Annotated in this window: 52 protein-coding genes (1 of these 52 only partly in view); 23 read left to right on the top strand and 29 right to left on the bottom strand. The window is 67.6% G+C overall.

The annotated features are described in order from the left end of the window. Positions 1–177, top strand: partial view of a DUF4190 domain-containing protein gene (locus tag ACPCUW_RS08405; protein ID WP_423424207.1) — the 3' end only. The gene continues 495 nt to the left of window position 1, outside the view; the window shows 177 of its 672 coding nt (coding positions 496–672); the start codon falls outside the window, past its left edge; it ends in the stop codon at positions 175–177. A 9-nt stretch (positions 178–186) separates the two neighbouring features. On the opposite strand, the gene ACPCUW_RS08400 is transcribed toward ACPCUW_RS08405, so the two are convergent. Continuing rightward, positions 187–702 carry a hypothetical protein gene (locus tag ACPCUW_RS08400; RefSeq protein WP_036507404.1) on the bottom strand — a complete coding sequence of 172 codons (516 nt, stop codon included), beginning with the start codon at positions 700–702 and terminating at the stop codon, positions 187–189. A 117-nt stretch (positions 703–819) separates the two neighbouring features. Here ACPCUW_RS08400 and ACPCUW_RS08395 point away from each other — a divergent pair, with 117 nt between their 5' ends. From ACPCUW_RS08395 to ACPCUW_RS08385, 3 genes are read left to right on the top strand one after another with little or no spacing between them, the layout of a single operon-like run. After that, positions 820–1,668 carry a helix-turn-helix domain-containing protein gene (locus tag ACPCUW_RS08395; RefSeq protein ID WP_063017384.1) on the top strand — a complete coding sequence of 283 codons (849 nt, stop codon included), beginning with the start codon at positions 820–822 and terminating at the stop codon, positions 1,666–1,668. A 10-nt stretch (positions 1,669–1,678) separates the two neighbouring features. Continuing rightward, entirely contained in the window at positions 1,679–2,068 is a 390-nt protein-coding gene (locus tag ACPCUW_RS08390; protein WP_423424206.1) for a DUF397 domain-containing protein, read from the top strand. Then, entirely contained in the window at positions 2,069–4,099 is a 2,031-nt protein-coding gene (locus ACPCUW_RS08385; RefSeq protein WP_423424204.1) for a M13 family metallopeptidase, read from the top strand. It begins immediately after the preceding gene. Here the strand turns inward: ACPCUW_RS08385 and ACPCUW_RS08380 are convergent, their stop codons facing one another. From ACPCUW_RS08380 to ACPCUW_RS08345, 8 genes are all read right to left on the bottom strand, one after another. Beyond that, entirely contained in the window at positions 4,100–5,419 is a 1,320-nt protein-coding gene (locus tag ACPCUW_RS08380) for an ABC transporter substrate-binding protein (RefSeq protein WP_227463101.1), read from the bottom strand. A 19-nt stretch (positions 5,420–5,438) separates the two neighbouring features. After that, entirely contained in the window at positions 5,439–6,281 is an 843-nt protein-coding gene (locus ACPCUW_RS08375) for a carbohydrate ABC transporter permease (RefSeq protein WP_423424203.1), read from the bottom strand. Then, entirely contained in the window at positions 6,278–7,204 is a 927-nt protein-coding gene (locus ACPCUW_RS08370) for a carbohydrate ABC transporter permease (protein ID WP_423424202.1), read from the bottom strand. Before ACPCUW_RS08370 ends, ACPCUW_RS08375 begins: the two co-directional genes overlap by 4 nt. A 241-nt stretch (positions 7,205–7,445) precedes the next feature. Continuing rightward, positions 7,446–8,345 carry a L,D-transpeptidase gene (locus ACPCUW_RS08365; protein ID WP_030514075.1) on the bottom strand — a complete coding sequence of 300 codons (900 nt, stop codon included), beginning with the start codon at positions 8,343–8,345 and terminating at the stop codon, positions 7,446–7,448. A gap of 352 nt (positions 8,346–8,697) precedes the next feature. Further along, complete coding sequence (locus ACPCUW_RS08360) at positions 8,698–10,101, bottom strand: cytochrome P450 (RefSeq protein WP_423424200.1); 1,404 nt, start codon at positions 10,099–10,101, stop codon at positions 8,698–8,700. A gap of 53 nt (positions 10,102–10,154) precedes the next feature. Then, positions 10,155–11,321, bottom strand: a complete 1,167-nt coding sequence (locus ACPCUW_RS08355) for a serine hydrolase domain-containing protein (RefSeq protein ID WP_063017402.1) — start codon at positions 11,319–11,321, stop codon at positions 10,155–10,157. 163 nt (positions 11,322–11,484) lie between these two features. Then, entirely contained in the window at positions 11,485–11,997 is a 513-nt protein-coding gene (locus ACPCUW_RS08350; RefSeq protein ID WP_423424262.1) for a DUF6764 family protein, read from the bottom strand. 172 nt (positions 11,998–12,169) lie between these two features. After that, a complete protein-coding gene (locus tag ACPCUW_RS08345) occupies positions 12,170–12,841 on the bottom strand; it encodes a hypothetical protein (protein WP_030514079.1) in 672 nt (223 codons plus the stop codon). A gap of 541 nt (positions 12,842–13,382) precedes the next feature. Here ACPCUW_RS08345 and ACPCUW_RS08340 point away from each other — a divergent pair. From ACPCUW_RS08340 to ACPCUW_RS08300, 9 genes are all read left to right on the top strand, one after another. Then, positions 13,383–14,201, top strand: coding sequence for an MlaE family ABC transporter permease (locus ACPCUW_RS08340; RefSeq protein WP_030514080.1), 819 nt, complete (start codon positions 13,383–13,385; stop codon positions 14,199–14,201). A gap of 4 nt (positions 14,202–14,205) precedes the next feature. Then, positions 14,206–15,069 (top strand): ABC transporter permease, encoded by an 864-nt coding sequence (locus tag ACPCUW_RS08335; protein ID WP_030514081.1) that lies wholly within the window; start codon positions 14,206–14,208, stop codon positions 15,067–15,069. Positions 15,070–15,151: 82 nt separating this feature from the next. Beyond that, on the top strand, positions 15,152–16,654 hold the full coding sequence (locus ACPCUW_RS08330) for an MlaD family protein (protein WP_063017380.1): 1,503 nt from the start codon (positions 15,152–15,154) through the stop codon (positions 16,652–16,654). After that, entirely contained in the window at positions 16,654–17,685 is a 1,032-nt protein-coding gene (locus tag ACPCUW_RS08325; protein ID WP_423424198.1) for an MCE family protein, read from the top strand. The genes ACPCUW_RS08330 and ACPCUW_RS08325 overlap by 1 nt, the downstream gene beginning before the upstream one ends. Then, entirely contained in the window at positions 17,682–18,689 is a 1,008-nt protein-coding gene (locus ACPCUW_RS08320) for an MCE family protein (protein ID WP_423424196.1), read from the top strand. Before ACPCUW_RS08325 ends, ACPCUW_RS08320 begins: the two co-directional genes overlap by 4 nt. After that, positions 18,686–19,774: an MCE family protein gene (locus ACPCUW_RS08315; protein ID WP_063017374.1), complete on the top strand. Its 1,089-nt coding sequence runs from the start codon at positions 18,686–18,688 to the stop codon at positions 19,772–19,774. The genes ACPCUW_RS08320 and ACPCUW_RS08315 overlap by 4 nt, the downstream gene beginning before the upstream one ends. Further along, positions 19,771–20,865 (top strand): MCE family protein, encoded by a 1,095-nt coding sequence (locus ACPCUW_RS08310; protein ID WP_064906259.1) that lies wholly within the window; start codon positions 19,771–19,773, stop codon positions 20,863–20,865. The genes ACPCUW_RS08315 and ACPCUW_RS08310 overlap by 4 nt, the downstream gene beginning before the upstream one ends. Then, entirely contained in the window at positions 20,862–22,031 is a 1,170-nt protein-coding gene (locus ACPCUW_RS08305; RefSeq protein WP_063025995.1) for an MlaD family protein, read from the top strand. The genes ACPCUW_RS08310 and ACPCUW_RS08305 overlap by 4 nt, the downstream gene beginning before the upstream one ends. Positions 22,032–22,092: 61 nt before the next feature. Beyond that, complete coding sequence (locus tag ACPCUW_RS08300; protein ID WP_423424194.1) at positions 22,093–22,965, top strand: hypothetical protein; 873 nt, start codon at positions 22,093–22,095, stop codon at positions 22,963–22,965. Between the two features lie 188 nt (positions 22,966–23,153). On the opposite strand, the gene ACPCUW_RS08295 is transcribed toward ACPCUW_RS08300, so the two are convergent. The 6 genes from ACPCUW_RS08295 to ACPCUW_RS08270 all read right to left on the bottom strand — a co-directional run bounded on the left by ACPCUW_RS08295 (position 23,154) and on the right by ACPCUW_RS08270 (position 29,049). Further along, complete coding sequence (locus ACPCUW_RS08295; protein ID WP_423424192.1) at positions 23,154–23,783, bottom strand: ribonuclease H family protein; 630 nt, start codon at positions 23,781–23,783, stop codon at positions 23,154–23,156. A 10-nt stretch (positions 23,784–23,793) separates the two neighbouring features. Next, positions 23,794–24,330: an SRPBCC family protein gene (locus tag ACPCUW_RS08290; RefSeq protein WP_423424190.1), complete on the bottom strand. Its 537-nt coding sequence runs from the start codon at positions 24,328–24,330 to the stop codon at positions 23,794–23,796. Positions 24,331–24,555: 225 nt separating this feature from the next. Beyond that, complete coding sequence (locus tag ACPCUW_RS08285; RefSeq protein WP_423424188.1) at positions 24,556–25,365, bottom strand: hypothetical protein; 810 nt, start codon at positions 25,363–25,365, stop codon at positions 24,556–24,558. Between the two features lie 353 nt (positions 25,366–25,718). Beyond that, complete coding sequence (locus tag ACPCUW_RS08280; RefSeq protein WP_064906377.1) at positions 25,719–26,510, bottom strand: TIGR03084 family metal-binding protein; 792 nt, start codon at positions 26,508–26,510, stop codon at positions 25,719–25,721. A gap of 53 nt (positions 26,511–26,563) precedes the next feature. Next, on the bottom strand, positions 26,564–27,919 hold the full coding sequence (locus ACPCUW_RS08275; protein ID WP_063014392.1) for a hypothetical protein: 1,356 nt from the start codon (positions 27,917–27,919) through the stop codon (positions 26,564–26,566). A 125-nt stretch (positions 27,920–28,044) separates the two neighbouring features. Further along, positions 28,045–29,049 carry a zinc-binding dehydrogenase gene (locus ACPCUW_RS08270; RefSeq protein WP_423424186.1) on the bottom strand — a complete coding sequence of 335 codons (1,005 nt, stop codon included), beginning with the start codon at positions 29,047–29,049 and terminating at the stop codon, positions 28,045–28,047. A gap of 306 nt (positions 29,050–29,355) precedes the next feature. Here ACPCUW_RS08270 and ACPCUW_RS08265 point away from each other — a divergent pair, with 306 nt between their 5' ends. Continuing rightward, the gene (locus ACPCUW_RS08265) at positions 29,356–30,405 is read left to right on the top strand and encodes an AurF N-oxygenase family protein (protein ID WP_423424261.1); all 1,050 of its coding nucleotides are present in this window, start codon (positions 29,356–29,358) and stop codon (positions 30,403–30,405) included. Positions 30,406–30,430: 25 nt separating this feature from the next. Here ACPCUW_RS08265 and ACPCUW_RS08260 read toward each other — a convergent pair whose 3' ends face one another. The 3 genes from ACPCUW_RS08260 to ACPCUW_RS08250 all read right to left on the bottom strand — a co-directional run bounded on the left by ACPCUW_RS08260 (position 30,431) and on the right by ACPCUW_RS08250 (position 33,052). Next, positions 30,431–31,168: a TetR/AcrR family transcriptional regulator gene (locus tag ACPCUW_RS08260; RefSeq protein WP_063014388.1), complete on the bottom strand. Its 738-nt coding sequence runs from the start codon at positions 31,166–31,168 to the stop codon at positions 30,431–30,433. Positions 31,169–31,307: 139 nt separating this feature from the next. After that, positions 31,308–32,216 carry a hypothetical protein gene (locus ACPCUW_RS08255; RefSeq protein ID WP_423424184.1) on the bottom strand — a complete coding sequence of 303 codons (909 nt, stop codon included), beginning with the start codon at positions 32,214–32,216 and terminating at the stop codon, positions 31,308–31,310. Beyond that, on the bottom strand, positions 32,213–33,052 hold the full coding sequence (locus ACPCUW_RS08250) for a hypothetical protein (protein ID WP_423424182.1): 840 nt from the start codon (positions 33,050–33,052) through the stop codon (positions 32,213–32,215). Before ACPCUW_RS08250 ends, ACPCUW_RS08255 begins: the two co-directional genes overlap by 4 nt. Before the next feature lie 221 nt (positions 33,053–33,273). On the opposite strand from ACPCUW_RS08250, the gene lon reads away from it, so the two are divergent. After that, positions 33,274–35,658, top strand: a complete 2,385-nt coding sequence (gene lon / locus ACPCUW_RS08245) for an endopeptidase La (RefSeq protein ID WP_423424260.1) — start codon at positions 33,274–33,276, stop codon at positions 35,656–35,658. Between the two features lie 95 nt (positions 35,659–35,753). Here the strand turns inward: lon and ACPCUW_RS08240 are convergent, their stop codons facing one another. From ACPCUW_RS08240 to ACPCUW_RS08230, 3 genes are all read right to left on the bottom strand, one after another. Continuing rightward, on the bottom strand, positions 35,754–36,377 hold the full coding sequence (locus tag ACPCUW_RS08240) for a DUF1707 domain-containing protein (protein ID WP_423424180.1): 624 nt from the start codon (positions 36,375–36,377) through the stop codon (positions 35,754–35,756). 126 nt (positions 36,378–36,503) lie between these two features. Continuing rightward, on the bottom strand, positions 36,504–37,004 hold the full coding sequence (locus ACPCUW_RS08235) for a PaaI family thioesterase (RefSeq protein WP_423424179.1): 501 nt from the start codon (positions 37,002–37,004) through the stop codon (positions 36,504–36,506). 29 nt (positions 37,005–37,033) lie between these two features. Continuing rightward, positions 37,034–37,591, bottom strand: coding sequence for a TetR/AcrR family transcriptional regulator (locus ACPCUW_RS08230; RefSeq protein ID WP_305780975.1), 558 nt, complete (start codon positions 37,589–37,591; stop codon positions 37,034–37,036). Between the two features lie 90 nt (positions 37,592–37,681). Between ACPCUW_RS08230 and ACPCUW_RS08225 the strand changes: the two genes are divergently transcribed. The 5 genes from ACPCUW_RS08225 to ACPCUW_RS08205 all read left to right on the top strand — a co-directional run bounded on the left by ACPCUW_RS08225 (position 37,682) and on the right by ACPCUW_RS08205 (position 43,648). Next, positions 37,682–38,842 (top strand): DNA polymerase IV, encoded by a 1,161-nt coding sequence (locus ACPCUW_RS08225; protein WP_423424259.1) that lies wholly within the window; start codon positions 37,682–37,684, stop codon positions 38,840–38,842. Positions 38,843–38,954: 112 nt separating this feature from the next. After that, positions 38,955–39,740 (top strand): enoyl-CoA hydratase/isomerase family protein, encoded by a 786-nt coding sequence (locus ACPCUW_RS08220; RefSeq protein ID WP_305780976.1) that lies wholly within the window; start codon positions 38,955–38,957, stop codon positions 39,738–39,740. 256 nt (positions 39,741–39,996) lie between these two features. Beyond that, a complete protein-coding gene (locus ACPCUW_RS08215; RefSeq protein WP_423424177.1) occupies positions 39,997–41,898 on the top strand; it encodes a hypothetical protein in 1,902 nt (633 codons plus the stop codon). 42 nt (positions 41,899–41,940) lie between these two features. Beyond that, on the top strand, positions 41,941–42,936 hold the full coding sequence (locus tag ACPCUW_RS08210) for an oxidoreductase (RefSeq protein WP_063014420.1): 996 nt from the start codon (positions 41,941–41,943) through the stop codon (positions 42,934–42,936). 85 nt (positions 42,937–43,021) lie between these two features. Next, positions 43,022–43,648, top strand: coding sequence for an MFS transporter (locus ACPCUW_RS08205; RefSeq protein ID WP_423424175.1), 627 nt, complete (start codon positions 43,022–43,024; stop codon positions 43,646–43,648). Here ACPCUW_RS08205 and ACPCUW_RS08200 read toward each other — a convergent pair. After that, positions 43,603–45,483 (bottom strand): ABC transporter ATP-binding protein, encoded by a 1,881-nt coding sequence (locus ACPCUW_RS08200; RefSeq protein WP_063014418.1) that lies wholly within the window; start codon positions 45,481–45,483, stop codon positions 43,603–43,605. The two genes, ACPCUW_RS08205 and ACPCUW_RS08200, sit on opposite strands and share 46 nt — an antisense overlap. A gap of 170 nt (positions 45,484–45,653) precedes the next feature. On the opposite strand from ACPCUW_RS08200, the gene ACPCUW_RS08195 reads away from it, so the two are divergent. From ACPCUW_RS08195 to ACPCUW_RS08185, 3 genes are all read left to right on the top strand, one after another. Then, positions 45,654–46,571, top strand: a complete 918-nt coding sequence (locus tag ACPCUW_RS08195; RefSeq protein ID WP_227463100.1) for an NADP-dependent oxidoreductase — start codon at positions 45,654–45,656, stop codon at positions 46,569–46,571. A gap of 35 nt (positions 46,572–46,606) precedes the next feature. Further along, positions 46,607–49,378, top strand: a complete 2,772-nt coding sequence (locus ACPCUW_RS08190) for an FAD-binding and (Fe-S)-binding domain-containing protein (protein WP_423424174.1) — start codon at positions 46,607–46,609, stop codon at positions 49,376–49,378. Positions 49,379–49,804: 426 nt separating this feature from the next. Next, positions 49,805–50,800 (top strand): DNA-3-methyladenine glycosylase family protein, encoded by a 996-nt coding sequence (locus tag ACPCUW_RS08185; protein WP_305780981.1) that lies wholly within the window; start codon positions 49,805–49,807, stop codon positions 50,798–50,800. A 5-nt stretch (positions 50,801–50,805) separates the two neighbouring features. On the opposite strand, the gene ACPCUW_RS08180 is transcribed toward ACPCUW_RS08185, so the two are convergent. The 7 genes from ACPCUW_RS08180 to ACPCUW_RS08150 all read right to left on the bottom strand — a co-directional run bounded on the left by ACPCUW_RS08180 (position 50,806) and on the right by ACPCUW_RS08150 (position 56,210). Beyond that, the gene (locus ACPCUW_RS08180) at positions 50,806–52,086 is read right to left on the bottom strand and encodes an ABC transporter substrate-binding protein (protein WP_423424173.1); all 1,281 of its coding nucleotides are present in this window, start codon (positions 52,084–52,086) and stop codon (positions 50,806–50,808) included. Continuing rightward, positions 52,083–52,922 (bottom strand): carbohydrate ABC transporter permease, encoded by an 840-nt coding sequence (locus tag ACPCUW_RS08175; protein ID WP_423424171.1) that lies wholly within the window; start codon positions 52,920–52,922, stop codon positions 52,083–52,085. Before ACPCUW_RS08175 ends, ACPCUW_RS08180 begins: the two co-directional genes overlap by 4 nt. Further along, positions 52,912–53,778, bottom strand: a complete 867-nt coding sequence (locus ACPCUW_RS08170; RefSeq protein ID WP_423424169.1) for a carbohydrate ABC transporter permease — start codon at positions 53,776–53,778, stop codon at positions 52,912–52,914. The genes ACPCUW_RS08175 and ACPCUW_RS08170 overlap by 11 nt, the downstream gene beginning before the upstream one ends. A gap of 63 nt (positions 53,779–53,841) precedes the next feature. Continuing rightward, positions 53,842–54,594 carry a 3-oxoacyl-ACP reductase FabG gene (fabG, locus tag ACPCUW_RS08165; protein WP_063026015.1) on the bottom strand — a complete coding sequence of 251 codons (753 nt, stop codon included), beginning with the start codon at positions 54,592–54,594 and terminating at the stop codon, positions 53,842–53,844. Positions 54,595–54,729: 135 nt separating this feature from the next. Further along, positions 54,730–55,593, bottom strand: a complete 864-nt coding sequence (locus ACPCUW_RS08160; RefSeq protein ID WP_423424167.1) for a DUF4190 domain-containing protein — start codon at positions 55,591–55,593, stop codon at positions 54,730–54,732. Positions 55,594–55,755: 162 nt separating this feature from the next. Continuing rightward, entirely contained in the window at positions 55,756–56,010 is a 255-nt protein-coding gene (locus ACPCUW_RS08155) for a hypothetical protein (protein WP_063014362.1), read from the bottom strand. Further along, positions 56,007–56,210 carry a hypothetical protein gene (locus ACPCUW_RS08150; RefSeq protein WP_063014360.1) on the bottom strand — a complete coding sequence of 68 codons (204 nt, stop codon included), beginning with the start codon at positions 56,208–56,210 and terminating at the stop codon, positions 56,007–56,009. The genes ACPCUW_RS08155 and ACPCUW_RS08150 overlap by 4 nt, the downstream gene beginning before the upstream one ends. Between the last annotated feature and the right edge of the window lie 730 nt (positions 56,211–56,940).

The raw sequence follows: 56,940 nt of genomic DNA, 5'->3' as shown, positions 1-56,940 counted from the left end.
ATCGTGATCGCCGCGATCGGGGTCAACTTCTTCGTCAACAACGGCGGCAAGGATTTCCTCGACTGCGTGAACAAGGCCAACGGCGATCAGTCGAAGATCGATCAGTGCCAACGTGATTGGAATCAGACGCTGGAGAACAAGTACAGCGTGACGCTGAGCCCGCGGCCGACCTCCTGATCGGCCGGATCAGTACGGGTCCGGCCGGCACTGGCGGGTTGCGGTGAGCACCTCGGCCAGTTCCGGCCGGTAGTCGCTGTGCGGCGAATCGATCCACACCCGGTATCCGGTGCGTTCGTCGGCGGGTGAGGGCAGCACGATGGTGGTGCCCGGGGCCACCAGTGCGGCGCAGCGATGGAACATATCGGAAGCGATCGCGGCGTCGGTGGCCGATTCGTCGACGTGTCCGGTGAGAAACGTCCAGCGTGCCGATCGCGGATGTCCGATGATCGGCCCGCGATGTCCACGCACGGTGAGGTATTCGCGAATGGGGGCTCCGAGGGCGGCCGGCACGGTGATCGCGCCGACCGGGCCTATTTCCAACAGGATGCGACCTCGTACCGGTTCGACGATCCCGTAGAGCCCGTTCTCTTTGCGGTAGCGACGACAGCGGACCAGCGCTTCCTGGGTGACAGCGCGCGGCGCGGTGGTGATGGTGGTGATATTCGGTTCGATCGCGCCGGCCATCGGGTCGCGCGTGCTCATGGCGAACCTCGTCTCGTCGTCGAGTGCAGTGCCACCGATACGCAGACCGTATCGCCGTACAGTTGAAATGACAATAGTCACGGGCGTGTCGCGGCGGCCGGCGTAGCATCTGCCCGCATGGCCCCTCCCTCGCCAGTGGTCGCTCGGTGGGAATTGGTCCTTCGCCTGCGCGAACTTCGCGAACAACGTGGCTTCGATTCCGCCGGCTTCGCCCGCGCGGTCGGCTTCACCCCGGCTAATTGGTCGCATGTCGAGAAGGGCCGCCGGGTGCTGACCGCCAACACCATCGGCCCGGTGCTGGATCTGCTCGCGGTCGGCGAACAGGAACGCGCGGAACTGCTCGCCTTGCTGTCCGCCGGGCGAGAGCGCGGCTGGTGGACGCGATCGGGTCTGATCGGGCCGGAACTACAGCGCTACTACGGGATGGAATACGGCGCAGACCGTATCCGCAGTTACGACAGCCTCGTGATTCCGGGCCTGCTGCAGACCGAGGCGTATGCGCGGGCGCTGATCGCCGCGGATGTGATGATCCGCCCGGCGCAGATCGAACAGCTGGTCGCGATGCGGATGCGGCGCCGCAAGCGGTTGCACGGACACGACCCGGTCGCGCTCACCGCAGTGGTCGGCGAGGCGACGCTGTTGCAGCAGGTCGGCGGGCAGGCCGTGCTGTGCGCGCAGCTGGAGTATCTGGCCGGGCTGTTGCGCACCAGGCCGAACGTGGACATCCGGGTCATCCCGTTCGCGGCTCCCGACGGCGCGATCCTCGGCGGGGCGAGTTTTCATCTGCTGGACTTCGCCTCCGAGCACCTGCCTACCTTCGGCTGGGCCGAGAGCGCCGTCTTCGGCGGACCGGTCGACCATCCCGACCAGGTGCACGATCTGGCGTTCGCATTCGTGCGAGCGCTCGATCAATCCCTCACTCGCACAGAGTCATTGGCGCTGATCGAGAAATACGCAGCTGTGTAAACTCCTGCCCATGCCCACCCCCGCGAGGTACCGGCCGGAGATCACGTCCTGGTTCACCTCCACGCGCACCAACAACGGCAATCAGTGTGTCGAGGTGCGGTTCGACGGTGACGCGGTGCTGATCCGCGACAGCAAATACCGCCGCGACCCCGCGAACAGCCCCGAACTCGAGCCGGTGATCACCGTCGGCGCGCCCGCCTGGATGGCATTCCTCCGCACGGTCGTGCACGGTGGCAGCGAGGGTGACCTGCACGTTCGCCCGGCCGCGGACGGCGCCGCGGAACTGGTCCACGGCACCACCGAGCTGTCCTTCACCCCCGGCGAGTGGCAGGCGTTCATGGCCGGCGCGCGTGACGGGGAATTCGACCGCATCCCGGTGGCGACCGCCGCGCAGGGGTGAATGCGGCGGCGGCGCGCCGCCGTCGTCGGCATACTGGAGGTCGTGACTTTCGACGTGACGACTCCCTCGGGCATCGATCTGACCTATCGCGACGACGCTGTGCGGGTGCAGGACGACCTGTTCGCGCACGTCAACGGCAAATGGCTGGACACGTACGACATTCCCGCCGATCGCGCGGTCGACGGAGCGTTCCGTACCCTCTACGACCAGGCCGAACTGGATGTCAAGAAGATCATCCAGGATCTGGCGGCCGGAACCGCGGCCTCGGTGCCGGACGAGGAAGAGGCGCGCAAGATCGCCGATCTCTACAACAGCTTCATGGACGAGGAGGCGGTGGAGGCCGCCGCGCTCACCCCGATCGCCGCGGAATTGGCGGCGGTGCGCGAGGTGAGCGATCGCGCCGAATTCGCCACGCTGCTGGGCCGGCTGCAACGCACCGGTGTGGGCGGGGCGGTCGGCGCCTACGTCGATACCGACGACAAGAATTCGCAGCGCTATCTGATCAACCTGACCCAGTCCGGACTCGGGCTGCCGGACGAATCGTATTACCGCAACGACGATTACGCCGAGATCCGCACCAAATACGTCGAGCACATCCGGCGCATGTTCCAGCTGGCCGCGATCGACTACGACCCGCAGCGCGTCTTCGAACTGGAACGCAAACTGGCCGCCGGACATTGGGACGTGGTGCGCCGCCGCGACGCCGAATTGAGTTACAACCTCACCACTTTCGCCGACCTCGCCGCCGCGAATCCCGAATTCGACTGGGCCGCGTGGACTCACGCGCTGGCCGAGGGCGTCTCGGCCTCGGGACCCGAGTTGTTCGCCGAAGTGATTGTGCGCCAGCCCGATTACGCGCGCACCTTCGCGCAGGTCTGGGCCGCGGAGCCGCTCGAGGACTGGCAGGCGTGGGCGAGCTGGCGGGTGCTGCGGGCGCGAGCGCCGTACCTGACCGCCGCCGTGGTCGAGGAGAGCTTCGACTTCTACGGTCGCACCCTCACCGGCGCCCAGGAGAATCGCGAGCGCTGGAAGCGCGGCGTATCGCTGGTGCAGGATCTGCTCGGCGAAGCGGTGGCGAAAATTTATGTCGCCGAACATTTCCCGCCCGAGGCCAAACAGCGCATGCAGGAGCTGGTGGCGAATCTGATCGAGGCCTACCGCCGCAACATCAGCGAACTGGAGTGGATGAGCCCGCAGACCCGTGAGGCCGCATTGGCCAAGCTGGAGCGCTTCACCCCCAAGATCGGTTACCCCGACACCTGGCGCGACTATTCCGCGGTCCGTGTCGATCCCGCCGATCCGGTGGAGAACTACCGCAGCGGTTACGCCGCCGACCACGACCGCGATCTGAACAAGCTCGGCGGTCCGGTCGATCGTGGCGAATGGTTCATGACGCCGCAGACGGTGAACGCCTACTACAACCCGGGCATGAACGAGATCGTGTTCCCCGCGGCGATTCTGCAACCGCCGTTCTTCGACATGAACGCCGACGACGCCGCCAACTACGGCGGCATCGGTGCCGTGATCGGGCACGAGATCGGCCACGGCTTCGACGATCAGGGCAGTAAATACGACGGCGACGGCAATATGGTCGATTGGTGGACCGAAACCGATCGCTCCGAGTTCGGTAAGCGCACGAAGGCGTTGATCGATCAGTACAACCAGTTCGAACCGAAGGCGCTGCCCGGTCACACCGTCAACGGCGAATTCACCATCGGTGAGAACATCGGCGACCTCGGCGGGCTCTCGATCGCGTTGGAGGCCTACAAGATCGCCCTCGACGGTGCCGAGCCGCCGGTTATCGACGGCCTGACGGGCCTGCAGCGAGTGTTCTTCGGCTGGGCGCAAGTGTGGCGGACCAAGGCGCGCGACGAGGAGGCGATTCGCCGGCTGGCCGTCGACCCGCATTCTCCGCCGGAGTTCCGGTGCAACGGTGTGGTCCGCAATCTGGACGGTTTCCACGAGGCGTTCAGTGTCGAACCGGGTGACACGTTGTATCTGGAACCCACCGAGCGCGTGCGGATCTGGTAGCTAGCGCGGCAGCTTCGGTTCGATCTGCCGGTCGTAGATGGTCTGCAGGCGATCGGTGATATCGGCGAAGGCCGACTTCACATCCCGGTTCTGCAGTCCGATCTGTTCCAGCCCGGTGCCGATGATCTGATCGGCGCCGGGCAGGAACACCCGGGCATAGTCCTGTGAGCGGGTCAGCGGCAGCTGATCGACGGCGGTCGCGAAATTGCGGTTGGCGGCGAGGAATTGCTGTTCCGACGGATCGCGGACCGCCGACTTGCGCACCGGGATGTAGCCGGTGGCCTGCGAAAAGTAGGCGGTGTTCACCGGATTCGTAATGAACTCGACGAAGCGCACGGCATTGGCCTTGCGCTGGTCGGAGATGCGCGACGGAATCGCCAGCCCCGCACCGCCGGTGGTGCATCCCGGCCCGTTCGGATGCGGCAGGAACGCGGTGGCGAAGTCGAGCTTGCCCGCCGCATTGGCGACGATGCCCTTGATGTCGCCGGTGGAGGTGATGGCCGACCCCACCACTCCGGTGCCGAAATCCACGGCCAGCTGGGGGCGGATGGCGGCGTAGCGTTTGCGATTGATCATGTCGCGCAGGAAGTTTCCCGCCTCGGCCGTGCGAGGATCGGAGAACTTCAGTGTCCACCGATCCGAGTAGGCGCCACCGAAGGTCCAGTTCGGTCCCTGAAACGTCCAGGCCAGGTAGTTCTTGGCATCACCCCAGCCGTGCGCCCACTTCCCCGCGCCGATGGCGCGTTGCAGTTCGGGGCCCCATTCGTCGAATTCCTGCCAGCTCTGCGGGCCACGGTCGGGCAGTCCGGCTCGGGCCCACAGGCCGCGGTTGTAGCAGAAGATCTGCGTCGAACGCGCATACGGCAGAGCCCAGAGTTTGTCGTCGAACCGGTAGTCGTCCACGAAGCTGTCGACGTAGTCCGCCAGCGGTACCGCCGCGGCGGCGATGTGTTCGTCGAGCGGTTCGATGGCCTTGTTCAGTGCGTAGTTGAACCACCAGACGTCCGAGAGCACCACGACATCCGGCAGCGCGCCGCCGGTCAGCGCGGCATTGAACTTCTGCGCGACCTCTTCGTAGTTGCGCCCGGCGTCCACCAGCTTCACCGTCAGCTCGGGGTGCTGTGCGTGGAACCGGTTGATCAACTCGGTTTCCTGATTCTTCGAGGTGCCCGGATGGTTCGACCAGAAGATGATCGTGTTCGGGTCGCCGCCGGCTCCGGTGCTGCCGCCCATCCCCGCACACGCTGACAGGGCCGAACCGGTGGCCGCCGAGGCGGCGATGAGAAATCCGCGGCGGGTCAGTGTGCGCGGTCGGGTCACGGCACTCTCCTCGAGCGAATCAGCCTTTGACGGCACCGGTGGTGAGGCCCTTGATCATGTGCCGCTGCAGCAGCACGAACACCACCAGAATCGGCAGCATGGTCAGCAGGGTTCCGGCCATCACCGGCCCCCAGTTGGTGACGCTCGGATTTTCGGTGTTCTGTAGCAGCGTCAATCCGACGGGCAGGGTCGCGACGCCGGCATCGTCGGCCATCAGGAACGGCCACAGGTATTCGTTCCACTCGTTGACGAGCGTAACCACCGCGAACGCCACCATCGTCGGGCCGGACATGGGCAGCACCACCCGGACCAGCAGCTGCCACCAGTTCGCGCCGTCGATGCGGGCCGCCTCGATCACCGAAACGGGCAGGGAGAGAAAATGGTTGCGCATCAGGAAGGTGCCGAACGCCACGCCGCACAGCGGCACGATGATGCCCGGCAGCGTATTGCGCCACCCCACCTGGGCGATCAGGGCGTAGTTGGAGATCACGGTGATCTGGTTGGGCACCATCAGCGCGGCGATGACGGCGAGGAAGATCAGCGTCTTACCCGGAAAGCGCAGGAAGACGAGTCCGTAGGCGCTGAAGACGCCCAGCGCGAATTTGACCGCGGAGACCACGGCGGTGACGATCAGCGAATTACGCAGGAACGTCCAGAACGGCAACGTGGTCGTCGCCTCGTGATAGTTCTCCGGATGCCAACTGCGCGGCCACCACACCGCCGGCTGAGTATAGATATCGGGCCGCGCCTTGAACGAGGTGATCAGAATCCAGAACAGCGGCACCCCGACGACGATCAGCACGCACACCATCGCCGCGTAACCGAAAACCGTCGCCGCCAGGCGTTTCCGAGTGCTCGTCATTCGTCTCGATCCATCACTCGCACCTGAATCAGCGTGATGACCAGCAGCACGATGAACATGATCGTCGCGACCGTGGCACCGTATCCGGCACGGAAATTGCGAAAGCTCTCCTGGTAGACCTGATAGACCATGGTGGTCGTCCCGGTGCCCAGTGGTCCGCCGCGCGTCATCACGTTGATGATGTCGAAGACCTGCAGTGAATTCAGCATGACCGTGATCGACAGGAAGTACGTCGTCGGCCGCAGCTGCGGCAGCAATACCCGGGTGAAGGTGGTCCAGCGTCCGGCGCCGTCGATCGCGGCCGCCTCCAGCAGTTCTCGCCGCACACCCTGCAGTGCGGCGAGATAGATGACGAAGGTGTAGCCCAGGTTCTTCCAGATGTAGGTCACCGTCACCATGAACAGCGCCCAGTGCGGATCCTGATAGAAATCCGGCACGTTCGTGATGCCGACGCGATGCAGCAGGTCCTGCACCAGGCCGAAACCGGGATCGAAGATGAACTGGAACGCCACCCCGACCGCCGCGCCGGAGATCACGAACGGCGCGAAGATCACCGAGCGAACCACATTGCGCCCGAACAGTTTCCGATCCAGCAGCAGCGCCAGCGCGAGGCCCAGCACCATACTGCCGCCGACCGCGAAGGCGGTGAAGATCACGGTATTGCCGACGATCTGCCAGGTGTCCGCCCGCGTCCACCACTCGCGGTAGTTGCGGACTCCGATGAAGTGGGCGAACGGTTCGGCGAGATTCCAGTCGGTGAACGACAGCCGGATGTTGTCGACCAGCGGGCGGTAGACGAACAGCCCGAGCAGCACCAGATTCGGCACCACCAGCACCAGGAACAGCCCGTAGTCGCCCCACGGGCGGTGGCGCAGCCCGCGTGCCCGGTTCGAGGGCAATACCCGTTCGGGCCGTCGACGCACGTTCGCAGCCTGCCGCTCTCGTGCGAACACGCGGTGAAATCCCGACGCCGGGCGCCTGAACGGTGTGCGCGAACTCCCGTCGGGGAGCGTGGTCTCCGACACCCGGGTCATGCGCCGAATACTAAGTGGCCGAGCGCGTCCGGCGGCGGGAATCGGCGACAGCGCCGTGCGGTGAAGGGCGGCAACGACAGCGGCCCCGGAGCGCATTCGCTCCGGGGCCGCTACCGAACAGCGTTTCGGTTCAGCTCCAGTCGCCCATACCGTCGCCTGCGCTGAAGTTTCCGGTGGAATTCGTCACCACCACGGGATCACCCTTCTGCGCGTTCTCGAAGAACCACTGGGCGTCCTCGGTGCTGACGTTGAGGCAGCCGTGGCTGGAGTCGGACACACCCTGCTGGGCGAGCGACCACGGGGCGGCGTGCACGAAGATGCCGCTGTTGGACAGCCGGGTCGCGTACTCGACCTCGAGCTTGTAGCCCTGCGGATCGGTGATCGGAACCCCGTAGGTCGAGGAGTCCATGATCATCTTCCGGTTCTTCTCCCCGACGTAGTAGGTGCCGTTGGGGGTTTCGTGGTCCTTCTTGCCCATCGAGGTCGGCATGGTCTTGATGACCTCGCCGTTGCGGGTGACGGTGATCATGTGGGTCGCGTCGTCGGCCGTGGCGACGACCGCATCGCCCACCTTGTAGGCGACCTTGGTGCCGCCGGCCTCGACGGTGATGTCGGAGTTGGCGGGCCAGAACTCCTCCGGCCGCCACCGCACCTGCTTGTCACCGCGCCAGTAGAAGTGGCCGTGCGTGGCATTGCTGGAGGTGATCCGGATGGCCTTCTCCGCCGCGGCGTGGTCGCCGACCGGATCCTTGAAGTTGATGATGATGGGCTGCGCGACGCCGACCACGTCGCCGTCGCCGGGGCTGATGCTCGGCGCGGCGAAATTCGCCTGCGGCAGCGGCGGCGGGTTCTTCACCGGCGCGGCACCGGGTTCGGGCTGCGGCGCCTGCACGACAGCGGGAGCGCCGGGAACGTCGGGTCCACCGGGCCACAGCGGCGCTGCCGAGGCGGGCGCCATCGCGATGGCACCGGCGGCGGTCACCGCCAGGGAGGTCACCGCGAGGGCTAACAGGCCGGTCCGCTTGGACAGGCTGGTCTCGTCCCGAACGGGCTTCCGACAGGTTGTGGTGCGCACAGCCGTTTCGTCCTCTCCCACCTAGATCGCGCGCCACGGCGCACAGGAATATTCGCGCGCGGGTGCGCGAATGGTCAATCAGGCCCCGGCCCGGCATCCATTACTACATCTCTCGCGGGCATCGGCCAATTGTGTTCCGGCAGTTATGAAGTCCGCATCGCGCGTGTGTGATGCGTCACCACGGGTCGCCGGCGTAGTGGTGACAGGGTGAAAGTCCCGTTCGCATCGGCGAGTCGGATTCGGGGTCCGGACGGGCGGACGAGAGCCGGATCGATACCCAGCAAACCTCATTGTGAGACAAATCACCTCACGGGTGGCGGATTCCCTCCACAGTGAATCGGATTCCGCGGTGTGGACCGGTCGCGATGTTGTGCGGCACCGAGCGCGGAATTCGGCCATGACGATAGCGCGGGAGCAGCGACAGCTCGACTCGGGAAACGATGGTGGCGAGCGCGATCCGCAGTTCGTAGTCGGCCAGGGTGGCGCCGAGACAGCGACGATGGCCGCCGCCGTAGGGCAGGTATTCGAACGGCCCGTACCGGCGGTCCAGGAACCGCTCCGGCCGGAACCGCTCGGGCTCGTCCCACGTACCGGGATCCGAGTGCACGAGCGGAATCGCGACCCCCATCGTGTCCCCTTCGGCCAATTCCACTCCGCACACCGTGTGCGGTCCGGTCAACCGCCGCAGCACGATCGGCACCGGGGGATGCAGTCGCAGCGTCTCCTGACATACGGCATTCAGATACGGCAGACCGGCCAGCTCCTCGGGATCTGCGTCGGGCCCAACGGCACTCAGTTCGGCGCGCAGCCGGGCCAGCGCGCCGCGGTCGCGGTGTAGCCGGAACAGCGCCCACACCAGACTCGTGGCAGTGGTTTCGTGACCGGCCACCAACAGGGTGCGCAGTTGTTCGCGCAGATCGGCGTCGCTCACCCCGCTGCCGTCCTCGTAGCGGGCGCTCGACAGCACGCCCAGCGCGCCGTCATCGGGCGTACCGGCAGCCCGCCGCGCGCCGATGTCGGCGTCGAGCAACGCGTCCAGCCGGGTGCGCGCCCGGGCGAATCTGCCCCACGGCGACATGCCGAATGCGCTGCGCCGCAAGGCGGGCACCAGCATCAGCGGTCCGGTGAAGGCGGTGAGGAATTCGCCGACCGCCGCGGTGTAGGTGTCACGCCGGAGCGGGTCGTCGGCGCCGAAGATCAGCGTGAGGATCACCCGCAGCGTCAGCGCTCGCGCCGCCACCCGCGCATCGATCACCGTCCCCGGCAGCCACGCCGGACCGGTGCCGGCACCGACGAGCTCGTCGCGAGTGCTGTCCCGAATTACCGTGCCGTACTGCGCAATTCGGGCGCGATGAAATGCGGGCGCCAGCACAGTGCGGTCGTTGCGATGGCGCTGATCACGAGCGAGTATCAATGAGGCCGAACCGATAAGCGGTTCAATGGGATTCGGTTGCGGCGGATGCAGAATTCCGATCGGCGACCGGAGTAATTCCTTTGTGCCACCGGGTGTTCCTGTGAACAATACCGCGCCGAATCCCGGGAAGCGGACCAGAAACGGGTCGCCGTCGCACGCGCGACGCAGCCGGAAGTACCGATCGAAATCGATTCCGGCCGCCAGCGCGTGCGCCGCGACCCACCGCGGCTGCCGGGGCGCGGCCCGTTCGCCGGAAATCTGCGGCGTGCGGTCCCGGCCTGCTGTTGCTGCGCGCATACCCAGCACACGAGACAGCCCGGCCCCGGGTTCGAAGCCCCCGCGCGCCGCCGTCAGCCGAGTGCCGCGCGGGCCTCCGCGGCCAATCGGGCCAGGCGCCCGTCGCCGATCGTATTCAGCGAATTACCCAGCCGATTGGTGACGAAGGCGACCGACATGCCCGATTCCGGATCGGCGAACGCACCGGAACCACCCACGCCGTAGTGGCCGAACGCCCGGCGCAGCGGACGCCGGGATGCAATCGGCGGCCGGTGGTATCCCAGCGTGAACGGTACGGGTACGCCGATGACGTAGTCGCGATGTTCGCTGCGTTGCACATGGTTGACGTACTCGATGGTTTCCGGGCGCAGCAGCGGTTGGCTCCAGGTCTCGTCCGGCAGCAGCACCCGGCCTTCATTCGCCAGGGCGCCGTACATCCGGGCCAGGGCACGAGCGGAGAACACCCCGTTGAACCCGGGCATCACCGAGTCGTGGACGCGCGGATCGCCGACCAGCACATCGAAACCGGCCGGCATCCCGGCCTCGGCGATCGCACCGACCGTGCGGCTGCGGGCGATGACCTTCGAGGCGGTATCCCAGCGCAGTCCGGGGATTCGCAACCGCGGGAAGGTGCGGGCGATGCGGTGCCGCTCGGATTCAGGCACCCGGTACCAGAACTCCTCGGTCTGCAGCGGTTCGGCGATCTCGTGCCGCAACACCTCGGTGAACGGCTTGCCGGTCGCGCGCTGCACGATTTCGGCGACCAGCCAGCCGAAGGTGACCGCGTGATATCCCGACCCCTGCAACCGGCGCGGATCCGGTTCGGCGGCCGCCAGCGCCGCGATCATCGCGTCGTAGTCGAGAATGCCGTCGGCGTCGGCGGCCAGGCCGCGCACCTTGTGCAGTCCCGCGCGATGGGTGAGCACCTCGCGCACGGTGATGTCCTGTTTGCCGTTCGCGGCGAATTCCGGCCAGTATTCGGCCACCGGGGCGTCGTAATCGACCAGTCCGCGTTCGGCGATCCGATGCAGCACCGTGGTGACCACACCCTTGCCGGTGGAGAAGCTCAACGCCACCGTGTCGGACTGCCAGCGCTGGTCCGGCGCCGACCATCCGGCCCACACATCGACGACGGGCTGCCCGTGCAGAAAGATCGCGAAGGCGCCCCCGCCCCGGTTGGGTCGCGGGAACAGCCGGAAGAAATGGTGCACGACCGGCACGAATCGCGGGTCGATGACCATCTCCGGTGCGTCGTCGGTCTCGGCGGCCTGCGCCACCCGCGCCGCTTCCGCCTCGGCTGCCTGCTCCGATCGTGCCGAATCCACCGTGTGTCGACCTCCTGCCGCCGCATGCCGCGGCGTCGTTACCCCTACCCGCCAGGGTAGGACAGCCCGGGACTCGTGCTCAGTGTGCGGCGGGGACCTGCCACATCCCGATCGGCGTCGCGAGACAGAGCGCGCCGGTTCGGGAATCCCATGCCAGCGCCGCCGAGCCGAGACAGACCGTGCTGCGCTCACCCGAGACCACCTGCGCCTGCGAGCCGTTCATCGCGAAGGAGAGTCCGATCCGGCCGGGTACATCCTCCGCGGCGAGGGAGGTGAAGGCGAAGGCGTCGGGGCCCATACCGACCGCGACCGGCAGTCCGGCGGCGCCTTCACTGGCCCCGATCCCGCCGCCGGCGCCCAGGCCGAGGGCGACCGCACCCGCGGTTGCCTTGGCATAGCCGACGCCATCGATTCCCGCCGACCGCGCGTGCCCGGAATCGTCGCCCATCGCCCGGCACGCCGTGGCACCGGCGACGATCGTCGTATCGCGGTTGCGGTCGGCATCGCAGTGCACGGCGGTTGCCGAGGCGGTGCCGGTGGCCCAGCACACCGCGGCCCCGGCCGCGACGGCCCACCCTGTAATCGCGCTCATCACCTTCACGGAGTGCTCCTTTCGGGCCGGCAGCCCTCACCATAACCGCACCCCGCGGCGGCCGACCCGATCCGCGCCGCGCGGCCGACCCCGCCCCGGGCACGGAAAACGGGCGGCGACTCCGGTGTGATACCCGAATCGCCGCCCGTTACAAGGGTCGTCGTGCCGCCGATCAGATCGGCGCGAAGCCCGCCCCGGCGCCACCGTGCGCATTCATGTCGTTGACTATCGCCGACATGTTGGTGCCGACCTCGGGCCCGAAGCAGGCCACCGCCAGATAGGCGTTCACCATGCCGACCAGAGTGGTGCCGATGACGACGGGGGCGCCGGAGTCGCCCTCGACGACACACATCTCGGCCCACGTCTCGTCGGTCTGGAAGACGTCGCCGAAGGCCAGGCCACAGGTGTTACCGGTGGTCCGGCCTTCCTTGCAGATGATGCTGGGGAACTGGGCCGGTGCCCCGATCCCGGTGATCGTCACATTGCCGATGCGATTGACCGGAGTGACGTGACCCGGATCGAACTGGATGACCGCATAGTCCAGGTCGTGGTTGGAATAGACGAAATGTCCGATCACGCCCGCGCCGCGGTCCTGTTCGGACCACACCTCGGAACCCGCCTCGCCGCAGTGACCGGCGGTCAGGCCGACCAGGCGGCCACCGGCGTCGTGCCCGATGGTCGTGACGGTGCACTCGAACTGGTTGTCGATGATGATGCCGGAGCCGCCGCCGATCACCGGCGATCCGGGACCGGCTTGCGCGACCCCCGCGCCCGTCCCGAGCAGCGCCGCGCCCAGAGCTACGGCGAAGGCGGCATGAGCCGCCCTGACGAGTTTGTTGAACATTTCCCTCCAGACGTCGGAAGTCCGCACGATATCAGCCTTGTCGTACTACATCCTTGCAGTTGTCGGGCCCGAACGCGCCCGGTATGCGCATGCAGTTTGCTGGATCGATGCCGTGGCCGCGCGACGACACGTGCGAGGCCGACGAGATGCGACACCTGCTCACGACGACCGCTGTTTCGCGGGTACTCGCTATAGGCTTTCGTCAGTATTCGGGGCAAATCTTAATAACGAGAATTTTAATCCGATAAAACAGGTATCGGATCTCGAGTTGGACATTCGATCAGTAAACTAGAACGTGTTCTAGGAAATGGTCGTGTTCTTTGTGATCGATACCAGTCGGGTGCGCCCGATCACAGGCCCGGAACCAACGTGATCTGGGTCTATGACCACAGCCACACTTTGTGGTGTGTTTTTCCTAACTCCGTAGTAAGGTGCCTCAAGCGAAACAGTCGTCGGGGCGGGTAACCGGCGTCGAGAGGGGTAGCCAGTGCAAGTCACCAACGGTCCGGACGGGTCGGGGGCAATTAGTTCACCATCGAGAATGAGTGCCGCGGCGGACTGGACGAAGGCGTACTGGCAGGATCATCCCAAGCGGTCTCTCGAGACCTTCGGTCGACAGATCACGATGGGCTTCTCGGCGGTCGCGGAACTGTTCGTCGCCATCTTCCGTCGTCGCTTCCCGTTCGGTGAATTCGTGCGGCAGTGCGCATTCATGGCCAGCGTCGCAGCGGCCCCCACCTTGCTGGTCGCAATTCCGATCGGCGTCATCGTCTCCATTCAGGTGGGCTCGGTCGCGCAGCAGGTCGGCGCCACCTCCTTCATCGGCGCGGCCAACGGGCTGGGCATCATTCAGCAGGGTGCGCCGCTGGTCACCTCGCTGATGATCGCCGGCGCCGTCGGCTCGGCCATCTGCGCCGACCTCGGCTCCCGCACCATCCGCGAGGAGATCGACGCCATGAAGGTCATGGGCGTCGACCCGATGCGCCGGCTGGTGGCCCCCCGGCTCGGCGCCGCCATGCTGGTGTCGGTGCTGCTGTGCGGCTTCGTGATCTTCGTCGGCTTCCTGACCGGCTACATCTTCAACATCTTCGCCCAGAACGGCACCCCCGGCTCCTATATCGGCACATTCGCGTCGTTCGCGGTGACCAGCGATTTGCTGGTGGCGTTGATCAAATCGCTGATCTTCGGCCTGCTGGCCGCGATCATCGCGTGTGATTCGGGCTTGAACACCCGCGGCGGCCCGGGCGGTGTCGCGAACTCGGTCAACACCGCCGTGGTGCTGTCCGCGCTGATGCTGTTCGGCACGAATCTGATCATCACGCAGATCTACAACGCCCTGTTCCCCCCACAGATGGTTTGAGCCGGTGTCGTCAACTTATGTTCCGCCGCTACTGCGGCCCCTGCAGCGGATCCGCAGCTCCGCCGGCGCCCCGCGGGACTGGCTCGCGCGGGTCGGTCACCAGGTCTTCTTCTTCCTGCGCTCGATCGGCTCGATGCCGTTGGCGCTCAAGCACTATCCGAAGGAAGTCTGGCGGCTGCTCTCGGACGTCACCTGGGGTAACGGCAGCCTGATCGTCGGTGGTGGCACCATCGGCGTGGTTCTGATCCTCAGTGCCTTCGGCGGTATGACCGTCGCCATCCAGGGCTACACCTCGCTGAATCTGCTCGGCTTGAGCCCGCTGACCGGTGCGATTTCCGCCTTCGCGACCACGCGTGAGCTCGGGCCCATGCTCGCCACCCTCGCATTCGCCGCACAGGCGGGCTGCCGCTTCACCGCCCAGCTGGGTTCGATGCGCATCGCCGAGGAGATCGACGCGCTGGAGTCGCAGGCGATCCGGCCGCTGCCCTATCTGGTCAGCACCCGGATGATCGCGGCGATGATCGCGATCGTGCCGCTGTACTGCCTGGCGCTGCCGGTCGCCTACCTGTCGTGTTCCATCACGGTGGGGTTCATCGGCGGCACGGCCTCGGGCACCTTCCAGCACTACTTCTATCAATTCCTGGTACCGCACGACGTGCTGTGGTCGTTGCTGAAAGCCATTCTCTTCGTGGCGATCACGACCTTCATCCAGTGCTACTACGGCTTCTTCGCCTCGGGTGGTCCCGAGGGCGTCGGTGTGGCCGCGGGCCGGGCGATCAAGCTCTGCATCATCGCGGTCGTCTTCGCCGACCTGTTCATGACGCTGGCCATCTGGGGCGTGAACCCGGGCATCAGGATCTCGGGATAGGAGGACCGGTGAATCACAATGCGAAGCCCGTTCGCCGGGCCGACCGGGTGCGGGTGTCCCGCATGGATACAGGGGCCTGAATATGATCATCGATCCGAGTGGCCGCGGACCGACGATGCGGCAGCTGCTCATCGCGGGCGTCTGCGGAATCGTCGTCATCGCCGCCGCGCTGACGCTGCTGATGGCCCGCTACAAGGGCTACATTCTCAATCCGAAGGTGGAGGTCACCGCCAATCTGACCACCACCGGCGACGGCCTGCCCGCCCAGGCCGACGTGAAGTTCCGCGGCGTGCTGGTCGGCGCGGTCAAGGATGTGTCGGTGGCCGCCAAGGGCGAGCTGCAGCAGGTGCACATCAATATGAAGCCGGACTACATCTCCGATATCCCGGCCAACGTCACCGCTCGCGTGGTCCCCAGCAACCTGTTCGCCGTCACCTCGGTCGAACTGGTCTACAACGGTCCCGACAACGCCTCGCTGAAGGCCGGCTCGCAGATCGCCGAGGACCACAGCCAGGGCACCATCGCGCTGCAGGACACGCTCACCACGGTCCGCACGATCCTGAACAAGATCGACCCCATGCAGCTGGGCCGGGTGCTGAGCACCCTGTCCTATGCGCTGGACGGCAGCGGCCGGGTACCCGGCTCCACCGTCGAGCGGCTGAACAACTGGTTCACCCAGGTCCGCGCCGCGGTGCCGGATCCGGAAGGCACGCTGAACGATTTCTCCGCCTCGTTCCACGCGCTCAACCAGTCCGCGCCGGATCTGATGACGACGCTGTCGGAATCGGTGAAGACCGCGCAGACCATCGCCGACAAGCGCAGCGAGCTGGCCGGCCTCATCACCGGCACCTCGGCGACCATCGACAAGGTCAACAACCTGTTCGCCCGCAACCCCGACGTCGGTAAGCAGCTGACCTCGGGCACCGGCGACATGTTCGGGGCGCTCACCGAGGACCCCGACGCGATCCCGCAGGCCATCGCGAACCTGAACGCGTCGGTCCGCAAGCTGAGCACCACCTTCCACTGGGGTCCGCAGCAGCAGATGATCTGGAACGCGGGCCTGACCTTCACGCCGTACAAGCCGTACGACCGGTCCGACTGCCCGCGCTACGGCGACATGGCGGGGCCGAGCTGTGGCACCGCCCCGGTGGTCTCCGATATCGGCCCGCCGACACCGGCGCTGAAGCCGCGCACGCTGGACGCGTCGCAGGGACTGCCGAAGCTGCCGCCGATGCCGGGCCTGCCCGCCATCCCGGGCGTCACGACCGGTGACACCGCGCAGACGGCGGCTCCGCAGCAGGCGCCCAAGCCGGGCAACCCGTTCGCCGGAACTCCGTTGGAGGGTCTGTTCCCGCAGCTGCCGGGCCTGCCGGGTGCGCCCGCGGCCCCCGCGCCGCAGCCGGCTCCGGCCGCTGCTCCGGCGTCGGACGGGCAGAAGCCCACTGCGGGGCCGATCGCCTACTACACCGGACGTGACGCGATGAGCGCGCTGCTCGGCCGGGATCCGACGACTGCCGAATATCTGCTGCTGAGCTCGATCCTGAGGGGTGGAACCTTGCAAGTTTCCGAAAGCGGTGCCAGCTGATGAGAGGAATTCGCAAACCGCTGATCGGGTTCGGTATCTTCGCCCTCGTCTCGATCCTGGTGACCGTGGTCATCTGGAATACGCTGGCGCGCACCGTGAACGGTTCCACCCACAGCTATTCGGCGATCTTCACCGATGTGCTGGGCCTACGGGAGGGCGACGACGTCCGGATGGCCGGCGTGCGCGTCGGCAAGGTCACCGGCATCGAGGTCGAAGGACAGCACCAGGCCAAGGTGTCGTTCATCGTGCAGAGCGATCAGACCGTGTACGGCAACACCAAAGCCCTTGTCCGGTACCAGAATCTGATCGGCCAGCGCTATGTGGCGCTGGCGCCGGGCAACAAGGGCGACAATTCGGCGTTGCGCAACAACGCGACCATCCCGGTCGAGCGCACCGAGCCCTCGTTCGATATCTCGGGTCTGCTCAACGGTTTTCAGCCGCTGTTCGAAACCTTGCAACCCCAGCAGGTGAACGACCTGACCAACACCTTCATCCAGGCGCTGCAGGGCGACAGTGTTTCGCTGAGCTCGTTCATCACCCAGGCCGCCGCACTGGCCGGTGACTTCCAGCGACGCGACGTCATCCTGGCCGACGTGATCACCAAACTGTCGGGCGTGATGTCGGGACTGGCGAAACGAGGTGATGAATTGGAGACACTGGTGACCCAGACCCGTGCCTTGATCGGCGGGCTCTACGAGCAGGGACAATCCCTGCAGGCTTCGACCGTCCAGATCGCGAATGCCACTTCCTCTCTGGTGAACATGGTCGATCAGGTGCAGCCGAAGATCGCGGCCGCGCAGAACTCGAGCACCGCGGCGCTGACCATGCTGATCAACAACGGCTCCAAGCTGGACCAGGCCGCGATCGACCTGCCCGGCATCCTCGCGAACGTCGGTAAGTTCAGCTCCGACGGCGCCTACGCCAACGCGTATCTGTGCACGCTGGACGTCTCGCTGTACGGGGTGCTGTTGCCGCGAGGTCTGGTCAGCCAGATCGGCGGACCCAACCACTCGGCGGTGTGCCGCCCATGACGACCTTCGGTACGCGAATCAGGAATCGTTTCCAGAGCAACCGCTTCTTCTGGCTCGGCGTCATCGGCGCCGTTCTCATCGTGGTGCTGCTCGTGGTGTCCAGCAGTTACAAGAAACTGGGCGTCGGCACCAAGGACGTGCAGGCGGAATTCGTGCAGACGGCCGGCGTCCAGACCGGGGACAAGGTGAACGTCGCCGGTGTGCCGGTCGGCACGGTGGCCGGAGCGAAACTCGAGGGTGACCACGTGCTGATCACCCTGCACGTGAACAACGACGTGAAGCTCGGCCCCGATACCCGTGCCTCCATCAAGATGGCCACGCTGCTGGGTGCGCGCTACGTCGATCTCGACCCGGGCAACGGTAAGGGCTTGCCGGGCAACCGGATTCACAAGTCCAATACCAAGGTGCCCTACGACCTGGCCGACGTGGTGCAGATCGGCACCCCGAAGTTCGAGGCGCTCGACACCGAGAAGCTGGCCGAATCGCTGAAGGTGCTCGGTGACCAGATCGACGGTTCGCCGCAGCTGACCGCGCAGGCGCTCGACAGCGTCGGCGCGCTCGCCAAGACCATCAACGATCGGCGCGACCAGGTCGACGGTCTGCTCAAGGATCTGGACAAGGTCACCAAGATCCTCGGCGACAACCGCAACAGCCTGCTGCTGGTGATCACCCAGGGCGAGGCCATCGCCAGCCGGGTGATGGAACGCCAGGAGCTGCTCAAGCAACTGCTGAACAACACCGCGACCCTGACCAAGCAACTGCAGCAGATCGGCGCGGAGAACAACAACCAGCTCGGCCCGACCATCGAACAGCTGAACACCATGGCCCAGGGTCTGCAGAAGAACAAGGACAACCTGGACAAACTGTTGACGATCATGCCCGCGTCGCTGCGGCAGTTCAACAATGTGTTCGGCAACGGCCCCTACGGTGAGGTCGGTGTGCCGTGGCTGTTCCCGGACAACTGGTTGTGCTTCGCGCGAGTGATCGAGGGGTGCCAGGGATGATCCTGAACAAATGGCTGGCCCGCGCCACCAAGACGGTCGCGATCGGCGCGGCCGTACTGGTGGCCGGCAGCTGCGGATCGGTGCAGAACGCGGTGGGCGGGTCGACCCACATCACCGCTGATTTCCGCAATATCGCCGGCGTTTTCGAGGGCAATCCGATCACCGTGCTGGGGCTCGAGGTCGGCAAGGTCGACAAGATCATCCCCAAGGGTGAGTTCGTCGAGGTGCACATGACGGTGAACCACGACGTGGACATCCCGAAGAATGTGACGGCGGCGATCGTGTCGCCCTCGATCGTGACCAATCGGCACATCGAGCTGACCCCGCGCTACACCGGCGGCCCCAAGCTGCCGGACAACACGCACCTCACGGTGCAGCAGACCCGCACCCCGGTCGAACTGGACACGATGATCAAAACCATCGACCAGTTCACCGCCGCGCTGAAGCCGGCGCCCGGCCAGAGCCAGGGACCGCTGTCGGGCACGCTGCTCTACGACATGGTCAACGGCCAGGGTGAGCGGATCCGCGACACGCTCAACGCGCTGTCGGGGGCGTTGAAGGTCGGCGTCGACAACAAGGACGCCATCTCGACCATCATCATCAAGCTCAACGAGCTGACCTCGATGCTGGCCGACAACGACCAGTCGGTGCGCGAGTTCAGCAACAAGGTCACCCAGATGTCGTCGTTGCTGGCCGAGCAGGCGCCCGGTCTGCAGGCCACGCTGGATCAGCTCAACGACTTCCTGGCCAACACCAGCGGCGTGTTCAGCCAGTACCAGAGCCAGTTGTCGGAGAGCCTCACCGGGCTCACCAAGGTCACCGACCAGCTGCGGCAGAACGCGGCCGGCGTGGTCGAGACCGTCGACGTGGCGCCGCTGCTGCTGCAGAACCTGGACCGTTCGATGGACCGCAACCGCGGCTTCGTCCGCCTGCACGCGGTGCTCGGCACCGCACTGTCCGGCGAGATCGTCAGCCTGTTCTGTGAACGCATTCAGATGAGGGCCGACGGCTGCCGGACCGGCAAGATCGAGGATTTCGGACCCGACCTCGGGTTGTCCGCCGCACTGTTGGGACTGACGAAATGACGGTATCGACGCGCCTGCGGCGCACCTGGCTGGCACTCGGCGTCTCGGCGGCCGTGGCGGCCTCCGGCTGCGGTCTGACCGTGGAGAGTCTGCCGCTGCCCAAACCGGGGCAGTCCGGTGAGACCTATACCCTGCACGCGATCTTCGCCAACGCGCTCAACCTGCCCGATCAGGCCAAGGTCAAGATCGGTGGTTCCGATGTCGGTGTGGTCACCCACATCGCGACCAAGAACTATCAAGCCATCGTCGACATGAACGTCCGCAAGGACATCACGCTGCCGCGCGATTCCACCGCCGAACTGCGCCAGGCCACTCCGCTGGGCGATGTGTTCGTGGCGCTGTCGAAGCCGAAGTCCGACGAGACCACGCCGATGCTGAAGGACGGCGACACCATCGGCATCGACCACACCTCGGCCGGCGCCACCGTCGAGGAGTTGCTGCTCTCGGTCTCGATGCTGTTCAACGGCGGCGGCGTGGCCGCGCTGACCAAGCTGACCTCGGAACTGGATTCGATCGTCGGCGGCCGGCCCGATCAGCTCGCGAGCCTGATCAAGCAGATGACGAGTGTGGTCACCACGCTGCACGCCAACAGCGAGCGCATCGACAGCACGCTCAACGGCTTCGACGCGCTGACCAACACCATCGAGGCCAATCACGACCAGCTGGGTCAGGTGGCGGATTCGCTGCCGCAGATGATCGGCGCCATCGCGGAGAACAACAAGCAGATCGGTGATCTGCTCGGCAAGATCTCCACCACCAGCGCGGCGCTCGGCGATTACGCCGATACCAGCCACGATCAGCTGGCCAGTCTGCTCGAGAACGTGCACAGGCTGATGGACGCGCTGTCGCGAGCCGGCAACGACCTGGGTCCGGCGCTGGACGCACTGCACGAGATCCGGCCGAAGGTCGACGCCTCGTTCAAGGGCAACACCCTAGCCGTCGCCGCGACCCTGACCCAGCTCGACATCGGCCTGCTCACCGACCCGCCGCACAGCAAGTTCTGGGATCTGCGCGATCTGCAGGACATGGCGGGCAGTCTGATCCAGGTGCTGCAGATCGTCTACGGCCGAGTGACAGGGGGCCACCGATGAGCTGGCTGCTGCGACACAAACTGCTGCTGTCCACGATCGGACTGGTGATCGCCTTCGTCGTGGGCGCGACGTACCTGGCGGTGAGCGTGATGCGGATCAATCCGCTGCGCAGCACCTATACGGTCACGGTCGCGCTCGACCGCTCCGGCGGTCTGCAGCCCGGCAACGATGTCACGCTGCGCGGATTCCGCATCGGCAAGGTGAATTCGATCAAGCTGGCGAATCGCGGCGCCTCGATCGCGGCCGAGGCCCAGATCGACACCCGGTACAAGATTCCGAAGGCCACGCAGGTCGTCGTGCACGCCCTCTCGGCCGCCGGTGAGCAGTACATCGACTTCCAGCCCGAAAGCGACAAGGGTCCGTACCTCACCGACGGTTCGGTGATCCCGTTCGACCCGCAGAAGGTGCAGACCCCGACGCCGGTGTCGGCGGTGCTGGAGAACGCCAGCGGGTTCTTCGACCAGATCGACCCGGACCGGTTCAGCACCATCCTCACCGAATTCGACACAGCGCTCAGCGGCGGACCGGATCAGCTGCGGGACATGGTCGATGCGCTGAGCCTGGTGACGGCCGGTCTGGACAATCTGCTGCCGCAGACCACCAACCTGCTCACCAACCTGCGCACCATCGCGTCCACTACGTCGAACGCGCAGCCCGATCTGAGCACCCTGACGCAGAACTCGTCGACGCTGTTCACCCAGTTCAACAACGCCAACGACGAACTGCGCAAGGTGCTGGACCAGGCCCCGGCGCAGATGAAGTCGCTGGGCGCCACGCTGGACGAGACCACCGATCCGATCACCAGCCTCGCGACCAACTTCGTGGCCGTCACCAAGGCGGCGCAGCTGCGGCTGCCGGCGCTGCGGGCGCTGTTCCCGTCGCTGGTCGTCGGGAGTTCGGCGATGGGGGTGCCGGCCCACGACGGAGAGTTCTATACGATCCTCGATATCTGGCCGCGCCCGTTCTGCCAGTACTCGCACGCGCCGGTCGCACCGTATGTCGCGACCGACGGGACGTTCCCGAAGTACAACTATTGCACCAACGCACCTCCGGACCAGCAGATTCGTGGTTCGGCGAACGCGCCGCGGCCCGACGTTCCGAACAACGGAGCGCAGATGCCGTCGGGTGCCGATCCGAACGCTCGGACCCCGAAGCCGGTGCGGTAAGTAGAGTGGCCCGAAACATACGGCGTGGTTTCCACATGCCGGGAAGGTGACAGATCGATTCATGTCCGATGACGACACCGCCAAGGACAAGGCGAACAACGATGCCGAGTCGACCGAGAAGGTCGACGCGGCGCAAGACAGCACCGCCGCGGACGCAACGGTCAAGTTCGAGTCGGACTCGTCGGTTGCTGCCGCCAAGGGTGCCGATACCGCGAAGGCCGCCGACACGGACGAAACGGTGAAGCTCCGGACCGCGGGCCCGACCTCGGCCGATGCGCCGGCCGTCGAGTCGGCGGCCCCGGCGCCGGCGAGCGCCCCTTCCTCCGGGAAGAGCACTCCGTGGGTTCCGATTGTCGCGGCCTTCGCCGCCGGTGTGCTGCTGGTGGCCGCGGTCACCGCGGTGGTGGTCTTCTATCTGAAGGCCGACAATCGCGAGGATCAGCTCTCCGCACGCGATGACTCGACCAAGGCGGCGTGCGATTTCGGCAGGGCCGTGGCCAGCTACGACTCGAAGGATCTCGACGCCTACTTCAAGAGCGTCAACGACCTCTCGACGGGTGAGTGGGGCAAGTTCTTCAGCGGCGCCTCGGACACGCTGAAGCAGGCCATGGTCAGCGTGCAGGCCAAGTCGAAGCTCGACGAGATCCACTGCGCGTGGGAGTCCGGCAACGACAGCCAGGCCAACGTGGTGCTGGTGATCACCCAGGAGCAGACCAACCAGGCCGTCCCGCAGCCGGACAAGCTGACCATCCCGGGCGTCGCCCAGATGGAGAAGCATGACGGTAAGTGGCTGGTCGCGAAGTTCGACTCGCCGGTCACCAAGGGAATGGGCCCGTCCGGTCCGGCTCCGGGTGCGCCGCAGGCGGCCCCGGGTACCAGCCCGCAGGCCAACGGCGGGGCGCAGCCCGCACCGGCTCCGCAGCCGGGTAACTGAATCCGGTTACAACACAACACTTTCCGGCCCCGCGACAGTTTCCGTCGCGGGGCCGGAACGCGTCCGGGGTAACTCGGGTGGTGGAACCGGCAGGGTTCGGGCGGCCGAGGTGCAGCAACCGGGCGCCTCCGGCGGTGGGCCGACCCACCACCGCCGGAAGCCATTCAGGTGGTCTGACGCGTGCCCGGTCAGAAAAGGGTGAGGGCGTCCGCGGTTTCGGCTGTCGCGCGGCCGCGGTTGGGCCGGGACGCCGGCTTGTCGGTGACGACGACCGTCAGCGGCGTCGTCGCGGCGGTGTCGGACATCGTCTCGGTGACTGCGGCGGGGGGCCGCACCGCGGTCGGCAACGGCGGGAGATCGTCGATACCGTTCGGCGTCGCATCGGCCCGGCCCGCGGCGGCGCGGGCGGCCTCACCGGCGAGCTTGTCGGCCTGTTCGTTGTAGTAGTTGCCCACGTGCCCGCGCACCCAGCGGAACCGCACCGGCCCCGGACGAGTGGCGATCGCGTGATCGATCCACTGGACGAGCTCCACATTCTTCACCGCGCTGCCGGTGGCGGTGCGCCAGCCGTTGAGCCGCCAGCTCGGTAGCCATTCCGACGCGCATTTGATCGCGTACAGCGAATCGCTCTCGATGAACAGCGGTTCGGGACCGGGATGCGCCCGAATCGCCTCCAGAACCGCGCGTAGCTCCGCCACCTGGTTGGTGCCGGAGGCCGCGCCGGCGCTGGCCGAACTGCCCTGATGATTGACCCACGCCCAGCCGATGGCGCCGCCGGGATTGCGCAGGCAGGATCCGTCGGTGCTCACGATGATCATGACCGGTACCCTACGCAATCCGGCCGACAAGATCCGTGCCGTGGAATTCTTCGATTTCCCTGCGCAATTGCGTTTCGCTGCGCCGCACCGCCGCCTGGGCCAGCGCATCGATGGCCTTGGCGGCCGGACGGGCCAGCCAGCCGCGCGCCGGCGAATAGTCGGCCTCCGAGGTCAGCACCGACCGGCCGTAGCCGAGCGGATCGAATCGCAGCGTCAGTGTGGCGAGCGCGGGTGCGGGTTCGAGGTCCTGCGACGACGCGGCGGGGTCCTGCGCAGGCGCCACCTTCCCCGGCTGGCGCCTGCGCAGGGTGTACCCGATGACCGCGTTGCGGCGGTATTCGGTGATCTCACAGTCGACCGTGGGATGCCACAGCCCGAGCCGGAACGTCGCCGCGTAGACCGCACCCGGTCCGTGGCCGGCCTCGCCGACGGGTTCGAACGCTGCGATGCCGAACATCCAATCCGGGACGAACAGATGGTTGTCGGTGTACGTGAATGCGACCTCCACCGGAGCCCCGACGTCGCTCGCGTACCTGATGTGGCCCATAGGCCCTCCCTGTTCCACGCTTGCCACAAAAGTACTACAGAATTCCTTTTTATTAAACGGTTACCGGGGAATAACGTGCGCTCCGCACGTCGAGTGGCGGATAACCGCTGACAAGGACAAATGCGGCAAACGACCAGTACGTTTCGAGTGTGCTCGACGGGAGCGGGCACAGACGACAACCGGCCAGGCACCTTGACGGTACCCGGCCGGGAGGGTGTCGAAACGCTATGCCAGCGTGGAATCCGGTGGCGCTGTGGTCAACCCGGCTGCCGCGGTGGGTGAACCGGCTGCCGCCGTGGTCGCCGGGCCCACCGTCGGTTCCGTCGAATCGGTGCCTGCCGGGTCCGCGGGAATCTGCTGTGGATGGTGCGACGGCATTGGAGCCGGCCGCGCGTGCCGCTGGACCTGAACGTCGTGGCGGCCCAGGGGCGGATCGCTCATCGCGACGCTGAACTCACCACTGTGCACGTCGACGTCGGTACGGAATTCGGTCACCGCATTCGGCGCGGCGCCCGGCCGCTGATCCGGGGAGCCGTTCGCGCCCAGTGCCGACGGCACATTCGTGTCGACGGTGACGGCGAACGAATGCTGTTGTGTCCTGGACAGATTCGCCCCGACGTAGGTTTCGCCGGTGAGGTTCAGGCGGCCCCCGACGCCGCCGGGACCGGTTGTCGCCGAGGATGTTTCGGTATTCGGTGAGCGGTCCGCCGATTCGGGCACGAGACGTGCAGGCGTCGCCGCGGCGTCGGCCGCGAAGGCGGGCAGGCGGCGTGAGGCTGCGGCCGCCTCCCACGAACCGGTGGTGGCCGCGCCGGTGTTCGACGACGTGTCGGATTGGCGGGTGTCGGGCGCCGGGACGAGCGTGTCGCCTCGCTCGCCGGAGCCGATGACGGCCGGTAGGCCCGTGCCGCCGATCTGGTTGACGACATAGGTTCCGGCGGCGACGGTCAGGCCGATACTCGCCATTCCGGCGAGCACGACAGCGGTGTATTGCAGAATTTGGCCGGTGGACCGGGACTGCGCGGACTGAGCCATAGCGGTGCGTCCTTCCCTCTCCCCTGGTTCCCCTCGTGGCCGACCCGCACCGTTGAAAGTCGTACGCACGTCCAGGTTACTGCCTGGCGCAAGGGATTCCGAGGCCTGCGGTCAAGATCACAACAGCGGGCGTAGCGGCGTGAAAACCGCTGTTCACCATTCGCTCGGTGCCGGTACGCCGCCGGCCACCGAGCGGTGCGAAGGTTTGCGCCGGATCGACGCCGGGTAACCCGAGAAAGCTGGCGAGCGTCAACTTCGAGCTGCGATCTCGAAGTCCTCCGGCCAACGGCGTCCGGTCGGCCACAAGCACGTCGCAACCTGAGTCGGCGCTCGCCCGCTCGAACCGGAACTTTTCAGGCGAATTGGCCGGCCTCGCGCCCCGATCCCGGGGGCCCGGCGAAGGCCTGTGCGATCGTCAGCCACTGCGCGGCGTCGGTTCCCGTCGCCGTCAACGGCAGATCGTCGCGATGCCGGCGCTGCGTCACCAGCAGGCAGAAGTCCAATGCCGAACCATTCACTCGTTGCGCGGCATCCTCGGGACCCCAGCTCCAGATCGACCCGTCCGGTGCCGTGAGCTCGACTCGGAACGGTTCCGCGGGGGCCTGGCGGCCGTGCACGGTATAGGCGAAATCGCGGGTCCGGACGCCGATATGCGCGATATTGCGCAGGCGCGCCGTCGGGGTCCGCACCGCGCCCAGCGCATCGGCGACGTCCTGACCATGGGCCCAGGTCTCCATCAACCGCGCGCTCACCATCGACATCGGGCTCATCGGCGGTCCGAACCAGGGCAACTTCGTGCCCGCGGGCACCGCGCGCAGCGCCTTGGCCAGACCGGCCCGACCCCGCCGCCACCGCGCGAGCAGTTCGGGCGCCGGTGTGGTCGCCACCTCGGCGGCCGCGTCGTCGACGAAGGTCGCGATCTTCGCGGTCGCCTCGCGCAGCAACTCGGCGAACGCCTCGGCATCGGTCGCCGCGATCGTCGACACCTCGTCGGTCCAGGTCAGATGGGCGATCTGATGGGCGATGGTCCATCCTGGGGCCGGTGTCTCCCGCGCCCAGCCGGCCGGATCCAGTGGCGCGACCAGCCGGTCCAGGTCCGCGCATTCGGCCTCGAAGTCGTCGAGCAGCGCCTCTAGATCAGCCATGACCGAAAGCATGGCAACGCCCCGAAAAAAATGCAAGCATGCGTGCTTGTTTGTCACCAGCCGAAGATCAGCAGGTGCACGCCGCCCACTAGCAGGCCCAGTGCCGCGCCGTGCAGATAGAGCAGCCAGGCGTCCTGTTCGACCGAGGCGTAGAACATCTCCATGAACTCACCGGGCGTGAGCTGCTTGAGCTTCCGCGCCGCGAATTCGTCGATCTTCTTGGCCTGGTCCAAGGCGAAGGCCTCGTCCTGCACCAGGCTCGGCGCCAGGCTCACCGCGGCCCCGGCGGCGCCGACCTGCAGGTTGTCGAACTGCCGCGCACCGAAGGCGGCGCGCACGACCGAGCGCGTGGGTCCCAGCTGGGCGCGGATCTCGTCGGCGATCAGATGCTCCACGAGCTGACGGGTCTTGTCCCCGTTGGGTCCGTCCAGCAGTTCCGCCGCCAGATTCGGCAGGGTCAGCACCTGATAGGCCAGAATCTGGGCGAGGTCGTCGGCGGCCTGCGGTTGCCGCTTGGCCAGCAGTGCCTGCCGCCAGAGGTATTTGTAGCGCGGCTGTGGATCGCCGGGCTCGAACACCATCTTGATGGCGATCATGTTCACCAGCACGCCGATGGTGGCGGCCGCGGCCAGTACCACCAGCCATCCCGGGAGCCAGCCGATCACCGGAATGTCGGAGTGGACATGCATGTACAGCGCCAGCAGGACGCCGAACGGGGCGCCGAGCAGGCCGATCCGCACCATGAACCGCAGCTCCGGCGCGGCGATCGTGGTGGTCAGATCCTTGAGGATCTCCGGATTGGCCTGCAGATAGCGGATGACGAAACTCTTGATGTCGATGAGGTGGTCGACATTGTCACCGAGTTGCTCGAATCCGCGCCGGCACAGTTTCGGCAGTTCGCGGTCGATGCGCTGGTAGAGAATCTGTTTCGCCGGGCGGGGTACGGCTCGCCACAGTTCCGGATTCTCGCGGTACATCACATCGTCGACGATCTGCTGCAACTGTTCGTGCGCGCGGTCGGCGATGTAGTCGGCGATACCTTCCAGATCGAGTTCGTGGATGAAATCGCGCGGGCTGCCGATCCGCATGATTGCCATATCCACGCAGATGCTGGCCATCTTCTCCGCGCGAGCGGGGATGAAGCCTTGGAAACCGAGTTGTCTACCGTCGCCGGAAAACGTCGGCAGCACCTGCACCCGGCGTGGGAAATAGGGGTACAGCACCTTCAGTCCCGGAATCCGGACGCCGCGAAATTGCAACGGCCAGAACAACATCAGCACGCCGGTCCAGTTGGTGAGCCAGCCGGCCACCGCGCTGAAGATCGGGAAGGTGATCAGGTCCACGACGAATTTGGACTGTCCGGTCAGTTGTTCCCAGTCGATGAACACACCGCCGGCGACTACCGCCATCGTGGATCCCCCTTGCGCCGTGCGGACTTGCGAGTTGACTGGGTCCCCACATTCTCACCGGGGCCAGACGGTGTCAATGCGGCGGGGCGGCACTTGCCCTGGTCGGCGGGGCAAACGCACCCCGTTCAGGGGCGCAGGACGAGTCGAATCGGATTGCCCTGTTTGGTTTCCAGCGCCCGCACCGCGTCCGGTGCTTGCGAGAGCGGCAGCACCGCGCTGACCGAGCGGGCGAGATCGAGACGATGCAGCCGCCGCAGCGTCACCAGTTCGGTGACGTGTTCGGGCTGCGAGCCGTAGTGTCCACGCAATTGCTGCTGGAAGAAGCTGAAACCGATGCCCCCGGTGATCGTGATCGGCTTGTCGGTCAGGCCGACCAGAACCAGTCGCCCACCCGGTCCCAGGCAGGTGACGGCCTGTTCGCGCACCGCCGCCACGCCGGCGAAATCGAAGGCGGCCGCCAAGCCGGCGCCCCCGGTCGCGGCGAAAATCTGTGCTCGCAGTTCGGGATCGGCCGGATCGAAGGCCAGATCCGCACCGAAACTGAGCGCCCGTTCTCGTGCCGCCGGCAGCGGATCCACCGCCACGATCGGCGCCGCACCGACCATGCGCAGCAATTGCACCCCGTGGGCGCCGAGGCCGCCCACACCCCAGACGCCGACCGGCTCGGCGGGCCGTACCTGGGCGGTCGCCGTGATCGCGGCCCACGGCGTGGAGACCGCGTCGGGGATGAAGCAGGCCTGCTCGAAGGGCAGATCGTCGGGAATAGGTACGAGGGTGTCGACCCGGGCCAGGGTGTATTCCGCCCACCCGCCGTCGTAGTCGACTCCGCGGGTGAACACCGCGCCGCCGCGTCGTTCGCCGGCCTGCAGCAGCACCCGATCTCCGACCTTCGCGCCCGTCACAGCCGGCCCGAGGGCGTGGACGGTCCCCGCGACCTCGTGGCCGAGTGTCACCACGTCACCGGAGAGCATCACCGGGGTCAGCGTCCCGTCGATGAGATGGACATCGGACAGGCAGACCCCTGCCGCTTCGACCTTGACCAGGACGTGGTCGGGGCCCGGCTCCGGCGTCGGCACGTCATCCAGTTCCAGTCGGCGCTGTGGTCCCAGGTGAAGGCGTGCGGCCAGCATGTCGGGCTACTCCTCTGGATCGGGCGGGCGGACCCGCGGGCCCGGTCGAGTATCGCACCGTCATCGCGGTTCCGTTCGGAGTTGCGTATGGCAGGGCTGCGGACGCCCGGGCGACTCTCCGGGGTTCGGGGATTGTGTGGGACTGCGAGTCCCATATATCCTCGAAGGACCACACCTGCTGGGTGTCGACCGCCGCCGGGGCCGCGCCTCGGCGGATGGGAGCTAGGAGGCCCGATGAGCCACACTGCGAAGCCCGCTCGCCGGGCCGAACGGGTGCGGGGGTCCCGCAGAGCACAGGAGACATCGATGATGCTGTCGAAATCCGTTCGTACCGACATATTCGGCCCGGACTACCGAGAAATGCTGGCGATCCTGTCCGAGGGATCCGTCCATCGCAATTTCGACCCCTATCTCGATATCGATTGGGATTCACCGGAGTTGGCGATCGATCCCGACGATCCGAGATGGGTGCTCTCGCCGGAGCTCGACCCGCTCGGCGGAACCGACTGGTACAGGTCGTTGCCGCTGGAGCGCAGGATCGAGATCGGAAAGTGGCGCACGGCCAACGTGATCAAGGTCGGCGCCGCCTTCGAGAGCATTCTCATCCGCGGCATGATGCAGTACATCATGAAGCTCCCCAACGGATCTCCGGAGTTTCGCTACTGCCTGCACGAGATGACCGAAGAGTGCAATCACATCCAGATGTTCCAGGAGCTGATCAACCGGATCGGCGTGGACGTCCCGGGGATGCGCCCGCTGTTCCGCGCGCTGTCGCCCTTCATCGGCGTGGCCGGCGGCTACGCGCACGCCATCCTGTTCATCGGCATTCTCGGTGGTGAGGAGCCGATCGACCACTATCAGAAGGCGATCATCCGGGAGGGCGAGGCGATGCCCCCCGCGGTGCTGCGCACCATGCAGATCCACATCGCCGAGGAGGCCCGGCACATCTCCTTCGCCGGCGAGTTCCTGAAGGCGCATATCGAGCGGATGAGCCCGTTCGGTAAAGCCATGTGCGCCTTGGCATTTCCGATCACGATGCGCTGGCTGGCCGGTGAGATCATGGCGCCCCCGCGCTCGTTCGCGAAGGAATTCGACATTCCGCGCGAGGTCATCCGGGAGGCGTTCTGGGATGCCCCGCACGCACGGCGGATCCTGTCCGGCTACTTCGGCGATATGCGCAAACTCGCCGACGAGCTGGGGTTGATGAATCCGGTGACCCGCAAGCTGTGGTCGCTGTTGCACGTCGACGGCGAACCGTCGCGGTATCGCGGGGAGCCCGAGCGGCGCAACGCGGCGGCCGCGATGGCGGACAGGTTGCCTGTGGTCGGCTCCCTCGTCGGCTGGTTGGCGGCCTGACCTGCCGGGACCCGGCGGCGCCTGCTCACGGGGTGTCGTCGGCTCCCTCGGCCAGCGCGTTGATCAGTTCGATCAGTGGCAGTTCGGGATCCAGGGTCAATCCGTGGGCGCGCGCCGCGCCGTCGAGCACGCTCCAGGCGTAGCCGGCGACCTCGGATATCAGCTGTTCGCGACTCAGCAGCGGGCTGGGATCGCGTGCCCACCGGCTGACGGTCGCCTCGGTCATCGACACGATGGCGAAGGTCATCGTGTCGGCCGTGGCCTCGTCGACCACGCCGATCACCCCCGCCAGGCTCGACACCAGCAGCCGGGTCCGAGCCGCGATGGTGGCCTTGATGCTGCTGAGCGCGTCCACATCGTCGGGATCCCCCATCGCCGGCCCGCCGCGCGCGAAGTCGTACAGCCGGGGGTGCTCGGTGAGCCAGTCCGCGACCGCGGCGATCGTGCGGTGCAGGATTCGATGGATGGATCCGTCCCAGATATCCAGCGCCGCGTCGACGGTATCGATGAACTGCTCACTGATCGCGGTCCGAGCCCGCCGATCGAGTTCGTCCCGCCCCGAAAACTGCCGGTAGACCACCGATTTGGCCAGCCCCGCCCGCGCGGCGATCTGCTGCATCGAGATCTCGGCGCCCCCGCCGGACTCCTCCAGCAGCTCGATCAACGCCCCGACGATCCGGCTCCGCCGCCGGTCGTTGTGCGTTTGCCACCGCGCCTGCCGGCCCCCGATCGGGGCCGGTTCGGACGGGGAGGGAATCGCCACGCGGTCGAGTTTAAATCACCGACTCCCGCGCGAATGAGCTTCGGTTGCGTCCGGTCCGGGTGCGGGGACGAGGTGAACTTTCCGTGCAAACCTCGACAGAAATGCGAGAAAACCGCCCAAACCGGCGAGGTTTGCACGATCAGTGCAGCGTCAGCCGAGGGTCGGGTTTCAGATGGGTGATCGACGGGTCGCGGTAGGCGACGCCGGGTGCGCTCTCGTGGATCGGGCGGATCGCGTCGAGAACCGCCACCGCGGTGACATGGTCCGCAGGATGGGTTCCGGCGGTGTCGTGGAATTCGACCGTCGCCGTGCCGCGCGCGGTGTCGGTAGCCGTGGTAAGCCGATATCGCAGAGGCGCTGTGTCTTTCGCGCGGGCGGTCCAGGTCGACCGGTAGCTCAGTCGTGAGCCGAGTTCGCGTTCGATGATCACCGTGTCGACGATTCCGGTGTCCGTGGTGACGACTTCGATCGACAGCGTGGCCTCCGGTTCGGACCGCTCACCGAAGACCGCTTCCTCGAGCACCCGCAGTCCGGCTCCGTAGTAGCCGCTCACGGCCGCGGCGGCCGCCTCCGCCCGCGCGGCGGTGGACGTGCCGATGCCGGTGTCTTCCAGGCTGTTCCAGGGATGAATGCCGCATTCGGGAAGTGCGAGCTCCTCCTCGAGTTCCACGCGGCGGATATCGCGGGTGACCTCGGCCAGTGCGCGGGTGATCCGGGCGGCGAGCTGGGTCGGAAAGCCCCCCGTCGCATGGAATGTCGAACCTCCACGCCGGGCGGCGTCCCGAATCTCGGCGAGCCCGTCGACGGGAAGGGCCGAGACGACATCCAGGCCGTCCGCCAGCAAGCGCAGCACCTTCGTGCTCGGATTCTCACCGGTTTCGTCCACGGTCGGCACGTAGACCACGCACTCGGTTTCCGTCGGTGCGGGCTGCGCCGCCGTGATCCGCCCGGCCGATCGCAGATCGGAGCGTGCGTCGATGCGGGCGGCGAGCAGGTCGGAGAGGGCCCCGGTGCCCAGCACCGCGACGGGGATGATCGGGGTGCTCATACGGTCTCCAGCCGATAGCGCGGATCCAGGTCGGGCATCACCACTCCCGGTGGTGCGGAACATAATTCGGGGATCGTGCTCAGCATCGCGCGCACCGAGATGTCGGTCACCGCGGACCAGTCGGCGCTGTGGGCCTCGTCGTCCATCTCGTTGCGCATTTCGATGCGGGACGGGGTGCCGTCGAGGGTGATCACATGGCCGCCGGAGCGGCTGCGCGGATGGTCCGGTCCCAGATGCGCATTGCCGCCACCGACGTGCCAGCATTCGGAATTCGTCATGAACAGGCGGTCGCCGAGGTAGCCGCGATAGGTCATGTGGATCGCGCCGACGCTGCCGGGTTCGATCACGGTTCCGCCCGCTCGCACTCGCTCCCGCGCGGGCACCGGAGAGATGTGGCGTTCCAGCAGGACCGACAGCGGACTCCGCGAGGCGGAGAGCCAGGTCGGCATCGACGGATTGTGATAACTCGCCGCGGAGACGACGTTCTTGCCGGATTCCAGCAGATCGACGACGTCCGCGTCGGCGCCCTGGATCAGCGCGGGCGTGGTCGGGGTATGGACGACGCAATCGGCGTTCAAGGCGAGGATTTCGTCCTTCGAGGTCGTCGCCGCGACCCCCACCGCCGCCAGCCCGGCCAGTTCGCCGATATCCCGGCCGTGCTTGTGCGGACTGAACACCTTGACCCCGACCACCTCGAAGTCCGGCGATTCGAGCGCGGTCCGCAGCGCTCGCCCACCCATGTCCCCGGGCCCCCAGATCACGAGCCGATACGGACGCTCCACAACCGCCTCCTTGCCGTAGGTGACCTGTTTAACATAGTGAGACAGTTCTCGCATCACTCTCTTACGAGTTGCGTAGCCGCCGGTCATACGTCGTTCGCTGCCGGTGAACAGGGGGTTGGAACAACTCGGCACACCATGTAGTTGAGTAGGTAGCGCTCAACCCTGGAGGCGAAGAAACACAGGATCCGGGGCATGCTTTGGAAGGGGCTGAATCTGTGAGTACTCCGCAGCGTCTGCCGGTGCTGTTTCTGACCGATCCGGTCGTGTTGCCGGGCATGGTCGTCCCCATCGAGCTCGACGAATCGGCACAGGCCGCCATCGACGCCGCACGGGCCGCGAAGTCGGATTTCGTGTTGCTCGCACCGCGTCTGAACGAGGGCTATGCCGCCTACGGTGTGATCGCGACCATCGAACAGGTCGGCCGCATGCGCGGCGGCGCCGCTGCCGCGGTGTTGAAGGCCGAGCAGCGGGCGAAGATCGGACACGGCGTCACCGGTCCGGGCGCCGCGCTGTGGGTGGAGGCCGAACCGGTCGACACACCCGCACCCGATGCGCACACGAAGGAGCTGGCCGCCGAATACAAGCAGCTGGTCGTCTCGGTCCTGCAGCGTCGCGAGGCCTGGCAGGTCATCGATGTGGTCAACCGGCTGACCGACCCGTCGGCCCTGGCCGATACCGCCGGCTACGCGCCGTATCTGACCGATGAGCAGAAGCGTGAACTGCTCGACACTCCCGATGTCGCCGAGCGCCTGATTCGGTTGATCGGGTGGACCAAGGACCACATCGCCGAGGTCGAGGTCACCGAGAAGATCAGTGAGGATGTGCGCGAGGGCGTCGAGAAGTCGCAGCGGGAATTCCTGCTGCGCCAGCAGCTCAACGCGATCCGCAAGGAACTGGGCGAAGGCGAGCCCGACGGCGCGGACGACTACCGCACCCGGGTGGAGACCGCCGAGCTGCCCGACAACGTGCGCGAGGCTGCGCTGCGCGAGGTCGACCGGCTCGAGCGCAGCAGCGATCAGAGTCCGGAATCGGGCTGGATCCGCACCTGGCTGGATACCGTCCTGGATCTGCCGTGGTCGGTGAAAACCACCGACAGCACCGATGTTTCGGCTGCTCGCGCGGTGCTGGACGCCGATCACCACGGGCTGGAAGAGGTCAAGGACCGCATGGTCGAATACCTGGCCGTGCGCGCCCGCCGGGCCGCGCGTGGTCTGGAGGTCGTCGGCGGTCGTGGCTCCGGCGCCGTGATGGTGCTGGCCGGCCCTCCCGGTGTCGGTAAGACCTCGCTCGGAGAGAGCGTGGCGCGGGCCCTGGGCCGCAAGTTCGTGCGCGTCGCCCTGGGCGGTGTGCGCGACGAGGCCGAGATCCGCGGTCACCGGCGGACCTACGTCGGTGCCCTGCCCGGCCGGATCGTGCGTGCCATCAAGGAGGCGGGTTCGATGAATCCCGTTGTCCTGCTGGACGAGATCGACAAGGTCGGCTCGGACTTCCGGGGTGATCCGGCGGCCGCGCTGCTCGAGGTGCTGGATCCGGCGCAGAACCACACCTTCCGCGACCACTACCTGGATCTGGACCTGGATCTGTCCGATGTGCTGTTCATCGCGACCGCGAATGTCATGGAGACCATTCCCGGCCCGCTGTTGGACCGCATGGAACTGATCACCGTCGACGGGTACACCGAGGACGACAAGGTGGCCATCGCCCGCGACTTCCTGGTGCCCCGGCAGCTGGAACGGAATGCGCTGACCGCCGAGGAGGTGTCGTTCACCGACGAGGCGCTGCGGGAGATCGCCGCCAACTACACCCGGGAAGCCGGTGTGCGTCAGCTGGAGCGGCTGCTCGCGAAGGCGTTGCGCAAGGCGGCGACCCGGCTGTCGCAGGACGAGTTCGGTGCGGAGACCGGTGCGGCGGACGGCGATTCGGACGCCACGGTGATCGACCTGGGCTACGAGCCTGGCCTCGGTTACGGTGAAAAGCCCGGTGTGGCAGCAGTTTCCGAGCCGCTGGTGATCGCTCTGGGCGATCTGAAGGACTACCTGGGCCGTCCGCGCTTCACCCCCGATTCGGTGGAACGTACCTCGGTCCCCGGTGTGGCGACCGGCCTGGCCGTCACGGGTGCCGGTGGCGACGTCCTCTACATCGAGGCCAATGCCGCCGAGGGCGAACGCTCACTGACCCTGACCGGCCAGCTGGGCGACGTCATGAAGGAATCCGCCCAGATCGCACTGACCTATGTGCGCTCGCATCTGGAAGAGATCGGCATCCAACCGAAGGTGCTGGATCGCAATATCCACATCCACTTCCCGGCGGGTGCGGTGCCCAAGGACGGTCCGTCCGCGGGCGTCACCATGGTCACCGCCCTGGTGTCGCTGGCCCTGGGCCGGCAGGTCCGTGCGGACGTCGGCATGACCGGCGAGGTCACGCTGAACGGCCGGGTCCTGCCGATCGGCGGCGTGAAGCAGAAGCTGCTGGCCGCCCAGCGTGCCGGTTTGAAGACGGTCTTCATCCCGGCCCGCAACGAGCCGGACCTGGACGAGGTCCCCGCCGAGGTGCTCGCCGCACTGGACGTCCGCCCCGTCGCCGACGTGGCCGACATCCTGGCCTACGCCATCGAACCGGTCGCCGAACCGGCCTACGAGGCATTCGCGGCCAGCGCCTGATCCGCAACGATCGGCCAGTCACGAGTCGAGAGGCCGTTCACCTTTCCGGGTGAACGGCCTCTCGCCGTGTTCCGGCCTGCCTCCGGCCGTGCCGGTCACCGGCGCGGGCGGCGCAGCAACCAAGCCCAGAAGGAGCGGCGAGGCGGTTTCGGGTAGCGGGCGCGGATCGAGCCGGAGGTGATCGATCCGTCGATGCGCAGGGTCGGACAGCCGGGCAGCGGTGGTTCGGTCACCCGGTTCTTCGCGCTCCCGCTGACGAAGGACACCCGGTCCAGATCCACCTGCCAGCCGTGCGGCACCGTCAATCGCAGGCTGCCGGAGGCGATTCCGACGTGCAAATCCACGACGGCGTGCGGGCAGATCGCCTCGGTGAAGTCCAGGCGCACCGAACCGGAGGCGGCGGAGACGGTGATCTCGGCGGGCACGATCCACCGACCGTCCTTGCGCAGCGACCCACTGACCGTGCTCAGCACCAGCGGTTCGCGTGCGGCCGCCACCGGCAGATCGGCGGTGACCTCCGCGAGCTCTTCGCGGGTGTTCGCCGCATAAGCGGTGGCCAGGCGCCGGTCGAGCTCGGCGAGATCGAGGGAGCCGTCGTTCAGGGCCAGGTGCAGCAGCCGCTCCACCTGGGCGCGTTCGTGGTCGGTGATACGGGTACGCACCGCGGGCGCCGGGTCGTGGCGGGCGATGTCCGGGCTGTGGTCCTGGGGTTCGGTCATCGGCACATCCTCTTGGTCGTGATGCCGAAATCCTACGGTCGTTGCGTCGATCCGAACATCCGCCGGCGGCCGATACCAGCGGCCCGCAAGCGATGGACCTACTGCCCGGGTGGACTGCCGCCGCGCTTACGCACCATCCGCGCCGGCATGCGAACCGTTGCCGGGCAACGCACGCTCCACCACGCGCACAGTGCCCTGCGCCACCGCACACAATGTGCTGTAACCCTCGCTGTCACAATAGATCTCGCACCGCGTGACCGCTTGGCGGCGGGTGGCGTCGGTGACCGTGGCCCGTGCCCGCAACCGGCCACCTCGTGCGGGCCGCAGATAGGTGACGGTGAAACCGCCGGTCAGCACATTCGGGCCGAGAGCGGACCCGGCGGCGAAGGTGAGCGCGTTATCGGCCAGATAAGCGAGCACGCCGCCGTGGACGAAACCGAACTGCTGCGCGTGCTCGGGAGCCACCTCGACCACCAATGTGGCCGTCCCGTCGGCGAATTCGGTGATCTCGGTGCCCACGTGCTGCGCGAACGGCTGCGCGGCCAGCACCGCGCGAGCCTGGTCGAACGTCAGTTTCTCCGTCGCCGCACTGTCGGTGGGGCTGTCGGTCCGTGTCGCAGGTTTCATGGTCACGTCCTTTGCTGTCGAATCCGTGGTCATCCGTCGCCGCGCAGCGACTTCCATGCCGCCGCTGCCAATTCGGCCGCGACATCGACCGGCGCGATCCGGATACCGCCCCCGAGCCATTGCCGCGAATACTCCTGTGCCGGCCCCAGCCACAGCGCGTACAGCACGTCGAAGTCCAGTTCGCGCACCGCGCCGTAGCGGGCATGGGTGCGCCACCAGCGCGCGACCGAGGTGAGGAATTCCCGGTTGCTGTCGCTGTCGCGTACTCCGGGCGGCCTCGGTGAAATGAGAATCGTTGCGCGGTATCGGTTGTCGGTCACCCACCGCAGATGCTCGACGACGCCCGCGGTCACGCCCTGCTCGGCATCGGCGCTGTCGGCGATGCTCGTCCAGAAATGCCGCTGGTAGTCGGCCAGCGCGTTGGCCCACACCTGCCGGTACAGATCGGCCTTGTCCGGGAAGTGGTGGTAGAGCGCGCCGACGCTGGCATCGGCGTCGGCCCTGATCCGGCTCAGCGTCGCGTCGAGCGCCCCGTGCTCGGCGAACTGCCGCTCGGCCGCGAGCAGCAACCGATCCCGAATCTTCATGACCAGAATTTAATTCTGTTCTCCGCCGAGCGCAAGGCGCTACCTGCGAAGTTCCCCCGGCTGTCGGTGCCGTGCGGTAAGAACGGACTCGTGGCCAGGTGGCTGTTGCACGTCGACCTCGACCAATTCCAGGCGGCGGTGGAGTTCCGCCGCCATCCCGAGCTGCGCGGGCAGCCGGTGATCGTCGGCGGCAACGGCGACCCGAACGAACCGCGCAAGGTGGTCACGTGCGCGTCGTATCCGGCGCGGGCCTTCGGCGTGCGGGCCGGAATGCCGCTGCGCACCGCCGTCCGCAAGTGTCCGGACGGAGTGTTCCTGCCCTTGGACATGACCACCTACGAGGAGGCCTCCGACGAGGTCATGGAGGTGCTGCGGAGTTTTCCGGTGCGGGTCGAAGTGCTGGGCTGGGACGAGGCCTTCCTCGCCGCCGACACCGACGATCCCGAACAGCTCGCTCGCGAAATCCGCAGTGCGATAGCGACATTGAACCTCACCTGTTCGATAGGTATCGGCGACAACAAATTGCGCGCGAAACTGGCGACCGGATTCGCGAAGAGCGTCGGCAAAGGCACGGACGCCACGGGTGCGAACAGCACGGCTTCGAAGGGCGTGATCCCAGCTTCGGAAGAAGCGGTGGGACAGGAGAATTCGCACAGCGAGGCAGCGGGGGCGCCTCCGGCCGCCGACCTCGGTGCGGGCATCTTCCGGCTCACCGCCGAGAACTGGAACGAGCTCATGGCGCACCGGCCGACCAGCGCGCTGTGGGGTATCGGCAATCGCATCGCGCAGCGAATGGCGGCCCTCGGTATCGACACCGTCGCCCAGCTCGCGGCCGCCGACCGGAATGTCCTGGCCGCCGAATTCGGCCCCACCACCGGGCCCTACCTCTGGGTTCTCGGCCACGGCGCCGGTGACACCGATGTGGTGACCGAGCCGCGAATCCCGGTGGGCCGCAGTAGATCCGAAACCTTCCCGCACGACCTGACCGATCGCGAGGAAATTCGTGCGCAGGTAGCGCGGCTGGCCCGCGAGGTCGCCGAGGAGATGGCGGCGGCCGGCCGGATCGGCACGCGGGTGGGAGTCACCGTGCGTACCAACACCTTCTATACGCGCACCAAGCAGAAGAAGTTGCCCGAACCGACGATCGACGCGGAGGCGATCACCACGGTCGCACTCGAGGTCATCGACCGTTTCGAACTCGATCGGCCGGTCCGGCTGCTCGGGGTGCGACTCGAGCTCGTCCCGCAATAGCCGGGCGCCGCGTTTCCGTGCCGGGATGCCGGATATGCCTCGGTGGTGGCGGCGTCGCGCGCAGTGCGGCCGTTTGTCATGCTGGGCCCGCAGACTCGACCGAAAGGCAGCCATGAGCGAGTACGAGACGATCACCTTCGAGCGGACCGGCCCCGTCGCCCGGATCACCCTGAACCGGCCGAAGGCCGCCAACGGTATCGACCACGTCCTCGGCCGGGAACTGGCCGATATCGCGGGACAGTGCGTGGACGATCCGGCGCTGAAGGTCGTCGTGCTGACCGGTGCGGGCAGGTTCTTCTCCGCCGGTGGCGACCTCAAGGCGATGGCTGCCCAGGGCGGCGGCGCCGGCCACTACGTCAAGGGACTGGCCGACGACCTGCACGAGGCCCTCTCGTCGTTCGCCCGGATGGACGCCCTGCTCGTCGTGGCGGTCAACGGTGTGGCCGCGGGCGCCGGCTTCAGCCTGGCGATGGCCGGTGATCTGGTCCTCGCGGGCGAATCGGCGGCATTCACCATGGCCTACACCCGGGCCGGACTGAGTCCGGACGGCGGTGCCTCCTACTATCTGCCCCGCTTGATCGGCCTGCGCCGCACGCAGGAGCTCATGTTCACCAACCGCACCCTGACCGCGGCCGAGGCGCTGGACTGGAATCTCGTGCATCGCGTGGTGCCGGATGCCGAACTCGCGTCCGCCGTGGACGAAGTGGTCGCGGAATTCGCGGCCGGGCCCCGGCATTCGAATGCCAGCGTCAAGAAGCTGCTGCTGGTGAGCTCCTCGCACACGCTCGAGGAGCAGACCGCACGCGAGGCGGCGTTCATCTCGGCCTGTGCCGATTCGCCCGACGGCGCCGAGGGCATCGCGGCATTCCTCGGCAAGCGCGCCCCCGCCTTCGAGTGAGGGCCTGACCGTCGCCGCGAGCGAGCCCGGTCGTGGGCCACTAGGGTGGGGTGCCATGTTCTCCGCGCCCGGCTTCGCACGCGGGTGGGTCCCGGCGCGGTCGCCTCGTCGGCCGGGCGACGGGCACGAAGACCGCGGCGACGGACCCCCGGACCGCAACGATCGCGGGAGCGCTCCTCTCGGCGCCGTTGCGCAGGTCGTCTCGTCCGGCACCCGATACCGGCCGAGGGAGGTTGCGCCGGTCGGCTCGCCCGCCGTGGACCACGCTGGATCGGCGCCCGCGCTGCGCGTCGTTTCCACCGGTCTGCGCACGGTTATCCGTCGTCCCGTTCTGCTGGTGGCGGTGCTGCTGGTCCTCGCGCAGCTCGGGTTGCGCGGCTGGGTGGCCGGGCGCGGCTATTTCTACTGGGACGACCTCATTCTGGTGGGCCGCGCCGATCGCTATCCGCTCTGGTCCGCCGATTTGCTGCTCTACGACCACGACGGCCATGTCATGCCGCTGGCCTTCGCGACCGCGTGGGTGGTGACCCGCATCGCGCCGCTGCAGTGGGCCGGGCCGGTGGTGACCATGGTGCTGCTGCAGCTCGCGGCCTCGGTCGCGGTGCTGCGCATGTTGCTGGTGCTTCTTCCACGGCGAGCCGGAGCCCTGCGCTGGGCCGTGCTGATTCCGTTGATCGGCTATCTGTTCAGTCCGCTGACCCTTCCGGCATTCGCCTGGTGGGCGGCCTCGCTCAACGCGCTGCCGCTGCAGTTCGCGCTGGCCTGGGTGATCGCGGATGCGGTGCTGCTGGTGCGCACGGGACGCGGACGCTATGCGATCTCCGGTCTGCTGGTGCTGATCGTGGGACTGTTGTTCTTCGAGAAGGCAGTGGTGGTGCCGTTCGTCGCCTTCGCCGTCGCGGTGCTGGAGCGCTATATCGTCGGCGCCCGCACCGTCGGTGCCGCGCATACCGATGAGGCAGAGCCGACGGGTGATCATGCCGGCCCGAGTGCCTGGGCGGCGGTTCGCGACGTGACGCGCGCCGGAGCGGCGCTGTGGGCCGGTTCGGCGTTGATTCTCGCGGGCTGGGTCGCGGCCTATCTCACCGTCGCCGACCACATCGCGGTGGACACCAGCCTGGCCGGGGCGCGGCGACTGCTCCACAGCGCCATCTCCCTGGGGATCGTCCCGACCCTGCTCGGCGGGCCGTGGGTGTGGGCGCGCTGGCTGCCGTCGACACCGTGGGCCACGCCCCCGGGGTGGACCGTCGTGCTCGCCTGGCTGATCCTCGCCGCGGTGGTGCTGGTGACGCTGCGGCTGCGCCGCCGTGTGCTGCCGGTGTGGGTCCTGGTCGCGGGATACGTTCTGGTCGTTCAGCTTCCGATCGTGCTGATCCGCGGCGGGCCGAACACCGCCGCCGAACTCATGCAGTCGCTGCGCTATCCGGCCGATGTCGCCGTGGTGCTGGCGGCGGCGATCGCGCTGCTGCTTGCCGCCCGTCCCCGCCGTCCTCGTTCGGAGAGTCGCGTGGCCGGATCGCGGTTCGCGGCGATCGGGCTGACCGCGGCGTTCGTGGTCAGCAGCGTGTGCACGACCGTATCGTTCGCCCGGTCGTGGGAGATCTCGCCGACGCGCACCTACCTCACGAATGCCCGTGCCGCACTGGCGGATCGCCACGGCGCCCCGCTGCTGGAGCAGGAGGTGCCGTGGGGGGTGCTGACGCCGATGACCTATCCGCAGAACCTCATCGCGCAGGTGCTCGGGCCGATCGCCGGCCCCGGGGCGTTCGGTGTCGCCACGCCGCAGCTGCGGATGCTCACCGACGACGGGACGCTGGTGGACGCGTCGGTGTGGTGGAACCGCCGGATTCTGGCGGGCCCCGAACCCGGCTGCGGATATCGCGTCGACGGCGCCGAACCGGTGGCCCTGTGGCTCGACGGGCCGATGCTGGACCACGGCTGGACCGCGCAGATCAACTATTTCGCCAACCGCGACGGCCGGATCACCGTGGGGCTCGAGCACGGCGACGTTGTGGTGGCGCCGGTGCAAGCAGGCGTGCACACCGTCTTCGTCCATCTCGTCGGTGGCGGTGAGATCGTGCGAATCGGCTCGCGCACACCGGGTTTGGACGTGTGTATCGGGGTGGGACCGGTGGGCGTGGCGGCATTCGGCCGCTGACTGCCATAGCCGTGGGGCATCGCTCCCCCTATGCTCGGACGCATGCAGTTCCAGGCGATGGTTGCGCACGAGACCGACGACGGCGTGGTACTGGCCCGCGAGGAGGTGGGCGAGGATTTCCTCGGGCCGGGCACGGTGACGATCAAGGTGCACTATTCGAGTGCGAACTTCAAGGACGGGCTGGCCATCACCCCGCGCGGCGGTGTGGTGCGCAATTACCCGATCATTCCCGGTATCGACCTGACCGGCGAGGTGGTCGCCTCCGAGGACGCCGCCTTCACGGTGGGTGATCTCGTGATCGCGCACGGGTACGAGATCGGCGTCGCGCACAACGGCGGCTTCGCCGAATACGCGCGCGTGCCGGCCGAATGGGTGGTCAAGCTGGAGGGGCTGAGCCCGCGTGAGGCAGCGGCCCTCGGCACCGCGGGATTCACCGCGGCCATGAGTGTGCAGGCACTGCTCGATCGCGGCCTGAATCCCGGTGACGGGCCGGTGCTGGTGACCGGCGCGACCGGCGGCGTCGGCAGTGTCGCGGTGGACATCCTGTCCGGCCTCGGCTACGAGGTCACCGCCTCCACCGGGAAGACCGATGCCGGCGAGTTGCTGTCCACCCTCGGCGCGGCCGCGGTGATCGGCCGTCTGCCCGAGGATCCGGATGCCAAGCCTCGTCCGCTGGGTAAGGCGCAGTGGGCCGGCGCGGTCGACAGCGTCGGCGGAAAATCGCTGGCCCACATCCTCAGCACCGTCCGCTACGGCGGGTCGGTGGCGGTCAGCGGGCTCACCGGTGGGACCGAACTTCCCACCACCGTCATGCCGTTCATCCTGCGCGGGGTCAGTCTCCTCGGCATCGATTCGGTGAACTTCCCGATCGAGCAGCGGCGCGCGCTGTGGGCCCGGCTCGGCAAGGACCTGAAGCCCCGGCATCTGTCGACGTTGGAGCATGTGGCGCCGATCACCGAGGCGGAAGCGGTACTGCACGCCATTCGCAGCGGTCACCACTCCGGGCGCACCGTCCTCGCGGTGGCCGGCGAATTCTGATCGAGCGGGCGGGCGTCCGGATCGGACGTTCGCCGCTCGCTCACCTCGGTTTTGTACTGATCTATCCAAAATGTGCTAGCGCGCCATGACAACCCGACCGGTGGCACTGCTGTACGGCACCACCGTGACGGCCACCGCCGCGCTGCTGGTCACCTTCGGCTACCTCGGCGCGCTGCTCACCGAGACGACCGGGATCGGCGAGAACTGGGTACCGGTGGTGCAGGGGATCTACGGGCTCGGCTCCTTCGTCGGCATCGCGATCGGCGGACGCACCGCGGATGCCCATCCACTCCGCAGCCTCACCGTCGGCATCTCGGGCCTGGTCCTGGCCTCCGCGGTGCTGGCGCTCACCGCGCACTACTGGCCGGCCGTCGCCGTGGCGTCGTTCCTGCTGGGCGCCTTCGGTTTCGGAACCAATCCGGTGTTGAACAGCCGGGTCTTCACCCTGGCCCCGGCCGCCGGAACACTCGGCGCGGCCGGCAATGTGATGGCGTTCAACGTCGGCATCACGCTCGGCCCCTGGCTGGGCGGACTCGCCATCGGCGCCGGCGCGGATTACTCGGCGGTGGCCTGGATCGGCGCGGGGCTGGGCGTGCTGGCCCTGGGCGTGGTCGGGCTGAGCCGGACCGCGGGCGGAGGTGCGAACCGCACCTCCGCGCTGATCCCTTATGCCGCAGCAACTTCCGTATCGTCGGCGAACTGGGTGCGGTAGAGCTCTGCGTATCTTCCCTCTTCGGCGAGCAGTTGCGCATGACTGCCCCGCTCGACGATCCGGCCGTCCTCGATCACCAGGATCTCGTCCGCATTCCGGATGGTCGACAGCCGGTGCGCGATGACCAGGGCGGTCCGCCCTTCCAGCGCCTCGGTCAGGGCCTCCTGCACCGCGGCCTCGGAGGTGGAATCCAGGGAGGCGGTGGCCTCGTCGAGGATGACGACGCGCGGCTGTTTGAGCAGCAGCCGGGCGATGGTCAACCGCTGGCGTTCGCCGCCGGACAACCGGTATCCGCGTTCGCCGACCACGGTGTCCAGACCGTCGGGCAGCGCGTCGATCACCGTGCGCAACCGTGCCCGCTCCAGTGCATCCCACAACTCCGCCTCGCTCGCCTCGGGCCGGGCGAGCAACAGATTGGCGCGAATGCTGTCGTGGAACAGGTGGCCGTCCTGGGTGACGAGTCCGACCGTGTCCTGAATCGAGCGCGTGCTCAGCTCCCGCACGTCGACACCGTTGAGCTTCACCGCGCCGTCGTCGACGTCGTAGAGCCGCGAAACCAGTTGCGCGATGGTCGATTTGCCCGCGCCCGAGGATCCGACCAGGGCGATCATCCGCCCCGGCTCGGCTTGCAGCGAAATATCGTGCAGCACCTCGCTGCCGCCGCGATGGTCGAGCGTCGAGACATCCTCCAGCGACGCCAGCGAGACCTTGTCGGCCGACGGATAACCGAAACGCACGCGGTCGAATTCGACCGACACCGGTCCCGCCGGAACCGCCACCGCATTCGGCGCATCCTGGATCAGCGGCTTCAGGTCGAGAATCTCGAAGACCCGCTCGAAGCTCACCAGCGCCGACATGATGTCCACCCGAGCGCTGGCCAGCGCCGTCAGCGGGGTGTAGAGCCGGGTCAGCAGCAGCGAGAGCGCGACCACCGCACCGGCATCGAGTTGTCCGCGCAGGGCGTACCAGCCGCCGAGGCCGTAGACCAACGCCACGGCGAGCGCGGATACCAGCGTCAACGCGGTGACGAACACCGTCTGCAGCATCGCCGTCCGCACGCCGATATCGCGTACCCGCCCGGCGCGCACCGCGAATTCCGCGGACTCCTGATCCGGGCGTCCGAACAGTTTCACCAGCGTGGCGCCGGGAGCCGAGAACCGCTCGGTCATCTGGGTGCTCATCGAGGCGTTGAGCTGGGCGGCTTCGCGCTGGATGCTCGCGATCCGGGTGCCCATCTTGCGGGCGGGAAACATGAACAGCGGCAACAGGATCAGTGCCAGCAGGGTGATCTGCCAGGACAGCCGCACCATCACCACCACGGTCAACAGCAGCGTCACGATGTTGGTGACCACGCCGGACAGGGTCGTGCTGAACGCGCGCTGGGCGCCGATCACGTCGTTGTTGAGCCGGCTGACCAGCGCCCCGGTGCGGGTGCGGGTGAAGAAGGCGACGGGCATCTTCTGCACGTGGTCGAACACCGCGGTGCGCAGATCGAGAATCAACCCCTCCCCGATCCGCGCGGACAGCCACCTGATCACGATGCCCAGGCCCGCGTCCAGCACGGCCACCAGTGCGATCACCGCCGCGAGGGTGAGGACCGAGCGCGGCGCGGCATGGCCCACGATGTCGTTGACCACACGCCCGGCCAGCACCGGGTTGGCCACCGTGAGCAATGCCGACGCGATGCTGAAGACCAGGAAGCCGATGAGCTGAGCCCGATGCGGGCGCGCGAATCGCAGAATGCGCGCGGCCGTCTCCCGGCGCAGACCACGCCGCTGCTGAGGTGCGTGCGCCTGCCGGTACAGCTGACTCCACGCGACCGATTCGATGCTCATCCGCATCTCCTTCCGCTGCCGGGTTCATTGAACTCCGGGCCACCGACATTAAGACCTCAACAAAGGTTGAGAGCAAGTAGTCCCGGTTCGCCACGGGCGAAACGCGCCGGGGGAAGGGCGCTGCGGCGCTGCGCTCGGCCGCGGTCCGTCCGCCTCCTAAGGTCGACATCATGTCGTCGAACCACAGCATGCGAGCGATCCAGTACGAGCGAGTGGGTGGACCCGAGGTGCTGACGCAGGTGGAGGTGCCGATTCCGGACCCCGCCGGAGAGCAGGTGCGGGTGGCGATCCGGGCCGCCGGCGTCAATCCGGCCGATTGGAAGATGCGCGCCGGCCTGATGCCCGGTCCGCCCGGATTCCCGCGCCGCGCCGGATTCGAGATCGCGGGCGTGGTCGACGCCGCCGGCCCCGACGCCCGGTTCCGGCCGGGTGACGAGGTGCTGGGCTGGGCACAGGGTGGCGGCTACGCGGAGTACGCGCTGGGCACCCAGCTCGTCGCCAAACCGGCGGAGCTGTCCTTCCCCGAGGCCGCGGCGATCCCGGTCGCCGCCAATACGGCCGGTACCGGACTGGACGAACTGGCCGTGAAGTCGGGCGAGACGGTGGTGGTGAACGGCGCCTCGGGCGCGGTCGGCGCGTTCGTGGTGCAGCTGGCCCGGGCGCGCGGGGCCACGGTCGTCGGCACCGCCTCGGCCGCCAATCAGGAGGTCGTGCGCACGCTGGGTGCGGTGCCGACCACCTACGGTCCCGGCGTCGCCGACCGCGTGCGCGAGCTGGCACCGCACGGGGTCGACGCGGTCTACGACTGTGCCGGTCACGGATTCCTGGACGCCGCAATCGAATTGCGGGGCGGAACCGATCGGATCATCACCATCGCCGACGGCGCCGCCGCCGACAAGGGCGTCACTTTCTTCGCCCGCACCGGCGGCCCCGCCCTCGATATCGTGGCCCGCGTCGCGCAGCTCGTCGCCGCGGGAGAATTCCGCCTGCCCGGCGCCGCACGAACGTACCCCTTGTCCGAGGCCGCCGCCGCCCAGCGCGACAGTGAAACCGGGCACGGACTCGGCAAAATCGTCCTGCTCCCGTAGCCGCTCCGGAGAACTTCGCGTTCTACGCTGGCGATATGACCGACTCCTGGGTGCGGGCCTTGCGGGACCGGATCGACGGCGAGGTCGACGACGATGCCCGACGCCGCGCGGAGTATTCCTCGGACGCCTCGAACTACCGCGTCCTCCCGGCGGCGGTGATCTACCCGCGCGGGGACGAGGATGTGGCCACGGCCATGCGGTTCGCCCGCGAGGAAGGCAGGCCGATCACCGCGCGCGGTGGCGGAACCTCCGTGGCGGGCAATGCGATCGGGCCCGGACTGGTCCTCGACTTCAGCCGGTACATGAACGCCGTACTGTCGATCGACGCCGACCGTCGCTGCGCCCGGGTGCAGCCGGGGGTCGTGCTGTCCGGCCTGCAACAGGCCGTCGGGCGGCACGGCCTGCGACTGGGCCCCGACCCGTCGACGCAGAACCGCTGCACGCTCGGCGGCATGATCGGTAACAATGCCTGCGGCCCCCGCGCGGTGGCCTGGGGGCGCACCTCCGATACCGTGCGTGAGCTGCGCATTCTCGACGGCACCGGCGCCGAGCGCGGCCTGGGCACCGATCTGTCGGTGGTGGCGGGGCTGGCCGAGTTCACCCGTCGCAATCTGGCGACGCTGCGCACCGAGCTGGGCCGGTTCGACCGGCAGGCCTCGGGATACGGACTGCAGCACCTGACTCCCGAACGCGGCGCGTCGATCGCCAAGGCATTCGTCGGGTCCGAGGGCACCTGCGGCCTCGTGCTCGACGCGACCGTCGATCTGGTCCCGTTGCCCAGCGCGACCGCGGCCGCGATCCTCGGATATCCCGATATGCCCGCCGCCGCCGACGACGTGAAAGCCGTCATGGCGGGCCGGCCGATCGCGGTCGAGGGCTTGGACGCCCGCCTGGTGGATGTCGTGCGCGCGCACGGACGCCCGGTACCCGAACTACCCGCCGGCGGTGCGTGGCTGTTCGTCGAATTCGCCGGGGCCACCGCGGAATCCGCCTACGAGAGTGCGGCCGCGGTCACCACCGCCTGCGCCGCACTCGACACCCGGATCGTCACCGACGAGCGAACCGCGGCCCGGCTGTGGCGGATTCGCGCCGACGGCGCCGGCCTCGCCGGGCGCACACCCGCGGGCGAACCGGCCTGGCCGGGCTGGGAGGACGCCGCGGTCCCGCCCGAGCGGCTCGGTGACTACCTTCGCGATTTCGATCGGCTGATGCGTGATCACCGGGTGGACGGCCTGCTGTACGGGCACATCGGTGACGGGTGCATCCACGTCCGGCTGGATCTCCCGATCGCCCGTGCGCCACAACGGTTCCGCGACTTCCTGTTCGACGCCACCGATCTGGTGGTGCGCTACGGCGGATCGGCCTCCGGTGAACACGGGGACGGCCGCGCCCGTTCGGAACTGCTGTCGCGCATGTACTCACCGGACGCCTTGCGTGTATTCGCCGAATTCAAAGGGCTTTTCGATCCGGACGCGATCCTGAACCCAGGCGTTCTGGTCCGCCCCGCACCGGTCGATACCGGTCTGCGTCTGCCCGGGCTGCGCCCGGTCCCGGATGCGGGCGGTTTCGCATTCACCGCCGACGGCGATATCGGCACGGCGGTACACCGCTGCGTCGGGGTCGGAAAATGCCGCGCCGACACTCGCGCGACCGGCGGTTTCATGTGCCCGTCCTACCTCGCCACCGCGGACGAGAAGGACAGCACCAGGGGCCGGTCGCGTGTGTTGCAGGAGGTGGTCCGAGGCGCGCTCGACTGGCGCGACGAGGCGGTCGCGCAGTCGCTGGACCTGTGCCTGTCGTGCCGGGCCTGCTCCTCCGACTGCCCGGCCGGTGTCGATATGGCGACCTACAAATCCGAGACGCTGTATCGCGCGTACCGGGGACGGCCGCGCCCGATCGACCACTATGTGCTCGGCCGGTTGCCGCAGTGGCTGGCGGTGGGCACCAGGATGCCCCGAACCGTGAACGCGCTCACCGGCATTCGATGGTTGCGGCGGGCGGGTATGCGCGTGGCCGGAATGGATCCGCGGCGTCCCGCGCCGCGACTGGCGCCGCGCTCGTTCCGCAGCCGGTGGGCGGACCGCGGAAGCGACCGGCATCCGGACGGCCCGGTGGCGATGCTGTGGATCGACAGCTTCACCGATGCCTTTGCCCCGGAAATCGGCTGGGCCGCAGTGGAACTCGTGGAATCGGCCGGATACCGGGTCCGTATCCCGGAGCGCCGGGTGTGCTGTGGCCTCACCTGGATCAGCACCGGCCAGCTCGACGGGGCGCGACAGCGATTGCGAGCCGCCCTGGACGCACTCGACGACCACGTTCGACAGGGCGGCCAGGTGATCGGCCTGGAGCCTTCGTGCACGGCGGCGCTGCGAGCGGATCTCCCGCAGTTGCTACCCGACGATCCGCGCGCGGCGAGTACCGCCCGGGCCGTGCGCACCCTCGCCGAATTCCTGACGGAGCAACCGGATTGGCAGCCACCGGACCGATCGGGCGAGCCGGTGGTGCTGCAGCCGCATTGTCATCAGCATGCCGTGACAGGGTTCGACGCCGATCGGCGGCTATTGCGGCGAATGGGGGCTGAGATCACCGAAATCAGTGGATGCTGTGGACTTGCCGGGAACTTCGGAATGCAATCCGGACATTACGAGATTTCGGTCGCGGTAGCGGAGGGCGGGTTACTCCCGGCATTACATGCGGCCGATCCGGAGACACCCTTCCTGGCGGACGGATTCTCGTGCCGCACCCAGGCCGATCACCTGGCCGGGCGCCGGGGCCGTCACCTCGCGCAATATCTGACTGATCGATGATTCAGATGGCGGGAGGTCGCGCCGGTGATTCACCGCGCACGCCCGCCGCGCCGAGTGGCGGCGGGCGAGGGCGGTGCCGGGATCAGCTACCGAACGGCAGGGTGCCCGGAGGGATCTGGTAGCCCGAGCTACCGGCGGATACTCCGCCCCACGCGCTGAGCAGCCAATTCAGAATGTTGGTAAGCATGGACACCTCCGTTGTGGCATTGCCGAATGATTGCTGTTGAACCATTCTTCGGCGAAATCGGCGCGCTTAATCATATCGTTACATGCTTGCCCGAAGCCGTGACCCGCGCCATAGGAATACCTGGGAGTTTCCTCGAGACGCGGCTGCCCGGCGGCCGGTTCGGCCCCGACCCCGCGGGTCCCGCCCGGTCGGCCTCGGGCACGGCGCACAATGAGTCGGTGCGAGGACGAAGCAGGCCGATGATCGACTCTCCCCGATCCGGGGTGATCGCCGCCCGGCACAGTCCCTCCCGCACGACTCACGACTCCGCTCGCGCCGAGAGCGACGGGGCGGCCCGCACCGTCACCACATCGCGGCCGATAGCCCTCGCACATACTCTCGCCCCGCTGCGCCGGGGTCAGGGCGACCCGTGCCACCGCGTCACTCCCGACGGCGCCCACTGGCGAGCGTCGCGCATGGCCAGCGGCCCGGTGACCTATCGCCTCGTCCAGTCCGAATCGAATGTCGTGGCGGCACGGGCCTGGGGTCCGGGTGCGGCGGAATTTCTCGAGCACCTGCCCCGCATGCTGTGCGTCGACGAGGAGCTCGACGACTTCGCCCCCGAACATCCCCGCATCGCCGAGGCGCACCGGCGTCATCCCGGCCTGCACATGCTCCGCACCGGACTCGTCTTCGAGGCCTTGGTGCCGGCCGTGCTCGAGCAGCGGGTGCACACCGTCACCGCTCGCGGCTCGTATCGAAAGCTGGTGTGGCAGTACGGCGAACCGGCGCCCGGACCCACGCCCGCGCCGATGCGGGTGCCGCCGTCGGCGCAGACTTGGCGCTACATCCCCTCCTGGGTCTATCACCGCGCCAACGTCGATCCGCAGCGTTCGCGCACGATCGTCACCGCCGCCCGGATGGCCGAGAAGCTGGAAGCCGCCGCGACGATGACGCCGCAGCGGGCTGCCGAGCGGCTGTGCACCGTGCCGGGGATCGGAGTGTGGACGGCCGCGGAGATCGCGCAGCGAGCCCTGGGTGACGCCGATGCGCTGTCGGTCGGTGATTTCCATCTGGCCGCGATCGTCGGCTGGACGCTGCTGGGCCGCCCGCTCGACGACGAGGGCATGGTCGACTACCTGGAACCGCTACGCCCGCACCGCTATCGGGCGATCCGGCTGCTCGAGATTTCGGGGCAGGCGCGCAAGCCGGCGTTCGGCCCGCGGACTCCCCTGGTCGACCACAGCCGGATCTGAGCGGATCAGCGCTGCGCCGTGGCCTGTGCGGCGGTCTGGGCGCGACGCAACGCCTCGGGTACCGGAATGCGGCCGAGGAACATCTCGTCGAAGATCGGGTCGACCGCCTGCAGTGCGGCCACGAAACCCGGTCCGCCACCCGAAGCGATCCGCGGCCCGCGCAGCACATCGAAGAACGGCGACACGTCGATGCCCCGGTCCGCCCAATACTCCCGATACAGCCGCTGATCGGCCATCACGGCCGGAATGGTCTGCCCACCGGCGGCCAGATACCGGTTGCCGGCGGGGCTACCGAGCCAGGCCAGCACCCGCCGCACCGCATCGGGGTGGGCGGTGCGGGCATCGGCGGCGATGCCGATCGCGTTGTCGGTACTCACCCGGCCTGCGGGCCCGGCCGGAATCATCGCGATCCCCCAGCCGAAGCGAGCCTGCTGCGCGATCTGCGCCAGATTGAAACTTCCCGATTGGAACAACGCCAGCTTGCCCTGCAGGAAGGCGTTTTTCGCGAAATCACTGCCGCTGCGGGTATCCGCCGCCGGAGGGGTGAGCCCCGCCCGCACCAGCCCCACGAGATACCCGAAGGCATCCACACCCTGTGGACTGTCGAAGACGTACCGATCCTCATCCTGGAACTGCCCGCCCGCCGATCCCAGATACGGCAGCGAGAGCGACTGGAAATCGTTGGCGGCGTTGTAAGCCCAGGTCGCCGCCGCGGCGATCCGGCGCACAAGCGGTTCGAAGGTATCCGGCCCGTGGGGATTCCAGGTCGCGCGTGCCAATTCCGCGGGGTCGACTCCGGCCGCGCTCAGCAGATCGCGGTTGTAGTAGACCGCCGTACCGCCGTCCACGAATTGCGGTATCGCCCAGAGCTTTCCGTTACGTGTGTACTGCTCCACCGCACCCGGATCCCATTGCCGCACCGCCTCGGGGCCCAGCATCGCGCCGATATCGGCAAGTCGGCCGGCATCGGCGTAATCGGTGTACAGATTCGTCCAGAACAGGTCGTCCACCGTTGCGCCCGCCACGTCGAGACGCAACTTCTGCTGATAGGACGCCCACGGCACCACCGTGATCCGCACCTCGACATCCGGTTCGGCGCGCTGGAATTCGTCCAGTGCGGCGCGATAGGCGGGTACGAAACTCGCATCCCAGATCCGCAGCCGGATCACCGTGCGACCCGATCCGCCCGTACTGTCGTGGCCCAGCCACAGCGCCGCGGTCACCAGCAGCACCACGCCGAGTGCGACGGCCAGCACGCTCAGCGTCGAGGTCTTCACGGCTCTCATTTCAGGGCCGTCCACGCGATGGACCGCAGCACCTGCCGCTGGAAGATCACGAAGAGCACCAGCAGCGGCACGATCGCCAGGGTCGTCGCCGCCATGACCAGCGTCCACTGCTCGTTGTAGTGGGTCTGCAGATCGGCGGTGGCCACCGTGAGCACCTGCCAGCGGCCCGAGCCGGCGACCAGTGGCCACAGGAAGCTGTTCCACTGCGTCACCACGGTGATCACCGCGAGCGTCGCCAGAATGGGACGGCTCGTCGGCACCACGACATGCACGATCACGTCGAGGGTGTTCGCGCCGTCCAGCCGCGCCGCGCCCATCAACTCGCGCGGAATGGCCCGGAAATACTGGCGCAGCAGGAAGATCGCATACGGCGAGCCGAATACGAACGGCAGCACCAGTGCCCAGAACGTGTTCAGCCAACCCAGATGCGCGAACATCAGATACAGCGGAATCAAGGTGACGATCGGCGGCACCATCATCGTCGCCAGGTAGATCCAGAACAGCAGGTCGCGACCGCGGAACTCGGTGCAGCCGAACGCATATGCGGCGGCGATGGAGGTGACCAGCTGCCCGATGGTGATGAACGCGGTCATCAACGCCGTCACCAGCACCGCGCGGCCGAACCCCTGGTCGAACGCCGCGCGGAAGTTGTCCCAGGTCATCGGATCCGGCAGTGCGAGCGGAGATTCCGACGCGAACTGCCCCGGCGTCTTCACGGCCGTGAACGCGCCCAGCGCCAGCGGCGCCACCGTGCACACCGCGCCCGCCAGCAGCAGCAGGTAGGCGAGGGCCGATCGCGCACCCGCCGAACGGCGACGCCGGGCATCAGAATTCATAGCCGGTCCTGGTGCGGAAGTAGCGATGCTGGAGCACGGTGATCGCCAGCATGATCCCGAAGACCACGATCGCCATGACCGCGGCCCGTCCAGGCCGCGCGGCGTCGAACGCTTCCGAAAAAATCTGCATCGCCACCACATTCGTGCGATCGCCCGGACCGCCCTTGGTCAGGGCATACACGGTGTCGAAGGTCTGGAACGCGGTGATGGTCCCGGTTACCAGGACGAAGAACAGAGTGGGGCGCAGCAGCGGCAGTGTCAGCCAGCGAATCCGCCGCCAGCCGGTGGCCCCGTCCAGCGCCCCCGCCTCGTGGATCTCCGGAGGTATCGCCCGCAGCCCCGCGACGAAGAACAGGGCCACATAGCCGAAGTTCGACCAGATGCTCACCGCCGCAACCGAAGGCAGGGCCAGCGCCGGATCCGCCAGCCATTCGATCCGCCGGCCCAGCAGTGCGTTGAGAGCGCCGTCGGTGGGTGCGAACAGCCAGCGCCAGATCACGCCCACCGCCACCGGCGCGCACATCCAGGGCAGCGCGAACAGCACCCGGAACGCGCCACCGGCACGGCGGCGCACCAGCAGCGCGGCCACCGCGAATCCGAGGACGGTCTGCAGCGGCACCACGAGCAGGGTGAGCGCGGCCGTCACCAGGAGGGCATGGCCGAATGCGTCATCGGACAGCACCGAGCGCCAATTGCGCAGGCCCACGAATTCCATGGGCCCGAGCAGATTCCAGCTGTGCAGGCTGAGCCAGCCCACCAGCACGATCGGCAGGATCAGGAAAATCCCGATCCCGAACAGGCTCGGCGCCAGCAGTATCCAACTCGTCACGGCACGACGAACCGCTCGTCGGTTCACAGCAGATGACGCTACCGGTCACCCGGTAGCGGCGTCGCCGCAGCGCCGCGGCGCCGGGCTCGCTCAGTCCAGCGGACCGCCGGCGACGTAGACGACCTGCCCGGAGACGAAGCCGGCTCCCTCGCTGACCAGGAACGACGCGGTATGCGCGATGTCCTCCGGCCGGCCCACGCGCTGCACCGGAATCTGTGCGGCGGCGGCCTTCTGGAAGTCCTCGAACGGCACGCCCACCCGCTCGGCGGTCGCGGCGGTCATATCCGTGACGATGAATCCCGGGGCGATGGCATTGGCCGTGACGCCGAATTTGCCGAGTTCCAGCGCGAGGGTCTTGGTGAAGCCCTGCAGGCCGGCCTTGGCCGCGGAGTAGTTGACCTGGCCGCGGTTGCCCTGCGCCGAACTGCTCGACATGTTCACGATGCGACCCCATTTGGCGTCGACCATGTACTTCTGCACCGCGCGGCTCATGAGGAACGCGCCGCGCAGGTGCACGTTCATCACCGCGTCCCAGTCGTCGACGCTCATCTTGAACAGCAGGTTGTCGCGCAGGATGCCGGCGTTGTTGACCAGGACGGTCGGCGGTCCGAGCTCGTCGGCCAGCTTCGTCACCGCGGCGGCGACGGAATCCTCGTTCGAGACATCGGCGCCCAGCGCGACGGCCCGGCCGCCGGCGTCGGTGATCGCCCGGACGGTGTCGGCGCAGTGCGCCGCGTCCAGGTCGAGTACGCCTACCTGCAGTCCGTCCTGAGCCAGCCGGGTCGCGATCGCGGCACCGATGCCTCGTGCCGCGCCGGTGACGACGGCAACGCGTTCAGCCATTGGCGGTCCTCCTGTACCTCTCGGAACATTCGCTGGGAAGGAACGGTACGCGCCGCTGTTCCACCCACCGCGGCGGCAGCCGCATTTCACCCACCGCGGCGGCAGCCGCTATTCCACCCACCGCGGCGGCAGCCGCTATTCCACCCACAGCGACCAGATGCTGCTGCGCCCCTGTCCTTCGCAGACCAGCGCGTGCCCGTCCGGGGTGCGGGCCGTCTTGTCCAGATTGGGATCGCATTTCGCCCCGCCCTCGTACACGGCGGTCGACACCGAATACGGCCCGGTCCAGCGGTAGCCGCTGCTGCCGTGCAGGCAGAGCAGCGTGCTGCCGTCGGTCGCGGACCCGATCAATCCGGCCTGCGCCTGCGTGCACACCTCGCCCTTGGCCGCCGAGACGGGCCCGGCGGGAGCGGTCGTGGTCGTGGCCGGCGCGGTCGGCGGCGGTGTCACCACCGTCGCCGGTACCGCAGTCCGGGTCGCGGCGGTGTTCGAGGTGACGGTCTCGGTGCTGAGGGCGGCCGGAACCGCGCCCAGCGTGGTGTGCGGCAGGGTGACACCCGAAAGCACCAGCGCCGCAGCGAGAATCAGCACCTCGGCCAGTCCCAGGAGCAGGGCCGACATCGCCATCACCCGTCCGCGCGGATGGCTGAAGGCGATCAGGCCGAATACGATGGCCACCGGGAACAATCCGAGCAGCGCGGCCACCAGCGCGACGATCGCGTACGGATTGACGATCGGCGGCACCTCCACCCGCAGCCGTCCGGTGCGGCGGCGGTTGGGTGCGCCGTCCCATCGGTCCTCCTCGGCGTCGGGCGCCGGCCGCCGCCGGTTCGTCGTGGTTTCCCACCGTTCGTCGGGCGGTTCGGCGACCCGGGGATTGGCGGCCCGGCGCGACGGCGGCGGTTCCCAGCGATCGTCCGCGGCGACGGGCTCGTCGGCCCAGTACTCCTCCTCGGGGACCTCGGGCCAGCGTTCCTCCGCGTACTGGTTGCGGGCCATGTGGTTCCTCTCGGTCGTGCAGGAACCTGGACACGCGGACCCCGCCCGTTACCGAAGAAGAATAGGTGGATCGGCGCGACCCGCAACCCCCGTCTCTTCAGGGCGGGCGTCCGGCGCGCGCGCAGCCGCCGGACGTCATCCCCGAGCGTCCGGCGCGCGCCACTAGACCTCGTCGATCACGTGCTCCCCGACGAATGCGATCCGGATCGCCAGCAGCCAACCGGCAATCGCGAGAACGATGCGGTCGTACAGATCCGGTCCGCTGCGGCGGGCATGGCGTGGGCGGTGGGCGCCACCGCCCACGGGTAGCGGCCGGGTGTCCGGGAGATAGACCGCCGCGCGGTGGCCGCCGTCGACCCGGTGCCGTGCGTGCCGGTGGGCGGCATGCCGGGCGCCTCCCCCGGCGAACGCGGTCACGGGATGGCCCGATCGTCGAGGACGCAGCGGCCCTGTTCGACCAGCACCGCCCGCGCCCGCCGCCTGACCACGCACGTATCGACGGTGCAGTCGAGGTGCAGTTGCATTGCGGCGTGGGCTTGTTCGACGGTCATGATGCCCGGATCGGCGCCGCAGCGCAGCAGTCCGGCGACCGGCAGGTGCAGATTCGTCAGTTGCATTCGGACACCCCCGCCGCGAACCGGCGGCGCGGTGGAGCTGGTGGATCCTGTGGTCCGGTCGCGGCGCGGCCGGTCGAAGCGGACGAAAGTTCGCTGGTCATCAACGACGACCCGATGACATGAACAGCCATGACTCCTCGTTCCTGCATGCGATACCCGACTGTGCTCGGCGAGCCGACTCCGGGGCCCCGCTGCGAGCACACTCTCAGCATCCATCAGATCGTCGCTGCGCGGGGCAGAATCGCCGATCCCGTCCGATTCTCAGCGAACCGCCAGCACCGAATCAGCTTGGGAGAAAAGGACTTTTCGCATCCGTCCGAGCGTCGCCACCTGCGAACACTCCGGGCATGCCGCCGCGCCGCCGCCCGGTATGCGCGCCCCGAATATTTGCCGGCAGATCACGAAACCACACCCGTTTCGCAACGAATCTATGTTTACCCCGGGCCCGTTCGGGTAATCAGAACTACATGGATCGCGGGCTGAGAAATACCTCACCTCGGTACCGCAAACTGCTTCCGGGTGACTGGGTAGAACACCTTATCGTCGGAATGTTGTTCGTGGTATCGGCTGTCGGGGTGTACGTACTGACCGGTGCCATGCTCTCGTCACTGCTGGTAGGAGCGCTGGTTGCGGTAGTCGCGATCGGTGTGGTGACAATGCTGTAGCCGGTCGGCGAACCGACCGGCTACGTGGTTACCGTTATTCGAACAAAGTGAGAAACGGCGGAATC

Source organism: Nocardia sp. AB354 (assembly GCF_049538315.1).
In the GTDB taxonomy this organism is placed as follows: Bacteria; Actinomycetota; Actinomycetes; order Mycobacteriales; family Mycobacteriaceae; genus Nocardia; species Nocardia nova.
This window is presented reverse-complemented; position numbering and strand designations above follow the sequence as displayed.

What these genes read in the sequence shown, in the direction of transcription:
- ACPCUW_RS08325 (WP_423424198.1), top strand. Translation starts at nt 16,654, where the DNA reads ATGAGAGGAATTCGCAAACCGCTGATCGGGTTCGGTATCTTCGCCCTC.
- ACPCUW_RS08305 (WP_063025995.1), top strand. Translation starts at nt 20,862, where the DNA reads ATGAGCTGGCTGCTGCGACACAAACTGCTGCTGTCCACGATCGGACTG.
- ACPCUW_RS08220 (WP_305780976.1), top strand. Translation starts at nt 38,955, where the DNA reads ATGAGCGAGTACGAGACGATCACCTTCGAGCGGACCGGCCCCGTCGCC.
- ACPCUW_RS08230 (WP_305780975.1), bottom strand. Translation starts at nt 37,591, where the DNA reads ATGAAGATTCGGGATCGGTTGCTGCTCGCGGCCGAGCGGCAGTTCGCC.
- ACPCUW_RS08350 (WP_423424262.1), bottom strand. Translation starts at nt 11,997, where the DNA reads ATGAGCGCGATTACAGGGTGGGCCGTCGCGGCCGGGGCCGCGGTGTGC.
- ACPCUW_RS08310 (WP_064906259.1), top strand. Translation starts at nt 19,771, where the DNA reads ATGACGGTATCGACGCGCCTGCGGCGCACCTGGCTGGCACTCGGCGTC.
- ACPCUW_RS08240 (WP_423424180.1), bottom strand. Translation starts at nt 36,377, where the DNA reads ATGACCGAACCCCAGGACCACAGCCCGGACATCGCCCGCCACGACCCG.
- ACPCUW_RS08395 (WP_063017384.1), top strand. Translation starts at nt 820, where the DNA reads ATGGCCCCTCCCTCGCCAGTGGTCGCTCGGTGGGAATTGGTCCTTCGC.
- ACPCUW_RS08400 (WP_036507404.1), bottom strand. Translation starts at nt 702, where the DNA reads ATGAGCACGCGCGACCCGATGGCCGGCGCGATCGAACCGAATATCACC.
- lon (WP_423424260.1), top strand. Translation starts at nt 33,274, where the DNA reads ATGGTCGTCCCCATCGAGCTCGACGAATCGGCACAGGCCGCCATCGAC.
- ACPCUW_RS08175 (WP_423424171.1), bottom strand. Translation starts at nt 52,922, where the DNA reads ATGAATTCTGATGCCCGGCGTCGCCGTTCGGCGGGTGCGCGATCGGCC.
- ACPCUW_RS08265 (WP_423424261.1), top strand. Translation starts at nt 29,356, where the DNA reads ATGATGCTGTCGAAATCCGTTCGTACCGACATATTCGGCCCGGACTAC.
- ACPCUW_RS08195 (WP_227463100.1), top strand. Translation starts at nt 45,654, where the DNA reads ATGTCGTCGAACCACAGCATGCGAGCGATCCAGTACGAGCGAGTGGGT.
- ACPCUW_RS08210 (WP_063014420.1), top strand. Translation starts at nt 41,941, where the DNA reads ATGCAGTTCCAGGCGATGGTTGCGCACGAGACCGACGACGGCGTGGTA.
- ACPCUW_RS08375 (WP_423424203.1), bottom strand. Translation starts at nt 6,281, where the DNA reads ATGACGAGCACTCGGAAACGCCTGGCGGCGACGGTTTTCGGTTACGCG.
- ACPCUW_RS08390 (WP_423424206.1), top strand. Translation starts at nt 1,679, where the DNA reads ATGCCCACCCCCGCGAGGTACCGGCCGGAGATCACGTCCTGGTTCACC.
- ACPCUW_RS08345 (WP_030514079.1), bottom strand. Translation starts at nt 12,841, where the DNA reads ATGTTCAACAAACTCGTCAGGGCGGCTCATGCCGCCTTCGCCGTAGCT.
- ACPCUW_RS08320 (WP_423424196.1), top strand. Translation starts at nt 17,682, where the DNA reads ATGACGACCTTCGGTACGCGAATCAGGAATCGTTTCCAGAGCAACCGC.
- ACPCUW_RS08150 (WP_063014360.1), bottom strand. Translation starts at nt 56,210, where the DNA reads ATGCAACTGACGAATCTGCACCTGCCGGTCGCCGGACTGCTGCGCTGC.
- ACPCUW_RS08205 (WP_423424175.1), top strand. Translation starts at nt 43,022, where the DNA reads ATGACAACCCGACCGGTGGCACTGCTGTACGGCACCACCGTGACGGCC.
- ACPCUW_RS08200 (WP_063014418.1), bottom strand. Translation starts at nt 45,483, where the DNA reads ATGAGCATCGAATCGGTCGCGTGGAGTCAGCTGTACCGGCAGGCGCAC.
- ACPCUW_RS08315 (WP_063017374.1), top strand. Translation starts at nt 18,686, where the DNA reads ATGATCCTGAACAAATGGCTGGCCCGCGCCACCAAGACGGTCGCGATC.
- ACPCUW_RS08180 (WP_423424173.1), bottom strand. Translation starts at nt 52,086, where the DNA reads ATGAGAGCCGTGAAGACCTCGACGCTGAGCGTGCTGGCCGTCGCACTC.
- ACPCUW_RS08290 (WP_423424190.1), bottom strand. Translation starts at nt 24,330, where the DNA reads ATGGGCCACATCAGGTACGCGAGCGACGTCGGGGCTCCGGTGGAGGTC.
- ACPCUW_RS08360 (WP_423424200.1), bottom strand. Translation starts at nt 10,101, where the DNA reads ATGCGCGCAGCAACAGCAGGCCGGGACCGCACGCCGCAGATTTCCGGC.
- fabG (WP_063026015.1), bottom strand. Translation starts at nt 54,594, where the DNA reads ATGGCTGAACGCGTTGCCGTCGTCACCGGCGCGGCACGAGGCATCGGT.
- ACPCUW_RS08255 (WP_423424184.1), bottom strand. Translation starts at nt 32,216, where the DNA reads ATGAGCACCCCGATCATCCCCGTCGCGGTGCTGGGCACCGGGGCCCTC.
- ACPCUW_RS08295 (WP_423424192.1), bottom strand. Translation starts at nt 23,783, where the DNA reads ATGATCATCGTGAGCACCGACGGATCCTGCCTGCGCAATCCCGGCGGC.
- ACPCUW_RS08340 (WP_030514080.1), top strand. Translation starts at nt 13,383, where the DNA reads ATGAGTGCCGCGGCGGACTGGACGAAGGCGTACTGGCAGGATCATCCC.
- ACPCUW_RS08355 (WP_063017402.1), bottom strand. Translation starts at nt 11,321, where the DNA reads ATGGTCATCGACCCGCGATTCGTGCCGGTCGTGCACCATTTCTTCCGG.
- ACPCUW_RS08300 (WP_423424194.1), top strand. Translation starts at nt 22,093, where the DNA reads ATGTCCGATGACGACACCGCCAAGGACAAGGCGAACAACGATGCCGAG.
- ACPCUW_RS08275 (WP_063014392.1), bottom strand. Translation starts at nt 27,919, where the DNA reads ATGGCGGTAGTCGCCGGCGGTGTGTTCATCGACTGGGAACAACTGACC.
- ACPCUW_RS08285 (WP_423424188.1), bottom strand. Translation starts at nt 25,365, where the DNA reads ATGGCTCAGTCCGCGCAGTCCCGGTCCACCGGCCAAATTCTGCAATAC.
- ACPCUW_RS08190 (WP_423424174.1), top strand. Translation starts at nt 46,607, where the DNA reads ATGACCGACTCCTGGGTGCGGGCCTTGCGGGACCGGATCGACGGCGAG.
- ACPCUW_RS08330 (WP_063017380.1), top strand. Translation starts at nt 15,152, where the DNA reads ATGATCATCGATCCGAGTGGCCGCGGACCGACGATGCGGCAGCTGCTC.
- ACPCUW_RS08280 (WP_064906377.1), bottom strand. Translation starts at nt 26,510, where the DNA reads ATGGCTGATCTAGAGGCGCTGCTCGACGACTTCGAGGCCGAATGCGCG.
- ACPCUW_RS08235 (WP_423424179.1), bottom strand. Translation starts at nt 37,004, where the DNA reads ATGAAACCTGCGACACGGACCGACAGCCCCACCGACAGTGCGGCGACG.
- ACPCUW_RS08185 (WP_305780981.1), top strand. Translation starts at nt 49,805, where the DNA reads ATGATCGACTCTCCCCGATCCGGGGTGATCGCCGCCCGGCACAGTCCC.
- ACPCUW_RS08250 (WP_423424182.1), bottom strand. Translation starts at nt 33,052, where the DNA reads ATGCGAGAACTGTCTCACTATGTTAAACAGGTCACCTACGGCAAGGAG.
- ACPCUW_RS08160 (WP_423424167.1), bottom strand. Translation starts at nt 55,593, where the DNA reads ATGGCCCGCAACCAGTACGCGGAGGAACGCTGGCCCGAGGTCCCCGAG.
- ACPCUW_RS08270 (WP_423424186.1), bottom strand. Translation starts at nt 29,049, where the DNA reads ATGCTGGCCGCACGCCTTCACCTGGGACCACAGCGCCGACTGGAACTG.
- ACPCUW_RS08385 (WP_423424204.1), top strand. Translation starts at nt 2,069, where the DNA reads ATGCGGCGGCGGCGCGCCGCCGTCGTCGGCATACTGGAGGTCGTGACT.